At 72.8% G+C, this 57,671-nt stretch carries 39 protein-coding genes (1 of these 39 running past the window's edge); 27 read left to right on the forward strand and 12 right to left on the reverse strand.

Annotated elements, in window-relative coordinates:
* Positions 1–32: 32 nt before the first annotated feature.
* Positions 33–2,126 carry a prolyl oligopeptidase family serine peptidase gene (locus tag ABZY57_RS10460; protein ID WP_356510224.1) on the reverse strand — a complete coding sequence of 698 codons (2,094 nt, stop codon included), beginning with the start codon at positions 2,124–2,126 and terminating at the stop codon, positions 33–35.
* An 83-nt stretch (positions 2,127–2,209) separates the two neighbouring features.
* On the opposite strand from ABZY57_RS10460, the gene ABZY57_RS10465 reads away from it, so the two are divergent.
* Entirely contained in the window at positions 2,210–3,784 is a 1,575-nt protein-coding gene (locus tag ABZY57_RS10465; protein WP_356510226.1) for an MFS transporter, read from the forward strand.
* 66 nt (positions 3,785–3,850) lie between these two features.
* Here the strand turns inward: ABZY57_RS10465 and ABZY57_RS10470 are convergent, their stop codons facing one another.
* Together ABZY57_RS10470 and ABZY57_RS10475 are read right to left on the reverse strand one after the other, a co-directional pair.
* Positions 3,851–5,251, reverse strand: coding sequence for a cytochrome P450 (locus ABZY57_RS10470; RefSeq protein WP_356510228.1), 1,401 nt, complete (start codon positions 5,249–5,251; stop codon positions 3,851–3,853).
* Between the two features lie 129 nt (positions 5,252–5,380).
* The gene (locus tag ABZY57_RS10475; protein ID WP_356510230.1) at positions 5,381–5,959 is read right to left on the reverse strand and encodes an excalibur calcium-binding domain-containing protein; all 579 of its coding nucleotides are present in this window, start codon (positions 5,957–5,959) and stop codon (positions 5,381–5,383) included.
* 321 nt (positions 5,960–6,280) lie between these two features.
* Between ABZY57_RS10475 and ABZY57_RS10480 the strand changes: the two genes are divergently transcribed.
* Together ABZY57_RS10480 and ABZY57_RS10485 are read left to right on the forward strand one after the other, a co-directional pair.
* A complete protein-coding gene (locus ABZY57_RS10480) occupies positions 6,281–6,931 on the forward strand; it encodes an ADP-ribosyltransferase (protein WP_356510232.1) in 651 nt (216 codons plus the stop codon).
* A gap of 62 nt (positions 6,932–6,993) precedes the next feature.
* Positions 6,994–7,242: a hypothetical protein gene (locus ABZY57_RS10485; RefSeq protein WP_356510234.1), complete on the forward strand. Its 249-nt coding sequence runs from the start codon at positions 6,994–6,996 to the stop codon at positions 7,240–7,242.
* Positions 7,243–7,355: 113 nt separating this feature from the next.
* Here the strand turns inward: ABZY57_RS10485 and ABZY57_RS10490 are convergent, their stop codons facing one another.
* Complete coding sequence (locus tag ABZY57_RS10490; protein WP_356510236.1) at positions 7,356–8,885, reverse strand: UDP-N-acetylglucosamine 1-carboxyvinyltransferase; 1,530 nt, start codon at positions 8,883–8,885, stop codon at positions 7,356–7,358.
* A 57-nt stretch (positions 8,886–8,942) separates the two neighbouring features.
* Positions 8,943–9,434, reverse strand: coding sequence for a MarR family transcriptional regulator (locus ABZY57_RS10495; RefSeq protein ID WP_356510238.1), 492 nt, complete (start codon positions 9,432–9,434; stop codon positions 8,943–8,945).
* Positions 9,435–9,523: 89 nt separating this feature from the next.
* Here ABZY57_RS10495 and ABZY57_RS10500 point away from each other — a divergent pair, with 89 nt between their 5' ends.
* Both ABZY57_RS10500 and acnA read left to right on the forward strand, forming a co-directional pair.
* The gene (locus ABZY57_RS10500; protein ID WP_356510240.1) at positions 9,524–10,402 is read left to right on the forward strand and encodes a haloalkane dehalogenase; all 879 of its coding nucleotides are present in this window, start codon (positions 9,524–9,526) and stop codon (positions 10,400–10,402) included.
* A gap of 526 nt (positions 10,403–10,928) precedes the next feature.
* Complete coding sequence (acnA, locus tag ABZY57_RS10505; protein ID WP_356510242.1) at positions 10,929–13,646, forward strand: aconitate hydratase AcnA; 2,718 nt, start codon at positions 10,929–10,931, stop codon at positions 13,644–13,646.
* A 286-nt stretch (positions 13,647–13,932) separates the two neighbouring features.
* Here acnA and ABZY57_RS10510 read toward each other — a convergent pair whose 3' ends face one another.
* The 4 genes from ABZY57_RS10510 to ABZY57_RS10525 are packed head-to-tail and all read right to left on the reverse strand — an operon-like array spanning position 13,933 to position 20,943.
* Positions 13,933–14,721 (reverse strand): alpha/beta fold hydrolase, encoded by a 789-nt coding sequence (locus ABZY57_RS10510; protein WP_356510244.1) that lies wholly within the window; start codon positions 14,719–14,721, stop codon positions 13,933–13,935.
* A gap of 2 nt (positions 14,722–14,723) precedes the next feature.
* Positions 14,724–15,623 (reverse strand): acyl-CoA dehydrogenase family protein, encoded by a 900-nt coding sequence (locus tag ABZY57_RS10515; protein WP_356510246.1) that lies wholly within the window; start codon positions 15,621–15,623, stop codon positions 14,724–14,726.
* Positions 15,620–16,816 carry an acyl-CoA dehydrogenase family protein gene (locus tag ABZY57_RS10520; RefSeq protein ID WP_356510248.1) on the reverse strand — a complete coding sequence of 399 codons (1,197 nt, stop codon included), beginning with the start codon at positions 16,814–16,816 and terminating at the stop codon, positions 15,620–15,622. The genes ABZY57_RS10515 and ABZY57_RS10520 overlap by 4 nt, the downstream gene beginning before the upstream one ends.
* A complete protein-coding gene (locus tag ABZY57_RS10525) occupies positions 16,813–20,943 on the reverse strand; it encodes an amino acid adenylation domain-containing protein (protein WP_356510250.1) in 4,131 nt (1,376 codons plus the stop codon). The genes ABZY57_RS10520 and ABZY57_RS10525 overlap by 4 nt, the downstream gene beginning before the upstream one ends.
* Positions 20,944–21,175: 232 nt before the next feature.
* Here ABZY57_RS10525 and ABZY57_RS10530 point away from each other — a divergent pair, with 232 nt between their 5' ends.
* Positions 21,176–22,483, forward strand: a complete 1,308-nt coding sequence (locus ABZY57_RS10530) for an MFS transporter (protein WP_356510252.1) — start codon at positions 21,176–21,178, stop codon at positions 22,481–22,483.
* A 46-nt stretch (positions 22,484–22,529) separates the two neighbouring features.
* On the opposite strand, the gene ABZY57_RS10535 is transcribed toward ABZY57_RS10530, so the two are convergent.
* Positions 22,530–23,276 carry a sulfotransferase family protein gene (locus tag ABZY57_RS10535; protein ID WP_356510254.1) on the reverse strand — a complete coding sequence of 249 codons (747 nt, stop codon included), beginning with the start codon at positions 23,274–23,276 and terminating at the stop codon, positions 22,530–22,532.
* A 239-nt stretch (positions 23,277–23,515) separates the two neighbouring features.
* Here ABZY57_RS10535 and ABZY57_RS10540 point away from each other — a divergent pair, with 239 nt between their 5' ends.
* The 11 genes from ABZY57_RS10540 (at position 23,516) to ABZY57_RS10590 (ending at position 41,815) form a co-directional block, all read left to right on the forward strand.
* The gene (locus tag ABZY57_RS10540) at positions 23,516–24,292 is read left to right on the forward strand and encodes an alpha/beta fold hydrolase (RefSeq protein ID WP_356510256.1); all 777 of its coding nucleotides are present in this window, start codon (positions 23,516–23,518) and stop codon (positions 24,290–24,292) included.
* Between the two features lie 104 nt (positions 24,293–24,396).
* A complete protein-coding gene (locus tag ABZY57_RS10545; RefSeq protein ID WP_356510258.1) occupies positions 24,397–27,837 on the forward strand; it encodes an amino acid adenylation domain-containing protein in 3,441 nt (1,146 codons plus the stop codon).
* Positions 27,834–32,381: an amino acid adenylation domain-containing protein gene (locus ABZY57_RS10550; RefSeq protein WP_356510260.1), complete on the forward strand. Its 4,548-nt coding sequence runs from the start codon at positions 27,834–27,836 to the stop codon at positions 32,379–32,381. The genes ABZY57_RS10545 and ABZY57_RS10550 overlap by 4 nt, the downstream gene beginning before the upstream one ends.
* Entirely contained in the window at positions 32,378–35,623 is a 3,246-nt protein-coding gene (locus ABZY57_RS10555) for an amino acid adenylation domain-containing protein (protein WP_356510262.1), read from the forward strand. The genes ABZY57_RS10550 and ABZY57_RS10555 overlap by 4 nt, the downstream gene beginning before the upstream one ends.
* 62 nt (positions 35,624–35,685) lie before the next feature.
* Complete coding sequence (locus tag ABZY57_RS10560; protein WP_356510264.1) at positions 35,686–36,423, forward strand: 2OG-Fe dioxygenase family protein; 738 nt, start codon at positions 35,686–35,688, stop codon at positions 36,421–36,423.
* Positions 36,413–37,531, forward strand: coding sequence for a M20/M25/M40 family metallo-hydrolase (locus tag ABZY57_RS10565; RefSeq protein ID WP_356510266.1), 1,119 nt, complete (start codon positions 36,413–36,415; stop codon positions 37,529–37,531). The genes ABZY57_RS10560 and ABZY57_RS10565 overlap by 11 nt, the downstream gene beginning before the upstream one ends.
* Positions 37,528–38,391 (forward strand): RimK family alpha-L-glutamate ligase, encoded by an 864-nt coding sequence (locus tag ABZY57_RS10570; RefSeq protein WP_356510268.1) that lies wholly within the window; start codon positions 37,528–37,530, stop codon positions 38,389–38,391. The genes ABZY57_RS10565 and ABZY57_RS10570 overlap by 4 nt, the downstream gene beginning before the upstream one ends.
* On the forward strand, positions 38,384–38,665 hold the full coding sequence (locus tag ABZY57_RS10575; RefSeq protein WP_356510271.1) for a hypothetical protein: 282 nt from the start codon (positions 38,384–38,386) through the stop codon (positions 38,663–38,665). Before ABZY57_RS10570 ends, ABZY57_RS10575 begins: the two co-directional genes overlap by 8 nt.
* Complete coding sequence (locus ABZY57_RS10580; RefSeq protein WP_356510273.1) at positions 38,662–39,990, forward strand: DegT/DnrJ/EryC1/StrS family aminotransferase; 1,329 nt, start codon at positions 38,662–38,664, stop codon at positions 39,988–39,990. Before ABZY57_RS10575 ends, ABZY57_RS10580 begins: the two co-directional genes overlap by 4 nt.
* Positions 39,987–40,823: a transketolase gene (locus tag ABZY57_RS10585; RefSeq protein ID WP_356510275.1), complete on the forward strand. Its 837-nt coding sequence runs from the start codon at positions 39,987–39,989 to the stop codon at positions 40,821–40,823. The genes ABZY57_RS10580 and ABZY57_RS10585 overlap by 4 nt, the downstream gene beginning before the upstream one ends.
* Positions 40,820–41,815 (forward strand): transketolase C-terminal domain-containing protein, encoded by a 996-nt coding sequence (locus ABZY57_RS10590; RefSeq protein ID WP_356510277.1) that lies wholly within the window; start codon positions 40,820–40,822, stop codon positions 41,813–41,815. Before ABZY57_RS10585 ends, ABZY57_RS10590 begins: the two co-directional genes overlap by 4 nt.
* Before the next feature lie 5 nt (positions 41,816–41,820).
* Here ABZY57_RS10590 and ABZY57_RS10595 read toward each other — a convergent pair whose 3' ends face one another.
* Positions 41,821–42,657 (reverse strand): GNAT family N-acetyltransferase, encoded by an 837-nt coding sequence (locus tag ABZY57_RS10595; protein WP_356510279.1) that lies wholly within the window; start codon positions 42,655–42,657, stop codon positions 41,821–41,823.
* Positions 42,658–42,705: 48 nt separating this feature from the next.
* On the opposite strand from ABZY57_RS10595, the gene ABZY57_RS10600 reads away from it, so the two are divergent.
* A complete protein-coding gene (locus ABZY57_RS10600; RefSeq protein WP_356510281.1) occupies positions 42,706–43,305 on the forward strand; it encodes a hypothetical protein in 600 nt (199 codons plus the stop codon).
* A complete protein-coding gene (locus ABZY57_RS10605) occupies positions 43,302–44,345 on the forward strand; it encodes a BtrH N-terminal domain-containing protein (protein WP_356510283.1) in 1,044 nt (347 codons plus the stop codon). Before ABZY57_RS10600 ends, ABZY57_RS10605 begins: the two co-directional genes overlap by 4 nt.
* Positions 44,346–44,418: 73 nt before the next feature.
* Here ABZY57_RS10605 and ABZY57_RS10610 read toward each other — a convergent pair whose 3' ends face one another.
* The gene (locus ABZY57_RS10610) at positions 44,419–44,823 is read right to left on the reverse strand and encodes a VOC family protein (RefSeq protein ID WP_356510285.1); all 405 of its coding nucleotides are present in this window, start codon (positions 44,821–44,823) and stop codon (positions 44,419–44,421) included.
* A gap of 157 nt (positions 44,824–44,980) precedes the next feature.
* Between ABZY57_RS10610 and ABZY57_RS10615 the strand changes: the two genes are divergently transcribed.
* The 8 genes from ABZY57_RS10615 to ABZY57_RS10650 all read left to right on the forward strand — a co-directional run.
* Positions 44,981–45,166: a lysine biosynthesis protein LysW gene (locus ABZY57_RS10615; RefSeq protein ID WP_356510287.1), complete on the forward strand. Its 186-nt coding sequence runs from the start codon at positions 44,981–44,983 to the stop codon at positions 45,164–45,166.
* A 2-nt stretch (positions 45,167–45,168) separates the two neighbouring features.
* Entirely contained in the window at positions 45,169–46,194 is a 1,026-nt protein-coding gene (gene argC / locus ABZY57_RS10620; RefSeq protein ID WP_356510289.1) for an N-acetyl-gamma-glutamyl-phosphate reductase, read from the forward strand.
* Positions 46,195–46,237: 43 nt separating this feature from the next.
* A complete protein-coding gene (argB, locus tag ABZY57_RS10625; RefSeq protein ID WP_356510291.1) occupies positions 46,238–47,080 on the forward strand; it encodes an acetylglutamate kinase in 843 nt (280 codons plus the stop codon).
* A gap of 43 nt (positions 47,081–47,123) precedes the next feature.
* Positions 47,124–48,446, forward strand: a complete 1,323-nt coding sequence (locus tag ABZY57_RS10630; RefSeq protein WP_356510293.1) for a M20/M25/M40 family metallo-hydrolase — start codon at positions 47,124–47,126, stop codon at positions 48,444–48,446.
* Positions 48,447–48,494: 48 nt separating this feature from the next.
* Complete coding sequence (locus ABZY57_RS10635) at positions 48,495–53,741, forward strand: amino acid adenylation domain-containing protein (protein ID WP_356510295.1); 5,247 nt, start codon at positions 48,495–48,497, stop codon at positions 53,739–53,741.
* 97 nt (positions 53,742–53,838) lie between these two features.
* On the forward strand, positions 53,839–56,382 hold the full coding sequence (locus tag ABZY57_RS10640) for a penicillin acylase family protein (RefSeq protein ID WP_356510297.1): 2,544 nt from the start codon (positions 53,839–53,841) through the stop codon (positions 56,380–56,382).
* 1 nt (position 56,383) lies between these two features.
* Positions 56,384–56,830, forward strand: coding sequence for a hypothetical protein (locus tag ABZY57_RS10645; protein ID WP_356510299.1), 447 nt, complete (start codon positions 56,384–56,386; stop codon positions 56,828–56,830).
* A gap of 24 nt (positions 56,831–56,854) precedes the next feature.
* Positions 56,855–57,671 carry the 5' portion of a cation:proton antiporter gene (locus ABZY57_RS10650; RefSeq protein WP_356510301.1) on the forward strand. It continues 461 nt past the right edge of the window, so only the first 817 of its 1,278 coding nucleotides appear in the window; it begins with the start codon at positions 56,855–56,857; its stop codon lies off the right edge, out of view.

A 57,671-nucleotide genomic window follows, 5' to 3' on the forward strand; every position in this document is an offset into this window, starting at 1 on the left:
GGCCCGGCTCGGGAGCCGGGCCGGCGCCCTCCTCAGGCCAGGCCCAGCTCCTTGCGGAAGAACTCCAGCTCCAGCGCCATGACCTTCTCCCGGACCCCGCCCGGGGTCATGTGCGTGACGCCCGGCAGCGCGAGCAACTGGTGCGGACGGCCCGCCTCGGTGAGGGCCTGCGAGAGCCGCAGGGTGTGCGAGGGGTGGACGTTGTCGTCGGCCAGCCCCGTGACCAGCAGCAGCGGCCGGCGCAGCCCCGCCGCGTCGGAGAGCAGGCTGTCCCGCTCGTACACCTCCGGGTGCTCCTGGGGCAGACCCAGGTACCGCTCGGTGTACGCCGTGTCGTACTGCCGGAAGTCGGTCGGCGCTGCCCCGGCCGCCGCCGCGTGGAAGACGTCCGGACGGCGCAGCACCGCGAGCGCGGAGAGGTACCCGCCGTACGACCAGCCGCGGATGCCGACCCGCGTCAGGTCGAGGTCCCCGTGGCGCGCCCCGAGCGCCTGCAGGGCGGCGACCTGGTCCTCCAGGGTGACATCGGAGAAGCCCCGGTACATGGCGTGGGTGAACCGCGGCGAGACGTGCGCGGTGCCGCGGTTGTCGACGGTGACCACGGCGAAGCCCTGGTCGGCCCACCACTGCCGGTGCTGCCAGCGGCGCGGCTCGGCGCTGACGTCCTGCATGCCGGGGCCGCCGTAGCTGTCCATCAGGACGGGCAGCCGCGTGCCGGGGACGTGCCCGCGCGGCAGCACCAGGGCGGTGGGCACCCCGTGCTCGGTGACCCGCTCCAGCACCGGGACCACCCGGTACGGCAGCGGCTGCGACAGGTCGCGGGGGGCGCTGGACTCCCGCGTGGCGGCCCGCCCGTCGGCGGTCCGCAGGACGCGCCGGATCCCGTCGGCGTCGGCGGAGGTCAGCAGCAGCGCCCCTGCGGAGGCCAGGACGGAGTGCACGCCCGGCCCGTCCGCGAGCGGGGTCAGCTCGCCCGTGTCCGGATCCAGCAGGAGTACTTGCTGCTCGGAGGGGTCGCGCTGCCCGGCCTCGATCAGCAGCCGTCCCTCGTGGGTCCCGGCCACGCGGCGGACCTGGAGCCCGTCCCCGGTGAGCAGGACGCCGTCCAGCGCGAGCGCGCGGGCCGCCCCGCCGGGGGTGTCCGCCGAGGTGAGCATCCGGCCGTCGGCCAGGCGTGCCGGGGTGCCGGGCAGCATGGGGTCCACCCACTGGGGGTGCGTGGTGCGCGACAGTTCCCGGGTGCGCCCGGTGTCGGGGTCGGCGCAGAGCAGCAGAACGTGTTGCTGGAGCCGGTCCTGCACGGTGAGCAGGATCTCGGTGGGAGAGTCCCACTCCGCGTCGGAGACGTACGGGTAGGTCTCGGCGTCCCAGTCGAGCCGCACGGCGGCGTCCGGGCCCGGTCCGAGCACCCAGAACCGCACGTCGGCGTTGGGGCCGCCCGCCTCGGGGTACGCGAAGTCCTCGGCCGGCAGCTCCGGGTGCGCCGGGTCGGCGAACCAGCGCCGCTGGAGGGCGGACTCGTCGACGCGGGCGGCCAGCAGGCGCTCCCCGTCGGGGGACCACCAGTGCCCCCGGTGCCGGTCGAGTTCCTCGGCGGCGGCGAACTCCGGTACGCCCCAGCGGGCTCCGTCGTCGGGGCTGACCCGGCCGCCGGGCACGGTGTGGAGGGCGTCGCCGCTGACGTAGGCGATGCGCGAGGCGTCGGGGCTCGGACGCGGGTCGAAGACGGGCCCGGCGGTGGGGAGTTCCTTGGGCTGCGCGGGTGCTCCGGCGTCCGCCGCGCGGGTGACCTGGTACAGGCGGCCGTAGAGCGCGAAGACCGCGGTGAGCCCGTCGGCGGAGAGGGCGTACGAGCCGATCCCTGCGGCGACGAGCCGCGAGCGCTCGCGCAGCCGGCGTTCGACGACGGGGAGGTCTCCGGGCTCGGGGCACAGCTCGCGCGGGTCGGCAAGCCGGGTCTCGTCGCCGGTGGTGGTGTCGAGGGCCCAGAGGCTGTCGAAGGGGTCGGTGGGACCGGTGGAGCGGAGGAACCAGAGCAGCCGGCCATCGGCCCCGAAGGCGAAGGCGCGCGGGGCGCCGTAGGTGAATCGGGCCGTGCTCGCGGAGAGCCTGAGGAAGTCGTCCATGAGCGTAGTTTGACATGTAAAATGTCACATGGCCTAGCCCGTTCGAGTGGTGACCCCGGGGGCGCGGGCTTAGCGTCGTGAGGGTGGACGGGAACGCATCGCCGACCAGAAACGGGACCGACGGCAAGGTCCGAGGAAGCGGGAACGGGCTCGCCCTGTTCGTCATCGCCTCTTGCCAGCTCATGGTCGTTCTCGACATCACCATCGTGAACATCGCGCTGCCGCACATCCAGACCGCCCTCGGCTTCTCCACCGAAAGCCTCTCCTGGGTCGTCAACGCCTACACCCTCGCCTTCGGCGGCCTGCTGCTCCTCGGCGGCCGCGCCGGCGACATCCTCGGCCGCAAACGCGTCTTCATCTCCGGTGTGCTGCTCTTCGGGCTGGCTTCCCTCCTGGGCGGAGTCGCGCAGAACTCCGGGCAGTTGATGGCGGCCCGCGCCCTCCAGGGCGTCGGCGGAGCGATCGCCTCCCCGACCTCCCTGGCCCTGATCACCACCACGTTCCGCGAAGGCCCCGCCCGCAACCGCGCCTTCGGCGTGTTCGCCGGAGTCTCGGCCGGCGGCGGCGCGATCGGCCTGCTCGCGGGCGGCATGCTCGTCGAATGGCTCAACTGGCGCTGGGTGCTCTTCGTCAACGTCCCGATCGCGGTGGTCATCGCCGTGCTCGCCCGGAAGGTGATCCGCGAGTCCGAACGCCACCCCGGACACTTCGACCTCGCCGGCGCACTGCTGTGCACCACCGGCATGGTCGCGCTCGTCTACGGCTTCATCCGCGCCTCGCAGGACGGCTGGCGCGACAGCTGGACGCTCGTTTCCTTCGGCGCCGCCCTGGTCCTGCTGACCCTGTTCATCCTCAACGAGAGGCGCTCGCCGCAGCCGATCACCCCGCTGCACATGTTCGCCGACCGCAACCGGGCCGGGACCTACGCCATCATGCTCATGCTGGCCTGCGCGATCTTCGGCATGTTCTTCTTCCTCACCCTCTTCGTGCAGATCGTGCTGGGCTTCAGCCCGTTGCACGCCGGCCTCGCCTTCCTCCCGGTGAGTGTGGTGGTCGCGGTGGGCGCCGGCATCACCTCCCAACTCCTGCCGAAGTTCGGGCCCAAACCCTTCATGGTCGCCGGAGCGCTCTCCTCGGCGGCGGGCCTCGCCTGGCTGACGCAGACCGACGTCCACTCGACGTACCTGGGCAGCATCCTCGGCCCGCTCCTGCTCTTCGGCCTCGGCATGGGCCTGCAGTTCGTCTCGCTCACACTGATGGCTCTGTCCAACGTCCCGGACCGGGAGTCGGGCGCCGCCTCCGGTCTGCTCAACTCCATGCAGCAGATAGGCGGTTCGCTCGGCCTCTCCATCCTGGTGACCGTCTTCGGCACGGCCAGCCGCAACGAGGCCAAGGATCAGGTGGCCGGCTTCATGCGTACGGCCACCCCCGAACAGAAGGCGTTCTTCGCGCGCACCCGGCAGTTCCCCAAGCCGTGGAGCGACCAGGTGCTCACCTCGGGCATCAGCGCGGCTTTCGTGGTGGCGGCCGCGTTCACCCTGGTCGGGGCGTTGATCGCGCTGGTCGTCATCCAGGTGCGGCCCTCGGACATCGCCCGGCTCCAGGGCAACCACAAACCGACGGAGGCCGCAGGGGCGGCGGGGGCGAAGGAGGCGTGAGGCTCCTTCGCGTCCGCCGGTGAGGCCCCGGGCCCCGCCCCCGCACCCGCCCCGCGGGCAGCGGCCCTACGCCCCCAGGCGACGGATCCGGCAGCGCACCGGGCTGGTGGTGCGCAGGGTGATCCCGGCGACCACGGAGATCTCGGTGTCCACCGCCTCGAACTCGTAGGCCCGCAGCAGCATCGCCAGCGCGATCACCGATTCCAGCATGGAGAAGTGCTGTCCGATACAGGCGCGCGGACCGCCGCCGAAGGGCAGCCACGCGTAACGCGGCCGGCCCGCCTCGGCCTCCGGGGTGAACCGGTCGGGGTCGAAGCGCTCCGGGTCCGGCCAGTAGGCGGGGTGGCGGTGCGTCACCCAGGGCGCCACGATCACATCGGCGCCCGCCGGGATGGTGTGCCCGTCGACCTCGGCCGCGGCGACCGAGCGGCGGCCGAGGACGGGGGCGGCCGGGTAGAGGCGCATCGCCTCCTTGAGCACCTGGGTGAGGTACGGGAGCCGGTCGAGGTCGGCGGCCCCGGGCGTACGGTCGCCCAGGACCGCGGTGATCTCGGCGCGGGCCCGGCTCTGGAACTCGGGATGGCGGGCCAGCAGGTGGAGGGAGAAGGCGAGCGAGGTGGCGGTCGTCTCGTGCCCGGCGAGCAGGAAGATCAGGACCTGTTCGCGCAGCTCGGTGGCGTCGAACTCCCCGTCGTCCGTACTGGTCGCGGCGGCGAGCAGCGACAGCAGGTCCTCGCCCACCCCCTCGCCCGCACCCGCGCCCCGGCGGCGCTCGGCGATGATCCCGTCGCACACCGCGTACAGCTCGTCCATCGCGGCGGCCGCCCGCCTGTTCCCCGGAGTGGGCCAGTCGCGGGGGACGTTGACGGGGGAGTAGCCGCGGCGCATCACGTAGGCAGTGATGACCGGAAAGCACCGGTCCACGACATCGGCGGTGGCGTCCACGTCGGTGCCGAAGAGGATCCGGGCGACGGCGCGCAGCGCCAGGGTCATCATCTCGTCCGAGACGTCGACGACCCCGTCCGGGGCCGCCTCCCAGCCGGCGAGGGTGGAGGCGGTCTCGGTCGCCACCGCGTCCGCGTACCCGTCCACCCGCCGCTTGGTGAACAGCGGCTGGACCAGCCGCCGCTGGCGCAGGTAGTCCTCGTCCTGACTGGTGAGCAGACCGTTGCCGAGCGCTTCGCGAACCTCCTGGTAGAGGGCGTTGTCCTTGCGGAAGTTGGCCGCCTGCGAGGCCAGGACCTGCTGCGCCCCCTCGGCCGAGAACACGCAGTGCAGCTCGGTGCGCAGCCCCGGCGGCCCGGCCGCGATCCGCACGACGTCGCCGTGCCGGTGCCGCGCCCGCTCGTACGTACCGAGGGCGTCCGATTTCAAGTCGGCGAGCGACCCGAGCAGCGGGGCGCCCTCCAGCCGGGGGATCCCCGTACCGTCGCTGGTGCCTGTCCTTGATGCTTGCGCTGCTGCCATGGCTCCGCCCTCAGAACTGTACCGACAGGGCGATTCTGAGGGCGGGCGCCCACAAGAGGCGAGGGCTGCCGGGGCATCAGGCCGAATATCGCCGCAGCGCACAAGCCCTCCTCCCGCGGCCCACCCCTCCTACTTGTCGCAGGCGATGCCGTCGTCGTCCCGGTCGAGGTGCTTGCCGTAGCCGGGCTGGCCGCGCCGGATCGGGGCGGCGCCGGCGGCCTTGGCCTCGGTGCAGTTCTTGTAGGAGACGTCGTCGGGCGCGGGGGCCGGGGTCGGCGAGGACGCCGGCGGCTTCGGCTTGCCGGTGGCGCCGGCGACCGGAGTCCGGGTGGGAGTCGGGGTGCCGACGGGCCGCAGGGCGGCTCCGGCCTGCGCCGGGCACGGGGTGCCCGGGCCGGTGAGGGAGATCTCGGCGGCGCTGCCGGGCGGCAGCGGGGCCCCGGCCGCCGGGGTCTGGAAGCAGACCAGCCACATCGTGTGGACGCGGGACAGCTCGACGTCGGAGTAGGCGCCGCGGACCTCGACCGGCGTGTCGGACAGCTTCTTGACGAGGCTCTCGGCCTCGGAGGCCGTCTTGCCGACGAGCGCGGGCATCACGGGGCCCGGTGACGTCGGGCTCGGCGCGGGTCCGGGCTTGTCGGAACTCTTCGCGGCCGTGTCCCCGCAGCCGGCGAGGGACAGGGCGACCGCCGCCGCCATGGCCGTCATGGCGACCCTTCTGCGTCTCCGGTACGTGTCTCGCTGGAACATATGACCCCCCACGGTCGTTGTCGCGCCGAATCGGCACAGAGTACGTTGATCGTCACGGCGTGTACGCCGAACGGGGAATCAGGGCCCGGGAGTCCGCTCCCGGGGTCTCCCCGGCGGCCGTCACGGAGCGGATCGCGGGTGGGTGTGGGACCGGTGTCCGGCGAAGGATCGTTACTCCATCAACTCGCCGCGACGGCAAGGCAGTCGGCCATGCGGCGACACGCTCACCATCGAGTGAGGATGCCCGCGCGGGCACGGCGCGGGCGCAAGGGTGGGCACATGATCATCTCCGCCCTGCGCCGCCGGGCCGCCGTGCTCGCGACCGCCCTCGCCGCCGCCCTGCTGCCCCCGGCCTCAGCGTCCGCGTCCGCACCCGCCTCCCCGCATGCGCTCGCCTCCGCGCCCGGATCGCTCCACGTGGCCGCTCCCGCGAACTCCTGTCCACGGGTCGCGGACCACCTCTTCGCCGCCGCCGACGAACGCGTGCAGGTGGAGCGCATCACCCCCTCCCCGTCCTGGCGGATCAACTGCAAGCAGCTCTACCGCTCGGACGGCCGCCCCCCGTCGGTGGTCTTCGAGGAGGGCTTCCTGCCCAGGGACACCCTCGACGGCCAGTACGACATCGAGAGCTACGTCCTGGTCAACCAGCCCTCCCCGTACGTCTCGACGACGTACAACCACGACCTGTACAAGTCCTGGAAGAGCGGCTGGAACTACTACATCGACGCCCCGGGCGGCGTGGACGTCAACCAGACCATCGGCGACACCCACAAGTACGCCTCCCAGGTGGAGGTGGCCTTCCCGGGCGGCATCGCGCGCTCCTTCATCGTGGCCGTCTGCCCGGTGGACACGGTGAAGAAGGTGGAGATCATGGACCGCTGCGAGGACAACCCGCACTACGAGCCCTGGCGCACCAACTACCCGGGCTGAACCCACGGCGGCGCGGTCGGAACCCTGTCCTCCGGCCCGCCGCTCCTGGAAGCATCCCGTGCATGAAGATCCTCACGCGCGCCGCCGCCACCGCCTCGCTCCTGTTCGTCACCGCCCTGGGCCTCTCGCTGCCCACGGCCGGCGCCGCCGTCGCGGGCAACTGCGCCGGTTGCATCGACGACGTCTCCGTCACCGCCGAACTGGGCCCGGCCTGGAGCGGCCGGAGCGCACAGGCGGGCGGCTGCGGCAACTGCTGGTCGTACGCAGTCGCCGCCCCGGCCGGCTGGAACGGCAGCCACGGCGACGCGTAGCCCGTAGCCCCGGAACGCGGAAGGCCGCCTCCGGCGCTCCCCGCGGGGAAACACCGGCGACGGCCGACGGCCGGCAGGGAGGGGAGGGACGGCTCCGTCCCCGAACCCGCAGGCTAGATGTCGCGGAAGATCTCGATCTGCGCGCCCACCGAGTTGAGGCGCTCCGCCAGTTCCTCGTAGCCGCGGTTGATCACGTAGACGTTGCGCAGGACCGAGGTGCCCTCGGCGGCCATCATCGCCAGGAGGACGACCACGGCCGGGCGCAGGGCCGGCGGGCACATCATCTCCGCCGCGCGCCAGCGGGTGGGGCCCTCGACCAGGACGCGGTGGGGGTCCAGGAGTTGGAGGCGGCCGCCGAGGCGGTTGAGGTCCGTGAGGTAGATGGCGCGGTTGTCGTACACCCAGTCGTGGATCAGGGTCTGGCCCTGGGCCACGGCCGCGATGGCGGCGAAGAAGGGGACGTTGTCGATGTTCAGCCCGGGGAAGGGCATCGGGTGGATCTTGTCGATCGGCGCTTCGAGCTTCGACGGGCGGACGGTGAGGTCCACCAGACGGGTGCGGCCGTTGTCGGCCGTGTACTCGGGGGAGCGGTCGTGGTCGAGGCCCATCTCCTCCAGGACCGCGAGCTCGATCTCCATGAACTCGATCGGGACCCGGCGGATCGTCAGCTCGGATTCCGTGACCACGGCCGCGGCCAGCAGGCTCATCGCCTCGACCGGGTCCTCCGAGGGGGAGTAGTCCACGTCCACGTCGATGTTCGGGACTCCGTGGACCGTCAGGGTCGTGGTGCCGACGCCGTCGACCCGGACGCCGAGGGCCTCCAGGAAGAAGCACAGGTCCTGGACCATGTAGTTGGAGGAGGCGTTGCGGATGACGGTCGTTCCGTCGTGCCGGGCGGCGGCCAGCAGCGCGTTCTCGGTGACGGTGTCCCCGCGCTCGGTCAGCACGATCGGGCGGTCCGGGGAGACCCCGGACTCGACCTGGGCGTGGTAGATGCCCTCGGTCGCGGTGATGTCCAGGCCGAAGCGGCGCAGGGCGATCATGTGCGGCTCGATGGTGCGGGTGCCGAGGTCGCAGCCGCCCGCGTAGGGCAGCTTGAAGTGGTCCATCCGGTGGAGGAGGGGACCGAGGAACATGATGATGCTGCGGGTGCGGCGGGCCGCGTCCGCGTCCATGGCGTCCATGTCGAGGCGGGCCGGCGGTACGAGTTCCAGGTCGACGCCGTCGTTGATCCAGCGGGTGCGGACGCCGATGGAGTTCAGGACCTCCAGGAGGCGGTAGACCTCCTCGATGCGGGCGACCCGGCGAAGGACCGTACGGCCCTTGTTGAGCAGGGAGGCGCACAGCAGGGCCACGCACGCGTTCTTGCTCGTCTTGACGTCGATCGCGCCGGACAGACGGCGGCCGCCGACCACGCGCAGGTGCATCGGACCGGCGTAGCCCAGGGAGACGATTTCGCTGTCGAGGGCTTCCCCGATGCGGGCGATCATCTCAAGGCTGATGTTCTGGTTGCCGCGCTCGATCCGGTTCACGGCGCTCTGGCTCGTGCCCAGGGCGTCCGCGAGCTGACTCTGCGTCCAGCCCCGGTGCTGCCGGGCGTCACGGATGAGCTTGCCGATGCGTACGAGGTAGTCGTCTGCCATGGATGCACCGTATCTCAGATATGAGATGCCGCTCGCGCTGGGTGTGGCAGACGGGTCTTACCGGTCGTCAGCTCCCATGGTGGGGCCGCCGCGTGCGTGGTGCGCGACGAGACGGCCGAGCAGTCCGACGAGCTGCTCGCGCTCGGGTGCGGACAAAGGGGACAGAAGCTCCTCCTGGGCCGCGGCGAGCAGTTGGTCGAGCTTGCGGAGCCGGCGCCGCCCGGCGGCCGTGAGGGTGATGACGTTGCGCCGCCGGTCGGCGGGATCGGGGGTCCGTTCGACCAGCTCGCGTTCGGCGAGCTCGTTGATGACGGCGACCAGGTCGCTGCGGTGGATGTCGGTGCGGCCGCTCAGGGCCGCCTGGCTCGCGGGCCCGAACTCCTCCAGGGCGACCAGGGCCGCGTAGTGCCATTTGCGTGCGTCTGCCCCGCTCAGTCCCTCGGTGACGAGCCGTGTGGCGTGCGCCGAAGCCTGCGAGAGCAGTCGGCTGGGCAGTTCGCGCAGTCGCGCCGGGAGGGCGGAAGTGCCCTGCTCCTCTTCCGTGGTCATGCCGGGATCGTACCCCTTGCGTTCGGAGCACTAACGATTTAGGTTCGTTGGTGTCACGAACGTTCGTGGTCCAAACGAAAGTGAAACGGATGGTTCCCATGCCCGTCGTCGGCGTACTCGATTCGACCGTGTACTACGAGGAGGCCGGCGTCCCCGACGGCGTCCCCTTCGTCTTCCTGCACGGCAACCCGACCTCCTCCCACCTGTGGCGCGGCGTCCTGCCCCGGATCGGGGGCCGGGTCCGCATCCTCGCCCCCGACCTCATCGGGATGGGCCGCTCGGGGAAGCCGGGCGGCGAGTACCGCTTCGCCGACCACGCCCGCTACCTCGACGCCTGGTTCGAGGCCCTCGGCCTCGACGCGTGCGTCCTGGTCGGACAGGACTGGGGCGGGGCGCTCGCCTTCGACCACGCCACCCGGCACCCGGGGCGGGTCCGGGGCCTCGCCTTCATGGAGACGATCCTGCGGCCGATGAGCTGGGAGGAGTACCCGCCCGCCGCCCGCGCCCGGTTCCAGGCGATCCGCACCCCGGGGACGGGGGAGGAGATGATCCTGGAGCAGAACCTCTTCATCGAGGACAGCATCGGCAAGACGGTGCTGAACACGCTGAGCGAGGCCGACCACGCCGTCTACGCCGCCCCGTACCCGACCCCCGAGAGCCGGCTCCCGCTGCTCCGGTGGGCCCGCTCCCTGCCGATCGGCGGCGAACCCGCGGACGTGGTCGCCCGGGTCGAGGCGTACGACGCCTGGCTGGCCGCCAGCCCGGGGGTGCCCAAGCTCCTGCTCCACTTCGACGGCTCGCCCGCCCTGATGGTCGGCCCCGAGCTGGTCGCGTGGAGCGAGGAGAACATCTCCGCGCTGGAGAGCGAGTACTGCGGCGCCGCCGCCCACCTCTGCCCGGAGGACCGGCCCGAGGAGATCGCGGCCGCCGTCACGGCCTGGGCCGCGCGCCACGGTCTTGCGGGCTGAGCCGCCGGGGCGGAGCCCCGGGAACCCCGGGGGAGCCTGCTGCCGGTCCGCACCGGCCGGGACCCGGCGCAGGCCGGCCAGGACCCGGCGTGCACCGGCCGGGGTCTGGCGCAGGCCGGTCAGGACCCGGCGTGCACCGGCCGGGGTCTGGCGCAGGCCGGTCAGGACCGGCGTACGCCACCCGGACCGGCCTACGCCGACAACGAACCCGTCGTGACCACCGTCACCTTCGGTCCGGGGCGGATGGCCGAATCGACGGATTCGTCCCCGGCCAAGCTCGCCGAATCCGGACATGCCCGATCCGCTGCGCGGCTGACCCGACCGGCGGGGCCGGGGGTGCGTGCCTCGTCCCGGCGCCCCGGCATGTACTAGAGTTATCTCGACATCGAGATATCTGCCCCGGACGTGCCGCAGCCGCCCCGCTGGTAAGGGTTACCTAACTTAGCCTCACCTTAGCGGAAAGGCCAGAGTGCCTCGCGGCAGGATTGCGGCAATACGCGCGAATTCATGCATGAAGGAGACTGTCGTGTCGGCGAACAGCTTCGACGCCCGCAGCACGCTGCAGGTGGGCGACGAGTCGTACGAGATCTTCAAGCTGGACAAGGTCGAGGGCTCCGCCCGCCTTCCCTACAGCCTGAAGGTCCTGCTGGAGAACCTGCTCCGTACCGAGGACGGCGCGAACATCACCGCCGACCACATCCGGTCGCTCGGAAACTGGGACTCGCAGGCCCAGCCCAGCGAGGAGATCCAGTTCACGCCGGCCCGCGTGATCATGCAGGACTTCACCGGCGTCCCCTGCGTCGTGGACCTCGCCACCATGCGCGAGGCCGTGAAGGCCCTCGGCGGCGACCCGGCGAAGATCAACCCGCTCTCGCCCGCCGAGATGGTCATCGACCACTCGGTCATCGCGGACAAGTTCGGCACGAAGGACGCCTTCGCGCAGAACGTCGAGCTGGAGTACGGCCGCAACAAGGAGCGCTACCAGTTCCTGCGCTGGGGCCAGACCGCCTTCGACGACTTCAAGGTCGTCCCCCCGGGCACCGGCATCGTCCACCAGGTCAACATCGAGCACCTGGCCCGCACGGTCATGGTTCGGGGTGGCCAGGCCTACCCCGACACCCTCGTCGGCACCGACTCGCACACCACGATGGTCAACGGCCTGGGCGTACTGGGCTGGGGCGTCGGCGGCATCGAGGCCGAGGCCGCGATGCTCGGCCAGCCGGTCTCCATGCTGATCCCGCGCGTCGTGGGCTTCAAGCTGACCGGCGAGCTGCCGACCGGCACCACCGCCACCGACCTCGTGCTGACCATCACCGAGATGCTCCGCAAGCACGGCGTCGTCGGCAAGTTCGTAGAGTTCTACGGTGAGGGCGTCGCCGCCACCTCGCTCGCGAACCGCGCCACCATCGGCAACATGTCGCCGGAGTTCGGTTCCACCGCCGCGATCTTCCCGATCGACGACGAGACGCTGAAGTACCTGCGCCTGACGGGCCGCGACGCCCAGCAGGTCGCCCTGGTCGAGGCGTACGCGAAGGCCCAGGGCCTGTGGCTGGACCCGGCCGCCGAGCCGGACTTCTCCGAGAAGCTGGAGCTCGACCTCTCCACGGTCGTCCCCTCCATCGCCGGCCCGAAGCGCCCGCAGGACCGCATCGTCCTCGCCAACGCCTCGCAGCAGTTCGCCCAGGACGTGCGCAACTACGTCGAGGATGACGACGAGGCGGGCAAGGAGTCCTTCCCGGCCTCCGACGCCCCGGCGAACCACCCGAACGGCGGCCCGTCGAAGCCCACCCCGGTCACCCTGGCCGACGGCACCACCTTCGAGATCGACCACGGCGCCGTCACCGTCGCCGCGATCACCTCGTGCACCAACACCTCGAACCCCTACGTCATGGTCGCCGCGGCGCTCGTGGCCAAGAAGGCGGTCGAGAAGGGCCTGGGCCGCAAGCCCTGGGTCAAGACCACCCTGGCCCCCGGTTCGAAGGTCGTCACCGACTACTTCGACAAGGCCGGCCTGACCCCGTACCTCGACAAGATGGGCTTCAACCTCGTCGGGTACGGCTGCACCACCTGCATCGGCAACTCCGGTCCGCTGGACGAGGAGATCTCGAAGGCGATCAACGAGCACGACCTCGCGGTCACCTCGGTGCTCTCCGGCAACCGCAACTTCGAGGGCCGCATCAACCCCGACGTGAAGATGAACTACCTGGCCTCCCCGCCGCTGGTCGTCGCGTACGCCATCGCGGGCTCCATGAAGGTGGACATCACCCAGGACGCCATCGGCACCGACACCGAGGGCAACCCGGTCTTCCTGAAGGACATCTGGCCCTCCGAGGCCGAGGTCAACGACGTCGTCGCGAACGCGATCGGCGAAGACATGTTCAGCAAGTCCTACCAGGACGTCTTCGCGGGTGACGCCCAGTGGCAGGCGCTGTCGATCCCGACCGGCAACACCTTCGAGTGGGACCCGCAGTCCACCTACGTGCGCAAGCCCCCTTACTTCGAGGGCATGACGATGGAGACCACCCCGGTCTCCGACATCACCGGCGCCCGTGTGCTGGCGAAGCTGGGCGACTCGGTCACCACCGACCACATCTCCCCGGCCGGCGCCATCAAGGCCGACACCCCGGCCGGCAAGTACCTGACGGAGCACGGCGTCGAGCGCCGCGACTTCAACTCGTACGGTTCCCGCCGCGGCAACCACGAGGTCATGATCCGCGGTACGTTCGCCAACATTCGCCTCCGCAACCAGATCGCGGCGGGCACCGAGGGCGGCTTCACCCGCGACTTCACCGTCGAGGGTGCCCCGGTCTCCTTCATCTACGACGCCTCGCAGAACTACCAGGCCGCCGGCATCCCGCTGGTCATCCTGGCGGGCAAGGAGTACGGCTCGGGCTCCTCCCGCGACTGGGCCGCCAAGGGCACCGCCCTGCTCGGCGTCAAGGCCGTCGTCGCGGAGTCCTACGAGCGCATCCACCGCTCCAACCTGATCGGCATGGGCGTCCTGCCCCTGCAGTTCCCCGAGGGCGCCACGGCGGCCTCCCTGGGCCTCACCGGCGAGGAGACCTTCTCCTTCACCGGAGTGGAGGAGCTGAACAACGGCACCACCCCGCGCACGGTCAAGGTCAGCACCGACACGGGCGTGGAGTTCGACGCGATCGTCCGCATCGACACCCCGGGTGAGGCCGACTACTACCGCAACGGCGGCATCATGCAGTACGTGCTGCGCCAGCTTGTCGGTTCTTGACCTGATGTGAACGAGCGCCCTGCCCCCGCGTCTCGCGCGCGGGGGGCGGGGCACTCGCGCTCGGCGGTGCGCAAGACGCGCCTGTGACCGTGATCGCAGACGATCCGTTCCCGGAGCGGAGCCGCGCATCCTGCGACGACGAAGAACCCCGCACCTGGTACCAGGTGCGGGGTTCTTCTGTGAGGTGTTCACGAGCGGGGCATCGACCCCGGATTTCGAACGGATGCTCGGGCGTGCCGAGGGAACCGGAGCGGCACCTGACCCGGGACCGGGTGCCGCTCGTGGCTCAGGCGGGGTGTGGGGTGGGTTCCGGGCCCGTCCGGGTCAGGAGGGATCTCAGTTCGGTGGTGACCTCGGAGTGGCGGGGGACCAGGTAGAAGTGGCCGCCGGGGTGGAGGGAGAGGGTGAAGGGGCCCCTTGTCGTGGTGGACCACGTCCTGGCGTCTCGTAGGGGGACCCGGGGGTCCGTAGTGCCTGTCATGGCGGTGACCGGGCAGGTGAGCGGGGGGCCGGGGGTGTGGACGTGGGATTCCACCGCCCGGAAGTCGGCGCGCAGGGCGGGGAGTGCCATGCGGAGGATGTCTTCGTCTTCCAGGGGCGGGACGTCGGTGCCGTTGAGGCGGGAGACCTCGGCCAGGAGCGCGGCGTCGCCCAGGTGGTGGAAGGACGGTCCCGGGGGGAGGTGGGGGCCGCGGCGGGCGGAGGCGACGAGGTGGGCCGGGGGGCGGCCCGCGGCTTCCAGGAGGCGGGCCAGCTCGAAGGAGACGACGGCGCCCATGCTGTGGCCGAAGAGGGTCAGCGGTGTCTGGTCCTCCGGGTCGAGCAGGCGGAAGAGGGCTTCGGCCAGTTCCGTGAGCGACAGCGACGCGGGTTCCGCGCGCCGGTCCTGGCGGCCCGGGTACTGCACCGCCAGGACGTTCACCTCCGGCGCCAGTTCCTGGGCGAACGGCAGGTAGAAGCCGGCCGAGCCGCCCGCGTGCGGCAGGCAGAGCAGGCGGGGTGCGCCCGGGCGTGCCGGGCGGAACCGGCGGATCCAGAGGTCGCGTTCGGCGGTGATGGCGGTGGTGGTTGTCATCGTCAGAGTACGGATTCCGTGAGGGCTCGGCGGTAGAAGAGCTGCGCGTCGTCCTCGTCGAGGAGGCCGGACGCGCCGTGCAACTGGAGGACCTCCGTCGTGGTGTCCACGGCCAGTTCCTTGGCCAGACCGAGGGCCTGGTTCGGGCGGTCCCCCCGGTAGAGCAGGCTCCGGACCGCTTCCAGCCTCGCCGACAGGGCCGCCAGGCGGAACGCGGGGTGCTGGTGGGAGCCGAGCGGAGCCCCGAAGAGGATCCTCCGGCGGGCGTGCGTCACCCCCAGGTCCAGGGCTCCTCGGCACAGGCCCGTCAGGTACGCGGCCTGTCGTGAGTGGGATCGGGAGAAGACTGTCGTCGGGTCGGCCAGTCGTCCCGTCGCCACCAGGGGGGTGTCGGGGGGTGCCGTCACCGTGAAGAGGCCGCCTCTGCCCAGGTCCTCGTGTTCCCTCAGGCGTATGTTCGGGTCGTCCAGTTCCATGAGGGAGAAGCGTTCCTCGTCGACCGTCAGCAGCAGGTCCGCCTGGTCCGCGCAGCGGACGAAGCGGCGGTCCGGGCCCGCGAGCGCGACCGCCAGGTCGCCGTGCCGCAGCGCGTCGACGAGGTCCTCCGTCTCCGGTGTCGCGGGCAGTGCCGCGAACGCGTCGAGCGCCGTCACCGTGTCGAGGTAGGGGCCGCGGTAGAGGGTCTCGCCCAGCAGTTCGCAGACCGGCAGGACGTCGTGCGTCTCGCTGATCGCGCCGGACTCGGCCAGCGTGGCCCACACCGCGGCCTGCGTACCCGCAGCCTCCTCCGAAAACGGCCGTTGGCCGAGCCGGCGGAGTGCCGGGCGTAGTTCGGGGGACGAGAAGAGGTCCGTGAGGGGGGAGGAGGGCGCTTCGGCGCCGCTCTCGTCGGTCAGGGTCACAGCAGCTCCAGGTGTGAGGTCGCGATGGCGCGCAGCATCACCTCGGACGTTCCCGAGGCGAGCGTCAGCGTCGGCGCGTAGCGCAGGGCCCGCTCGATCCTCCCGAGGTCCGGCGCGTCCGGGTCCTGGTTGGTGAGCAGACCGTCCCGGCCCCGCAACTCCAGGCAGAACCTGGCCACTTCCCGGGCCTGCTCGGTCACGTACCACTTCGCCATGGCGGCGAGTACGGAGTCGGTCCTGCCGGCGTCCAGTTCGGTGACCATCCGCCAGGCGAGGGCGTGCCCCGCCGCGAGGCGCGCGTCGAGGGCGGCGTACCGCTCCCGCATCCTCTCGGGCACCGCGTCGGCCACCGAGTCGAGCCAGTGGCGGATCTTCGCGTGGAAGTCGATGCCCGTCCGTTCGAGGAGCAGCAGCTCGTTCATGAGCCGCCAGCCGTCGTCCACCTCACCGACGACGTCCTCGCGCGTCAGCCGCACCCCGTCGATGGAGATCTCGCAGAACGCGTCGTCGGTGAGGTTCGGCAGCGTCCTGATCGTCACCCCCGGGGAGCGCAGGGGGAGGAGGAAGAGTCCGATGCCGGGCATGGTCCCCGGCACCGTGATCGCCGCGCACAGGGCGGTGTCCGCGAAGCCGGACTTCTGGTTGAACACCTTGGTGCCGTACAGGCGCCAGGCGCCCTCACCGTCGGGCTCGGCCCTCGTCGTCATCCGCCCGAGGTCCGAACCGGCCTGCGGTTCGGTGAAGAGGACCGTCGCGATCTGCTCGCCCCTGGCCAGCGGCGGCAGCAGTCGCTCGCGCTGCGCGTCGGTGCCGCTGTCGAGGACGAAGCGCCCCACGATGTCCACGCTCAGCACGTGCGCGTCGTCCGGTACCCCGGCGAGGATCATCTCCTCGGTGACCACCGCGGCTTCGTAGTGGCCGAGGCCGGCGCCTGCGTACCGCTTCGGCCAGCTCGGCGCGAGCCAGCCGCGCTCGCCGAGCAGGCGGTACGTGGTCAGGAGGCCCGGTTCCCTGCCGGGCGGGAACCGCCGGATGCCGTCCACCTCCTCCTGGACCGCCGGCGAGCGCAGCAGCGCCCGTACCTCCTCGCGGAACGCGATGCGAGCCGGGGTCGGTCGCGTGTCCGGGATGTCCGTCTCCGGAAGGAGGTGCGTGGTGGGCGTGGGCGTGGGCGGTGGGGTCGTGGTGGTCACGGCTGGGTCCCTTCGAGGAGCGCTCCGAGTGTCCGGGCCAGTTCCGTGACGTGCGGAGCCCGCATCATTCCGTAGTGGTCGCCCGGTGCCCGGTGCCCGATCACCGGGCCGCTCGTCCAGGGCTCCCAGGCCTCGGCCGTCGCCTCCGGGGAGTCCTCGGCCAGCAGCAGGTCGATGCGGCCGTCGTACCGCTCCGGTCGCCAGACCGCTCCCGTCGACAGGATCGCGAGGAATACGTCCATGCGCCGCCGCAGCAGCTCGGCGGAGCCGGACGGGGCGAGCCCCGCGTCCACGAGCGCGCCGACGACCCGGTCGGACTGCGCCGTCTCGTCGAGGCCGGCCAGTTCGTCGGCCGACGGTCCCACGGCCTCGTGCCCGGCCGTGAGCGCGAGATTCTCGGCGAACAGGGCGCGCAGCAGCGACGCGGCCGGCGCCTCCTCCAGTACGGGCGGCTCCTGCGTGTCGAGCAGCGCCAGCAGCTCGACGCGCGCGCCCCGCTCGCGCAGCTTCACCGCCGTCGCGTGGGCGAGGCCGCCGCCCACCGACCAGCCGACGAGGCGGTAGGGGCCTTCCGGCGCGGTCGCTCGTACGGCGTCGGCGTAGGCCTCCGCCATCTCGGCGACGGACCGGGGGAGCGGGCCGGCTTCGAGGCCCAGTGCCTCGATGCCGTAACACGGCACACCCGGCGGCAGGTCGCGGCAGAGCGCCGCGTACGACATCGACGAACCGCCACTGGCGTGGAGGAAGAAGACCGGTGCGTGGCCGGGGGTTCCCGGGCGCAAGGGGACGACGAGGCCGCTCGGGGTGAAGTCGGTGCTCGGGGTGGGTGCGGTGGGTGCGGTGGTCGTGGCGCTCGCGGTCGTCGGGGTCAGGGTCTGCGGCACCTCGCTCTCGATGAGCTCCGACAGCGCGGCGACCGTCGGCGCGCGGAAGAAGGCGCGCAGTTCCAGACTCACCCCGAAGGCCTCGCGGATCCGGGACGTGATCTGAGTGATCCGCAGCGAGTTCCCGCCCAGGGTGAAGAAGTCGTCCGTGACCCCGATGTCCGTCGTGCCGAGCACCCCGGCCCAGATCTCCGCGACACGCACCTCGGTCGGGGTGCGCGGCTCGACCCGCTCGGGGGCCGCGGGACGGCCCGGGGCGGGGAGCTTCGGGTGGTCGATCTTGCCGTTGGCGTTCAGCGGGAAGGCGTCGAGCGCGATGAACGCGGTCGGGATCATGCCGACCGGGAGCAGGGCGGTCAGCGCGTCGCGCAGCGCCGTCGCGTCCGGCTCGGTCCCGCCGTCGGTCACGAGGTACGCGACGAGGGCGCCGTCCCGTACGGTCACAAGAGCCTGCCGGATGCCGGGCCTGCCGGTGAGCGCCACCTCGATCTCGCCGGGCTCGATCCGAAGGCCGTTCAGCTTGATCTGACGGTCCGCCCGGCCGAGGAACGTGAGCACGCCGTCCTGGCGTCGGACCGCGAGGTCGCCCGTGCGGTAGACCCGGCTGCCGGGCGGGCCGTAGGGGTCGGGCAGGAACTTCTCCGCGGTCAGCCCGGGGCGGCCGAGGTAGCCCCGGGCCACGCCGGTGCCGCCCACGTAGAGCTCGCCGGGTACGTGGACGGGGGCGAGGTCGCCGCGGTCGTCCAGGATGTACGCCCGGTAGCCGGGGAGCGGCAGACCGATCGGCGGGGGGCCGTCGAGCACGTCGGGGACGAGGTGGTCGATGCAGGCCACGGTCGCCTCGGTGGGGCCGTAGGCGTTGTGGAAGGTCCGGCCGGGGATGTTCCAGCGGTTTACCAGGTCCCCGGGGTAGGGCTCAAGGCCCACGAAGAGGGCGCGCAGGTCGGGGAAGGCGTTCGCGTCGAGCTCGGCGAGGATCGACGGGGGCAGGTCGGTCACGGTGACCGCCTCGGTCTGCATCAGCTTCGTGAGCGTGCCGAAGTCGTGCAGCACCGTGACCGGTGCCTGGACGAGCGCCGCGCCGCTGGTGAGCGCCGAGAAGAAGTCGAAGACGCTGACGTCGAAGGCCGGGTTGGCGAACTGGAGGACCCGGTCGCCCTTGCCGAGACCGAAGACGCCGACGATGCCGATGATGAAGTCGACCGCCTGGCGGTGTTCCACCACCACGCCCTTGGGGCGGCCCGTCGAGCCCGAGGTGTAGATGACGTAGGCCGCGGAGGCCGGGTCGATGGGGTGGATGGGGCTGGTGGGGTCGGGGGAATCAGCGGTACCGGGATCTGCGTCCTGCGCGTCGAGGAGCACCGGGGTCACCTGCGGGGGCAGCAGCTCCGCCACGCTCCGTACCGTCAGCACCGTGCGACAGCCGGAGTCCTCCAGCATCCAGGCGATCCGGTCCCTGGGGTAGCCGGGGTCGATCGGCAGGTAGGCCGCGCCCGACTTGAGCACCCCGAGGAGCGCCGCCGGGAGCTCCGGGCCCCTCGGCAGCAGGACGGCGACGATGTCGCCGCGGGCGTCGAGCCGGGCGTCGAGGCGCCGGGCGATCCGGTCGGCGCGTGCGTTCAGTTCGCCGTACGAGACGGTGTCGCCCTCGAAGAGGGTCGCGGGCGCCCCGGGGTCGGCGGCGGCGCGCTCCTCGAACAGCTCGTGGAGCAGCCGGCCGTGCGCGTCCGGTGCGGCGGGGCCGACGGCGTGGTCGAGGGCGAGGGCGCGCTCCCCGGAGCCGAGCAGGTCGATCCGGCTCAGCGGGATCGCGGGGTCCGCGCAGACCTGTTCGAGGATGGTGGCGTACTGGGCGAGCAGCCGCTCGATCCGGTCGGCGTCGAACAGGTCGGTGGCGTACTCGGCCCACAGGTCGAGGCCTTCCCCCGGGACCTCGGTCGCCTGGACGGCGAGGTCGAACCGGGAGGTGCCCTGCTCGGTCGGCTCGTGGATCACCTGGAGCCCACCCGCCTCGCCCCGGTCGGGCGTCGCGTTCTGGAGGGTGAAGCAGACCTGGAAGAGTGGGTTGCGGCTGGCGTCCCGCTCGGGGCGGAGCTCCCTGACGAGCCGGTCGAAGCCCAGCTCCTGGTGGAGATGGGCACCGAGAACGGTGTCCCGGGTCCGGGTGATCAGCTCACGGAACGCCGGGTCGCCCGCCGTGCTCGTCCGCAGCACCAGCGTGTTGGCGAAGAAGCCGATGAGCCGCTCGATGTCGGGGTGGGTCCGGCCGGAGAACACCGAGCCGACGACCACGTCCTTGGCGCCCGTGTAGCAGGTGAGCAGCGCGTTGAAGCCGGCCAGCAGAACGCTGAGCAGCGTCGCCTGCTCGGCGCGCGCCAGCTCCGAGAGCCGCGCGCGCAGCTCCTCGGGCAGCCGGAGCGTGGTGGTGGCGCCGCGGAAGCTCTGCTCGGCGGGGCGCGGCCGGTCGGTCGGGATGTCCAGGGCCGGCAGGTCGGCCAGCCGCTCGCGCCAGTACGCGAGCAGGCGCTCGGTCGCCTCGGCCGAGGCCCGGCCCCGCTCCCAGCTCGCGAAGTCGGCGTACTGCACAGGCAGTTCGGGAAGCTCTGGGGTCGTCCCCGTCACGGCCGCGGCGTAACAGGCCGTCAGCTCCGCGACGAGGATCCCGGTCGACCAGCCGTCGGTCGCGATGTGGTGGATGCACAGGACCAGCAGGTGGTCATCGGCGGCGAGCCGGATGATCCGGGCGCGCAGCACCGGTCCCACGGCCAGGTCGAAAGTGCCGGTGGACACCTCCTCCGCCAGGGCGTGGGCGGCCTCCTCGGCGTCCGGCCGCCCCGTCAGGTCGGTGACGGGCAGCTCGACCCGGTCCGGGGCCGGGTCGACGACCTGGTGGGGTACGCCGTGCTCTTCGAGATAGCGGGTGCGCAGGATCTCGTGCCGGCCGACGACGCGGGTGAGCGCCGTGACCAGGTGCCCGTGGTCGAGCGGCCCGCGCAGGCGCAGCGCCAGCGGCGAGTTGTAGACGGGCAGGTCCGGCATCCACTTGTCGAGGAACCAGAGCCGCTGTCCGGCGAAGGACAGGGGCAGCGCCCGGTCGCGCGGCACGGTCGGCACGCGCGTCACGGCGCCCCGGCGAGCGCCCAGCTCCTGGAGCAGACGCTTGGCCTCGGTGGCCCCGCCGCCGGCCGCCCGGCCCTTGCGCGCGCGAGCCGGAATCGGCCCGCCGGCCTCGAACCTCGGCATGCGTCATCTCCTCCTGGCTGACTTCTGGCTTATGACTTCTGGCGTCCGACGTCTGACGTCCGACTGACTTCTGGTCCATCGCACTGTGGTGCACCCGCTGGGGGACGGCTATCGGGACTTCTCCCGACTGTCTCGGCCCGACGCGCACGACCTAGCGTGCGCGGCAGTTTCCCGAAGTGCGCGCGGGCGTGGAGGAGGTGGTCCACCGGTGTCAACCGGACGACCGAGGTGGATGGGCGCGCGACCGGCGCGCGAGGGCAGCGATTTCAACCGTCTCTGGGCGGGTGACGCGGTGTCGCAGATCGGACAGCAGGTCACGCTCTTCGCCCTGCCCTACGCGGCGTTGACGGTACTGCACGCCTCCGGCGGCCAAGTCGGGCTGCTCCAGGCTCTGTACACGCTGCCGTTCCTTCTCATCCCGCTGCCCGCGGGCGTATGGCTGGAGAACCGCAGCAAACGGCCGGTGCTCATCTGGGCGAGTCTGCTCAGCGCCGTCCTCGTCCTCTCGGTCCCGGTCGCGAACGCGTTCGGTGCTCTGGGCCTCGCGCACCTCTATGTGATCGCCTTGCTCGGCGGTGTCCTGACCGTCGTCTCCGACATCGCGAAGACGTCCCTGGTGCCGCGGCTCGTCGACGCCGGCGAACTGGCCTCGGCCAACAGCAAGCTGAACGCGGGGCTCGCCGTCGGCGGCACCGCCGGGCCCGGGATCGCGGGCTGGCTGACCGGGCTCGTCGGAGCCCCGTACGCCCTCGTCATGGACGGACTCGCCTATCTTTGGGCCGCGTTGATGACGGGCCGGGTGCGACACCGCGAACCGTCCCCCGAACCCGGGCGCCCCGCCCGCGACCTGCGCAAGGAGACGAAGGACGGACTACGGACCGTCTTCGGTACGCCCCCGGTGCGCAACATCGCCCTGCACGCGGCCCTCAACAACGGCGGCGCCCAGCTGCTCAACGTCGCCCTCATCGTCTACCTCGTCCAGGACCAGGGGTACGGGAGCGGCGCCTACGGGCTCGTGCTCGTGTGCGGCGGAGTCGGCGCCGTTCTCGGCATCCTGGCCGCGCCCGCGCTCATCCGCGTCTTCGGTTACGGGCCCGCCATGCTCGTGGCCCTCGCCGTGACGGTGAACGCGTACTGGATCGTTCCGGCGGTCGAAGGTTCGCGCACCCTCGTCGTCGCGTCCTGCGCGCTCGCCGTCGCCGTCGCCTCGGCGGGTACGGGCATCGGCGGCGTGGTCGCCGTGACGGTACGTCAACTGCTCACCCCGGCAGAGCTGCACGCGCGGATGAACGCCAGCTACCGGATGGTCACCTTCGGGACCATTCCGCTGGGCGCTCTGCTCGGCGGCCTGCTGGTCGAGCGGATCGGTGCCCAGGAGACCCTCTGGGTCGTGCCGTTCGTCCTCACCGCGGCCGTACTGCCCCTCGTGCCCTCGCCCGTACGCACGCTCGGCAAGGAGATCGTGCAGTCGGGGGAGTCGGGGGCGCCTGAGGGGCCTGGGGGTCCCGGGGCGGTTTCCGAGGAGGAGAAGGTTCTCTAGCGGGAGAAGTGACCCCGGGGTGCGCCCCGGGGTCCCCCTCGTCGGTTCACGCCGGCGACACGCGGGCCTCGCGCAGGGTCTCGTAGAACGGCAGGTGGTGGCGGAGGTAGCCCGACAGGACCGGGTCGGTCCCCGGGTCCACGGCGTGGGCGCGCCGCTCCGCGTGGAAGCCCGCGGAGTTGCTGGCCTCCACATGCCAGCGCGAGGTGCGCTGCCACTCGCCGCGCTCGCCGGGCTTCCAGCTCAGCGCCTCGGGGAGGAACGGGATCCCGACGGCGGCGCAGTAGGCGGCGATCAGGCCGGGGGAGTCCTGCATGAGGTCGGCCGAGTCGATGACGACCGGCGTCCGCGCGGACGTCTCGGCGACCGCCCGGTAGAGCTCGTGCTGCGTCTCGCCGCCGATCTGGTGGAGCCGTACCTCGGGGTTGAGGGCGTGGTACGAGGCGATGGTCTCCTCGGGGTGGCGGATCATGAACGTGTGCGTGGCGTCCCGCCCGAGGAACTCCTCGTCTGCGAGGACGGCCGGGTAGCGCTCGTCGGTCGTGTCCTTGAAGAAGATCGGCTTGGACTGCGCCAACGTCCTTATGGCCGCGATCAGTTCCTCCTCCGACCCGATCTTCGTGCCCTCGATCTCGACACTGCCGAACTCGGCCAGGTTGGAGAAGGGTTCGTGCAGGACGTGGAAGTCGCCGCGCTCGGACATCATCCGGAAGAACGCCGTGGAGCGACTGCGCGGCATGGCCCACAGCGCGATGATCCGGGGCTGGTCTTCCGCATCGTTCCTCGTGGTCACAGTGGCTTACATCCCATCGTGGTCGCCGTCAGAGGGCCCGCAGTCTGGCACGGAACGGAGCCCTTCCCAAGCAATCCCGGACCTCCGCCGGGTAGGGGAACTCCCCGACTGTTCGCCGCCCGTGAGGGGTGCGAGCCTCGAACCAACTTCGCGGTGCCCGGGTCGGTGGAGGCCCTGGGCCGGCGGGCCCGGCTCATGCGGAGCCCGGTTCAACTCGACGGGAAATGTGTGATGTTGCCATGAAGGCGCTACGGGTGTGGTCGAAGCCGGACGAGGTCCGGATGTGGCTGCTCTGCCTGCCGCCCGGCGGCGGTGGCGCGCGCCTGTTCAAGGACTGGGCCGACCTGCTGCCTGCGGGCCTCGGCGTCGCCGCGCTCGAACTGCCTGGTCGCGGAGGCCGACTTGGGGAGCCGCAGGCCACGAGCATGACCGAGGTCGTCGCGGAGTTCGCCGACGCCGTGGAGCCGCTCCTCGAACGCCCGGTGATGCTCTTCGGGCACAGCATGGGCGCCGTCCTGTCACTCGCCCTGGCCCGCGAACTGCGTGCCCGGCGAGGCTGGCGCCCACTGGCCCTGGTCGCCGCCGCGAGCGAACCGCCCGAGCGGCGGAACGTCCCGGTGTCCCTGGCCGACGCCTCGTCCGACGCCTCGGACGAGGAGCTGGTCACCTGGCTCCGCGGTCTCGGCGGCACCTCCGACGAACTGCTCGCCAGCCGGGAGTTCCTCGCCGAGATGCTGCCGGCCCTGCGCGCCGACCTCGCGCTCGTCGAGGGCGCCGAGTGGCCCGAACTGTCGCCGCTCGACTGCCCGTTGCATGTCTACGTCGGCGAGCGGGACGCGGCTGTCGACGGGCCGGGCGCGGCACGCGGCTGGGCCGCGCACACCACGCGTGAACAGCCGCTCCGCAGCTTCCCGGGCGGTCACTTCTTCGTACAGGAATCCGCCGATCTCGTCCTGGCCGCTCTGGCCGAAGACGCGAACACCGCGGTCGGGGGCCGGCTTCTGCGATCCCGGTGAGCGGTCCGGTCGCATGGGGGCGAGGTCGAAAGGGAGGAACAGGCATGGTCATGGCGGACACGTCCGAAGGGCGTGAAGAAGTGCGTGAAGAAGTGCGTGAAGAAGTGCGTGCAGGCGATGTGAACGGCGGCGCGGCACGGGAGACCGACGCACGGGGCGACAGCTCCCCGCTCGCCGGGCTCTCGGAGGAGCGCAAGGCGCTGCTCGCCCTGGAACTCGCCCGGAGGAAGGCCCGGGAGCACCGGCCGCGGCCGTTGCCGCGCGAGGGCGCCGAACCGCGTTTCCCGCTCTCGTACGCTCAGGAGCGGCTCTGGTTCCTGGAGCAGGCCGACCCGGGTTCGACCGCCTACGTGATGCCGGGCGCGCTGCGCCTGCGCGGCGCGCTGGACCTGACCGCGCTCGGCGCCGCCCTGAACGAGATCGTGCGCCGGCACGAGGTGCTCCGCACGACCTTCCCCGACGACGGCGGCCGCCCCGAGCAGCGCATCGGGCAGCCCCGGCCGGTGCCGCTGCCCGTCCTCGACGTGTCCGGTGAGGACGACGCCGACGCCGAGGCCGAGGTCGAGGCCGTGTTCCGGGCCGAGACCACCACGCCCTTCGACATCGCGTCCGACCTCATGGTCCGCGCGCGGCTGCTGAGGCTCGCCGAAGACCGCCACGTCCTGGTGCTCGGGCTCCACCACATCGCCGCCGACGGCTGGTCCCTCGGCGTCCTCCTCGGTGAACTCGGCGCGCTCTACGACGCCTTCCGGCGTGGTATGCCCTCGCCGCTGCCCGAGCTGGGCACGCAGTACGCGGACTACGCGGTCTGGCAGCGGGAGTGGCTCGACGCCGGCCCGATGGACGCCCAGATCGCCTACTGGCGCGACCGCCTCGACGGTGCCCCCGTCCTCGAACTGCCCGCGGACCTCGCGCCCGCGGCGGCGCGCGGCTGGCACGGCGCTTCGCGGTCCTTCGACTTCCCCGCGGACCTGTGGCGGCGGGTGACCGCCTTCGCCGAGGAACGCAGGACCACCCCGTACATGGTCCTGGTGTCGGCGTTCGCCGTCGTCCTCTCCCGGTGGAGCGGTCAGCGGGACGTCGTGATCGGCTCGCCGCTGGCCGGCCGGGCCCACCCCGAACTGGAGCCACTGGCGGGATTCTTCGTCAACACGCTGCCGCTGCGCGTGGACGTACCGGAGACGGCGTCGTTCGCGGAGCTGCTCGCGGAGGTCAAGGAGACCTGCACCGAGGCCTACGCCCACCAGGACGTCCCCTTCGGCAAGCTCGTCCAGGCCCTGCGGCCGGACCGCTCGCTCGGCCCCGTGCCGCTGGTGCAGGTCATGCTCGCCCTGCGTGATGTGCCGGGCGGGGCGCCCTCCCTGCCCGGACTCGACGTGGAGTCCGTCGACCTGGCGACCAACCAGGACGCGAGCAAGTTCGACCTCGTCTTCGACCTGGTCCCGCAGCCGGACGGACGGCTGGACGCCAGGGTCGAGTTCAGCACCGACCTCTTCGAGGCCTCCACGGCGGGCCGGATCGCCGACGCGTTCGTCCGGGTGGTCGAGGCCGCGACGACGGGCCCCGACCAGCAGGTCGACCAGCTGCCGCTGCTGTCGGCGAAGGAGCGGGACCACCTGGTCGGCGAGCTGTCCGGGGACGGCGCCGCGAGCGCTGCCGACAGGGTCGGCCTCCTGCACACCCTGATCGAGGAGCAGGCGCGGCTCCGGCCGGACGCCCCGGCGGTCGAGTGCGCCGGTACGGTCCTCAGCTACCGCGAGCTGAACGAGCGCGCCGACCGGCTCGCCCACCGGCTGCGCGCCCATGGCGCGGGGCCGGAGCAGCTCGTCGGCGTCAGCCTTCCCCGATCGGCCGACATGGTCGTCGCGTTGCTCGGCATCTTCAAGGCGGGCGGCGGCTACATGCCCCTCGACCCCCACTACCCGCAGAGCCGCGTCGAGTTGATGCTCCGCGATTCGGGCGTCTCGCTCGTCGTCACCGACCGGACGGTGGCCGCCACCGGCCGCCTGGACGGCTCCGCCGGTGCGGGCTCCGCGCCCGTCCTCGTCCTCGTGGACGACATCGGCGACGAGCCGGTCGAACCCCTCGCCGTCCCCGTGCACGCCCGCTCCCTCGCGTACGTCATCTACACCTCGGGCTCCACCGGCCTGCCCAAGGGCTCGGCCAACGAGCACGGCGGCGTGGTGAACACCCTCGCCGGACTGAACCGCACCCTCGGTCTCGGCCCGGACGACCGCATGCTGGCGATCTCCAGCCTCAACTACGACATGTCGGTGTACGAGATCCTCGGCAGCCTTCTCACGGGCGCCTGCGTCGTCGTCCCGCCGGACGACCTGGAGGTCACCGACCCCGTCCAGCTGCGCCGACTGCTCATCGACGCCCGGGTCACCGCCTGGAGCTCGGCCCCGGCCCTGCTCGAAATGCTCGTCAACCACGTCCACGACGGGCCCGGTCTCGACGGAGCCGTGCTGCGCCTCGCCGTCCTCGGCGGCGACCGGCTGCCTCCGGCCCTCGCAGAGCGGCTCGGCGCCCTGCTGCCGGAGCTGCGGCTCTACAACCTCGCCGGCATGACCGAGGTGTCCTTCTGCTCGACGTACCACCTCGTACGCCGGCCCGAGCCCGTCCCGGGCACCATTCCGTGGGGCCGCCCGCTGCCGAACCAGCGCGCGTACGTCCTCGACGCGCACGGCGAACCCGTCCCGGTCGGCGTGCGCGGGGAGCTCTTCCTCGGCGGCGCGGGCGTACGGCGCGGATACTGGCGGCGCCCCGGCCTGTCGGCGCAGCGCTTCACCCCCGACCCGTTCGGCGCCGACCCCTCGGGGCGGCTCTACCGGACCGGTGACGCCGCACGCTGGCGCGCCTCGGGCGACCTGGAGTTCCTGGGCCGGCTCGACCACCAGGTGAAGCTGCGCGGCCTGCGCATCGAACCCGGTGAGATCGAGGCCGCGCTCACCTCCCACCCGGACGTCGAGCGCAGCGCCGTACTCCTGCGCGGCGAGGCCGCCGACCAGCGGCTCGTCGCCTACCTCACCACCAGTGGTCCGCTGCCGCCGAGCATCGGCGAGCTGCGCCGTTACCTGCTCGACCGGCTTCCCGGGCACATGGTTCCCGCGGCGTTCGTCCTCATGGAGAAGTTCCCGCTCCAGCCGAGCGGCAAGCTCGACCGGACGGCCCTGCCCGACCCGGCCGTGAACAGGGCCGAGCTGTCCGCCGACTACGTCGAGCCCGCCGAGCCCCTGGAACAGGTGCTCGCCGCGATCTGGGCCGAGGTCCTCGAACTCGACCGGGTGGGCGCGACCGACGACTTCTTCGACCTCGGCGGGCACTCGCTGCTCGTCACGCAGGTCGTGTCCCGCATCCGCGACCTCTTCCGGGTCGACTTCCCGATCCGGAGCTTCCTCGTCGCAGGGACGGTGAGCGCGCTGGCGGGACAGCTCCGCTCGGCCGCGGCCGAGGCGGGAACGGACGCGGACCGCACGGCGGACCTCGTCCTCCAAGTGAGCCGCATGGACGCGGACCAGGTGACCAGGAGGCTTGGCGAATGAGCCCGTCCGACGCTGCCGGGATCCGCCTCGGAGCCATGACCCCCGACCAGAGCAGGCTGCTGGAACGCCTGCTCGCCGAGCAGGCCGCGGCCGCCGCGCCGCGCCCGGAGATCCTGCCGCGCGCGGCGGACCGCGCGCACGCCGAACCGTCCTCCGCTCAGCGCCGCATCTGGTTCTTCGACCGGCTCCAGCCCGGCTCGGCGCTCTACACCATCACCGGCGTCGCCGAACTGCGCGGCACCCTCGACCACGCGGTGCTGTCCCGCTGCCTGGACGAGGTCGTACGGCGGCACGAGACGCTCCGCACCACGTTCCACGACGAGGGCAACGAGCCCTTCACACGGGTGGAGGCCCCGGCCCACGTCCCGCTGGAGCTCGTCGACCTCTCCGGTCTGCCGGAAGCCGACCGGGACCGCGCGGTCGAGGAGCGGCGCGACGCCGAGTCGCAGCGCCCCTTCGACCTGTCCCGCGACCTCATGCTCCGGGCCGAACTGCTGCGCGTCGCGCCGGACAGGCACCTGCTCCAGCTGTCGATGCACCACATCGCCGCCGACGGCTGGTCGCTCGGTGTCCTCCTCCGCGAACTGGGCACGCTGTACCCGGCGTTCCTGCGGGGAGAACCCTCGCCGCTCGCCGACCCCGCCGTGCAGTACTCCGACTACGCGCTCTGGCTCGCGGAGCGCATGCGGGAGCCCGGTCACGAGAAGGCGCTGACCGAGTGGACCGAGCGGCTCCGCGGCTCCTCCGCGCTCGACCTGCCGACGGACCGGCCGCGCAGGGACTCGGGGACCTTCGTGGGCGGTACGGTGCCGCTCACGCTGTCCGGCGAGCTGATGACCCGGGTCAAGCGGCTGGCCGACCAGGAACGCGCGACGCCGTACATGGTGCTCGTCGCGGGCCTCACCGCCCTGCTCGGCCGGTGGAGCGGCGGCCGCGAGGACGTCGTCCTCGGCTGCGCGGTCGCCGGCCGCAACCGCAGCGAGATCGAGCCGCTCATCGGGTTCTTCGTGAACACCCTCCCGCTCAGGCTCGACCTCTCGGGACGCCCGTCGTTGCGCACCCTCGTCGGCCGCGCGCGGACCGTGTGCCTGGACGGGTACGCCGGCCAGGACGTTCCCTTCGAGCAGATCGTCGAGCGGCTCCAGCCGGACCGCGAACCGGGCGCGCGGGTGCCGCTCGTACGGCACATGCTCGTCCTCCACAACAGCCCGCGCCCCAAGCTGAAGCTGCCCGATCTGGAGATCGAGGTGCTGCCGCTGGAGACCGGCACCGCCAAGTTCGAGATCCAGCTCGAACTGACCCCCACCGAGGACGGCGGTCTCGGCGGCTGGCTGGAGTACTCCCAGGACCTGTTCGACAGGGCCACGGCGACCCGGCTCGCCGAGGGCCTGATCGCGCTGCTCTCCGACGGCGTCGAGCGGCCCGACACCGCCGCGGGCGACCTGCGGATCCTCTCCGGGGCCGACCGGCGGACCGTCGTCGAGGAGTGGAGCGGGGCCGGGACGGCTCCGGCCGGAACCGGTCTCCTGCACGAGCTCTTCGAGCGGTCGGCGGACCGTACGCCGGGGGCCGTCGCCCTCGTCGACGGCGCGCGGACCCTCACGTACGGCGAGCTGGACGAGCGGGCGAACGAGCTGGCGCACGACCTGATCGCCCGGGGCGTGCGCGCCGAGGACGTCGTCGGCGTGCGGCTCGCGCGCTCGGCCGGCGCCGTGGTCGCGATGCTCGCGGTGCTCAAGGCGGGCGCGGCCTATCTGCCGCTCGACCCGGCGCACCCGGCGCAGCGGCTGGCGGAGCTGGCCGAGGACGCGGGCGCCCGGCTCGTCCTCACCGATGCCGACGTCCCTGTGGAGGCCGATGCCGACGGGCCTGGCGCCCGTACCCGTACCCGGCCCTCCGTGGCCGTCTCGCCGGGCACGAGCGCGTACGTCCTCTTCACCTCCGGCTCCACGGGCCGGCCGAAGGGCGTCGTCAACGAGCACGCGGCGGTCGTCAACCGGATCCTGTGGATGCAGGAGGAGTACGGCCTGGAGCCGGAAGAGGCGGTCCTGCACAAGACCCCGCTCGGCTTCGACGTCTCCGGCTGGGAGTGGCTCTGGCCGCTGGCCGTCGGCGCGCGGATCGTGGTCGCGGGCGACGAAGGCCGCCGCGACCCCGTCGTCCTCGGCCGGCTGATCCGCGAACACTCCGTGACGACCTGCCACTTCGTGCCCTCGATGCTGCGCGCCTTCCTCGACGGCCCCGCCGCCGAGTGCGCCGGCGTCCTGCGACGGGTCGTCTGCAGCGGCGAGGAGCTGCCGCCCGCGCTCGCCCGCCGGTTCACGAAGGTGCTGCCCGACACCGGGCTCCACAACCTGTACGGGCCGACCGAGGCCGCCATCGACGTGACCTCCTGGCCGGTCCCGGCGGACCTGGAGCCGGAGCACGAGGCACGGCTGCCCATCGGCCGGCCGATCTCCGGCGCCCGCCTCTACGTCCTCGACGAGCGCGGCGAGCCCGTGCCGCCGGGCGCGTCGGGCGAGCTGTTCATCGGCGGCCTCCCGGTCGCCCGCGGCTACCGCGGCCGGCCCGGGCTGACCGCCGAGCGGTTCGTTCCCGACCCGTTCACCCCGGGCGGGCGGCTGTACCGGACCGGCGACCGCGCTCGCTGGGGCTCCGACGGCGCGCTCGACTACCTCGGGCGCATCGACCACCAGCTCAAGATCCGCGGCCAGCGGATCGAGCCCGGCGAGATCGAGGCGGTGCTCGGCGCGCACCCGGCCGTCGAGCGGGCCGTGGTCCTGCCGTTCCGCGACGCGGAGGGCGACCTCCAGCTCGCGGCCTACGCCGGGCTCAGGCCCGATGGCGAGGTCGCGGCGCCGGAGGAGACCGGCGACCACGTGGACCGCTGGCGCGCGGTCTTCGACGACACCTACCAGGGCTCCACGCCCTCGGCGGACGAGATCGACCTCGCGGGCTGGAACGACTCCGCCACGGGGGAGTCCATCCCGGCGGACGAGATGCGGGCCTGGGTCGAGGAGACGGTGGAGCGCATCACCGCCCTGAAGCCCTCCCGGGTCCTCGAAATCGGCTGTGGCACCGGGCAGTTCCTGCTCAGGATCGCTCCGCACTGCGCGCGGTACGTCGGTACGGACATCTCGCCCGAGGCCCTCACCCGGCTCGCCGCGCTCGTGGAAGCCGACCCGAACGTGGAGCTGTCGCGGCGGGACGCCGACGACTTCACCGGTTTCACCGAGGGGGAGTTCGACACGATCGTCCTCAACTCGGTCGTCCAGTACTTCCCGGACGTCGACTACCTGCTGCGCGTCCTGCGCGGCGCGCTCGCCCTCCTCGCGCCCGGCGGCCACCTCTTCGTGGGCGACGTCCGCGACATCCGCCTCCTGGAGGCGTTCCACGTCTCCGTCCAGGCGCGCCGGCTGCCCGACCACACCCCGGTCGCCGTGCTGCGCGGGCTCGTCGACCAGCGGACCTCCGGCGAGGAGGAACTGCTCGTCCACCCGGCCCTGTTCGAGGAACTGGCCCCGTCCGAGCGGGTCTGCCTCCTCGCGAAGTCCTCCCCGCACCGCAACGAGCTCACCCGCTTCCGTTACGACGTGGTCATCGCGGCGCCCGGCTGCGAGCCCGTCGCTGACGTGCCGGACGCCTGGCACCCGTGGCGGCACGATCCGGCCGCGAACGCCGCGAACGCCGGGCACGAGGGCCACGAGAGGCAGGCCGGGCACGAGGGGTCGTACGGTCTCCTCGGCCTGCCCGACGCCCGGCTGAGCGAGGACCTGGCCATGGCGCGGCTGGTCCGCGAGGGCGCCACCGGCACCGTCGGTGAACTGCGCGCGGCCGTCGCCGGGGCGGACCCGGGACCGACGGGCGAACCCGCCCGCCTTCCCGTCCCCGGCGGACACGTCCTGCTGCCCCGGTTGGGAGCCGAACCCGGCGTGCTCGACGTCGAGTTCCGCGCGGACGGCCGCCCGGCGGGCGGTCACCCCGCCCAGCTCCCGCCCGCCGACGGCGTCCTCGCCGGTGATCCGCGGCGCGCGACCCGGGAGCGTCTGGCGGCCGCCGGGCTGCGCGAGCACCTGCGTCAGGCGCTGCCCGACTACATGGTCCCGGCCTCGCTCATGATGGTGGACCGGTGGCCGATCGGGCCCAACGGCAAGCTCGACCGGGCGGCGCTGCCGCTGCCGTACGCGCTCCGGCCGGCCCTCACGACCGGTTACGTGGCTCCGCGCGACGAGACCGAGCGGATCGTCGCCCGGATGTGGCACGCGGTGCTCGGCCTCGACCGGATCGGCGTCCACGACGACTTCTTCTCCCTGGGCGGGCACTCCCTCCTCGCGGTCCAGCTCGTCGGCCGCATCCAGGAGAAGTTCGGGTGCGAACTGCCGCTCGGCGTGCTGATGCGCGGCCCGACGATCGCCGCCGTCGCCGAGTGGGTCATGAAGGCTCCCACCCGGGAGACCCCGCGCCTCGCCCCCATCGCCCGTACCGCGCGCAGGCGCCGCGAGAACGGCCCCGCGTCCCCGACCGAGAAGGGAGCTCGCTCATGAGTGAACAGACCTTGTACGAAGAGGATTTGTCCGACGACGAGACGTTCGAGCTGCCCACCTCCTTCGGTCAGGACCGGCTCTGGCTGCTCGACCGGCTCGGCGCCGGGAGCGCGTACCACGTCGGCGGCGCCATCAGGCTCGACGGCCCGCTCGACGCCGACGCCCTGGAGCGCGCCGTCGCGTGCCTGGTCGAACGGCACGAAATCCTGCGTACGACCTTCGAGTTCGGGCTCGACGGGCAGCTGGTTCAGCTCGTCCACCCGCACGCGGAGGTCCCGACCCCCCGGCTCGACCCGCCGGAGCCGACGCAGGCCGCCGCCCGCCGGACCCTGGAGTCGTACCTCGACACGCCCTTCGACCTCGCGACCGGGCCGCTGCTGCGCACCGCGCTGGTCCGGTTCGACGAGGAGGCCTGGCTGTTCGGCGTCGCGATGCACCACATCGTGTCCGACGGCTGGTCGATCGGCCTGTTCCACGCGGAACTGGCCGCCTTCTACCGCGCCGAGACCGGCGGGCCCGCGGCCGACCTGCCCGAACTTGCCATCCAGTACGGAGACTTCGCCGCCTGGCAGCGCGAGGCCGTCGAGACCGCCGGGCCGGAGTTCACCACGTACTGGCGTGAGCACATGGAAGGAGCCGTGGCGCTCGAACCCCCGGTCCCCGCGACCGGAGCGGCGGGCGCCCCGGCCGACGCGCGCCTGACGGTGCCCGCCGCGGTCGTGGAGGCGGTCGGCAAGCTGGCGCGGCAGCAGTCCGCGACCCCGTTCATGGTTCTGCTCGCCGCCTACAAGGCCGTCCTCGCGCGGTGGACCGAGCGGGACGACATCGTCGTCGGCACGCCGGTGGCCGGCCGGGGGCGGCCCGAGCTGGAGAACCTCATGGGGTTCTTCGTCAACACCCTGCCCCTGCGCACGTCCGTGGATCCCGCGGCCTCCTTCCGGTCGCTGCTCGGCGCGGTCCGCGAAACCTGCCTGGGCGCCTTCGAGCACCAGGACCTGCCCTTCGAGCGGATCGTGGAGCTCTCGGGTGCCGACCGGGTCTCGGGGCGCACCCCGCTCGTGGCGGCGGCCATCGCGCTCCAGAACACGCCGTCCCCGCGGTGGGACGTGCCGGGCCTCACTGCCCAGGCGATCGAACACGAGGACCTCCAGACACAGTTCAGCCTGAGCCTCAACCTGGCCGAGGCCGCGGACGGCGGACTGACCGGCAGGCTCGCGCACGACGCGCAGTGGGACGCCGAGGACGTGCGGCTGCTCGCCGACGCGTGGCTCGCGCTCCTCACCGACGCGCTCGCCGACCCGATGAAGCCGGTGGGACGTCTGGCCCTCGGCGCACGGACCGACACGGCCGAGGAGGCCACGCCGCCCGCCGGCGAGGGCCTGGTGCACCAGTGGATCGCCGACGTGGCCCGGGAGTACGGCGACCGGGTCGCGATCAGCGAGGCCGGGAACGAGCTCACCTACCGCGAGCTGGACGAGCGGTCGGACCGCTGGGCCCGGCTGCTGCGCGCGCACGGGGTGGGGCCGGACCGGATCGTGGCCCTCTGCATGCGCCGCTCGACCGCCCAGCTCGTCGCGGCCCTCGGCGTCCTCAAGGCGGGCGCGGCGTATCTGCCGCTCGACCCCGCCCACCCGCGGGCGAGGCTCGCCGCGCTCGTCGCGGACGCCGCGCCGCCCGTCGTCCTGACCGACGAGAGCACCTTCGCGCTTTTCGAGGGCGAGACCACCGCCGGGACCGAGGTCCTGCGCGCCGACACGGCGCCGGACGCCGGGCTCGGCACGGCGCCGGACGCTCGGTCCGGCACGGCGCCGGAGTCCGCGCCGGAGCTCGTGCCGGGTTCCGTACGGGAGGGTCCCCCGTACGCCTGGGAGGACCAGCACCCGGACTCCCTCGCGTACGTGATGTACACCTCCGGCTCCACGGGTACGCCGAAGGGCGCCATGAACACCCACCGGGGCCTGGCGAACGAGCTGCGCTGGGCGCGGGAGCGCTTCGGCCACGCGCAGTACGAAACCGTCCTGCACAAGGCCCCCTGGACCTTCGACGTCGCCGTCTGGGAGTGGCTGGGCGCGCTGAGCGCCGGGGCCAGGGTCGTCCTCGCGAAGCCCGACGGCCACCACGACCCCCGCTACCTCGCCGAGCTCGTCGTCGAGGAGTCGGTGACGGCCTGCGACTTCGTGCCGTCGATGCTCCAGGCGTTCCTCGCCGAGCCCGCGGCCGCCCGGTGCGCCGGGGTGCTGCGGCTCGTGCAGTGCGGCGGCGAGGCGCTGACTGCCGCGACCGTCCGGCGCTTCCGCGAGGTCCTGCCGGGCACCGCGCTCGTCAACCTCTACGGGCCGGCCGAGGCCGCCGTCGAGGTCAGCCACCACGAGGTGGAGGAGCGGGACGCCGACCGGAGCCGGGTGCCCATCGGCCGCCAGCTCCCCGGTGTACGGCTGCACGTCCTCGACCGCCGCGGCGAGCCGGTGCTGCCGGGCGCCCCCGGCGAGCTGTACATCGGCGGGGTCGCGGTGGGCCGCGGCTACCTCGGGGCGCCCGCGCTCACCGCCGACCGGTTCGTGCCCGACCCCTTCGCCGCCGACGGCTCCCGTCTCTACCGCACCGGCGACCGGGTACGCCGCCGGCCCGACGGCGCCCTCGAGTTCCTCGGCCGCTACGACCACCAGGTCAAACTTCGAGGCCAGCGCGTGGAGTTGGGCGAGATCGAGGCGGTCATCGGACGGCACCCCGACGTCGGCCAGGCCACGGTCCTCGTCCAGGGCGCCGGCGCCGACAGCCACGCCGTCGCCTACCTCGGCTGCCCCGAACGCCTACCGGCCTCCGACGAGTTGCGCGGCTTCCTCCTCGGGGTCCTCCCCGCGGCCTGGGTGCCGAGCGCGTTCGTGGTCCTTCCGGCGCTGCCGGTGACCCGCAACGGCAAACTCGACCGCGCGGCGCTCCTCACCCTCGGGCCCGGCACGGAGGGGCGGGCTGCCTCCGTCCCGCCCCGTACCCCCGCCGAGCGGCTGCTCGCCGGGATCTGGGCCGAGGTGCTCCAGCGCACCGACGTCGGCGTCAGGGACAACTTCTACGAGGTCGGCGGCAACTCCCTGCGCGCGGTACGGGTCTTCCAGCGCGCCCAGGAGGAGGGACTTCTCGTGTCGCTCAACTCCATGCTCGGCGATCACACCGTCGAGGAGCTCGCGGCCGGACTCGGCGACCGCTCCGGCGAAGCGCTGCACGACATGGGCCGACTGCTGTGAGGCCCGCACCGAGACTCTCGGACCCCCACCACCGGACACAGGAAACAGAGGAAGTGGCAAGGATGTCGGTTGCACCACTGGCCCCGACCCGTCAGGCGGAGACCATCCGAACGTGGGGAGACGCCCTGGCGGCCGACGACTTCGTCGCCCTGCCGGCCGGCGAGCTGGCCGGCTGGTTCCCGCCGGCGGACCTCGAGGCGTTCGCCGCGTCCTGGGCCGACCTGCCGCGCGACGAGATGGTCACCGACGGCGTGCACCGCGAGCGGCGGTACGGGCGCCTGATGGCCACGTGCGGCCCTGCGGGGGAGTGGACCTTCGAGCCGCTGCCCCACCTGGCCTTCCAGCAGACCGCCGAGCACATCCCGCTCTACGAGGGGAAGGCGCGGCTGTTCAGCCCGATCAAGCCCGAGGTGCTGACCGGCCCGGTCCTCACCGCGCTGATCACCGTCGATCTCGCCGTCGTCGCCGCCGTCGCCCCCGAGGTGACCCGCTTCGAGGTGGGCCTGCACCAGATGCGGGTGATCGCCACACCCGACGAGCCGGGCAACCCGACGCCCGAGGGCAGGCACCGCGACGGCCACGACTTCATCGGCATGCACCTGATGGGCCGGGTGAACTGCGCCGGCGGCGAGTCCGTCGTCTACCGCGACGGCGAGCCCCAGGCCCGGATGACGCTCACCGACCGGCTGGACTCACTGGTCGTCTCCGACGCGCGGATCACCCACGAGGTGACGCCGACGATAGCCGACGGCGGCACGGGCGTACGGGACATGCTCCTTGTCGACATCAATGCGCGCTGACCTCGACCGCGTCGAGGCGACGCGGACCCTGCGCGGGCTCGTGGAGATCCCCTCCCTGTCGGGAGAGGAGGCCGAGGCCGGAGCCTTCCTCGCCGAGCGGATGAAGGGGCTCGGCTATGACGTCCGCACCGACGCCGTCGGCAACGTGATCGGCGAGATCGGCGACCCGACGGGGCCCGTGATCATGATGGTCGGTCACCTGGACACCGTGCCGGGGATCCTCCCCGTCCGGGAGTCGGACGGCCTGCTGTTCGGCCGGGGCACCGTCGACGCCAAGGGCCCGCTCGCGGCCATGGCGCACGCCGGGGCCCGGGCCGCCGCGTCCGGAGCCGGGCGGTTCGTCGTCGTCGGCGCCGTGGAGGAGGAGGCCACCTCGCGCGGCGCCCACCACCTCGCCGCCACCCTCGACGCCCCGGACGCGCTGCTGATCGGCGAGCCCAGCGGAGCCGGCGCCGTCGTGGTCGGCTACCGGGGCGTGCTCCGGTTCCGCTACGACGTGAGCTGCCCGCCCGCGCACACCAGCAGCCCCGGCCCCCGGGCGGCCGAACTCGCCTCCGACCTGTGGCAGGCCGTCCGCGGACTGCTGCCCGCCGACGCGGCGGACGGCCCGCTGTTCGACCGCGCCTCCCCGGCCCTGGTCGCCCTGGAGGGCGGCCTGACCCGGGCCCACGCCGACATCTCCTGCCGCATCCCCCGCGGCTTCGACGCCGACCGGTTCCTCGACGCGGTGCGCGAGCGCGCGGCGGGCGAGCACGCGGTGGTCGGCGAGATCACCCTGATCGAGCACGTGCCGGCCGTCAGGACCGGGCGCGGCGGACCCCTGGTGCGGACCTTCGCCGACGCCGTCCGCCGCCGCACCGGTGACGTGTCGATCAAGGTGAAGCTCGGCACCTCCGACATGAACATCCTCGCGCCCCACTGGGGAGTGCCCGCGCTCGCCTACGGCCCCGGGGACTCCAAGCTCGACCACACCGACGAGGAGCACATCTCCCTGGAGGAGTACCTGCTCGGCGTCGACGTGCTGGCCGAGGCCCTCCCCGCCCTCGCGCAGACCCTGACCCGCCCGGCCGACGTGCCCGGGTCCCACCCCGAAGAGAGGCGACTGTGAGCGTCCCCGACCTCCCCCTGGCCGTGCTGGCCTCGCGGATCCGACTGGAAGAGAAGCTGATCCTCGCCGAGCTCGAACGGCGCCGCGTGCCGTACGAGATCCTCGACACCCGGACGACCGTCTTCGGGACCGGCCACGACTTCCGCTTCCGCGGAGCGCTCACCCGCGAGATCGGGCACACGCGCAACGTCTACGCCACCCGGCTCCTGGAGCACGCGGGCCTGCGGGTGGTGAACTCCTCCGCGATCCTGTCGGTCTGCGGCGACAAGCTGCTCACCACGCTCGCACTGGAGGAGGCCGGGCTGCCCGTACCCCGCTGGATGACCACCGTCACGCCCCAGGGGGCGCTGCCCGTCATGGCGGACTTCGGCTACCCCGCCGTGATCAAGCCCGTCATCGGCTCCTGGGGACGCCTCATGGCCCGGGTCGACGGCCACGACGCCGCCGAGGCCGTCCTCGAACACCGCGAGGCGCTGCCGGGACCGGGCAGCCAGATCACCTACGTCCAGGAATACATCGACAAACCCGGCCGCGAGATTAAGGCCTACGTGATGGGTGGCGAGATCGTCGGGGCGATCTACAAGAGCTCCGACGAGTGGCGCACCAACACCAAGCGCGGCGGCGTCCCCTCGGTGTGCACGCCCGACGACGAGCTGCGCAAGCTGCTCGAGGCCACCGCCGAGGCGATCGGCGACGGCGTCCTCGGCATCGACGTCCTGGAGGACCGCGCGGGGGCGTACTACGTCAACGAGGTCAACCACACGCCCGAGTTCCACGGCGCCGTCGAGGTGCTCGGCACGGACCTCGTCGGCCGCTACGTCGACCACGTCCTGAGCCGGGTCGGGGGCTCCGATGCGTGAGGGAGCCGTCGAGTGCAGGGGCACTCTCGTACCCCTGCCGCCAGGCCACCGGAACTGGCTGCGACTGGAGTTCGGCGACCCCGACCAGGCCGCAGCCGTCGAGGGCGCCGAGGTCCTGGTGCACTACCGCGATGCGGTGGACCCCGAGCGGATCCACCGTACGCCGGGCACGAGCACGGCCCGTGTGCCGCTCACCCGCCCCGAGGAACCGACCGCGATCCGCCTGCCCGAACACCCTGGCGTGTGGGCACATTTCGAGGAGACTGCCGCATGACCGGGGAAAAGCTGGCGATGTTCGGCGGGTCCCGAGCCGTTCCGCCGGAGCGGGCCTCCAAGGAGCTCGTGGGCTGGCCGGTGATCACCGACGCCGAACGCGAGGCCGTCGTCGGGGTCCTGGACAGCGGGCAGTTCACCTCCAACAACCCGGGCGCCGGGCAGGTGCAGCTGCTCGAACGCGAATGGGCCGCACTGGTGGGCACCACCCACTGCGCGGCGGTGTCCAACGGCACCACCGCCCTCGAACTGGCCCTCACCGCGGCCGGCATCGAGCCGGGCGCGGAGATCCTGGTCCCGGCCTTCTCGTTCATCGCGAGCGCCGTGGCCCCGGTGAACCGGCTCGTCGTCCCGGTCTTCGTGGACATCGACCCGGTGACCTTCACCATGGACCCGCGCGCCGCCGCCGCGGCCATCACCCCCCGTACGGCCGCGATCCTCGCCGTCCACCTGCACGGCCTGCCCTGCGACATGGCGGAGCTCCGCGAACTCGCCGACCGCCACGGTCTGCTGCTCGTCGAGGACGCCGCCCAGTCGCACGCCGCCCGCTACCGGGGAGTGCGCACCGGCGCGCTCGGCGACATCGCCGCCTTCAGCCTCAACGTGGTCAAGAACCTGCCGACCTGCGGGGAGGGCGGTCTGATCACGACGAACAACGACGCCCTGCACTCCCGGCTGCTGCGCCTGCGCCAGTTCGGCGAGGTGCTCGAAGGCCGGGTCAAGCGCGACTACGTCTCCCACGAGCTGGCGGGCAACGCCAAACTCAGCGCGGTCCAGGCCGCTTTCGCCCGCTGCCAGCTCGACCGCCTGGAGGACTATCACGAGGCGCGCGACCGCAACGTCCGCGCGATGCTCGACCGGCTCGCCGCGCTGCCCGGCCTGCGGGTCCCGCACTGTCCCGAGGACCGCACGCACGCCTGGCACATCCTCCGCTTCCGCTTCGACGCCGAGGCGATGGGCATCGAGGGCGTCACGCCGGGCGGTCTCCGCGCCGCGATCGAGCGGGTCATGCGGGCCGAGGGCGTACCCCTCCAGCAGTACCAGCGGGTCCCGCTGCCTCGGCAGAAGGCGCTGCTGACCCGTGAGGGCTTCGGCGGCTACCCGTGGAAGCTGCACCCCGGCGCGTACGACAAGGAGGGGGAGTTCCCGAACACCCTCGCGGTCATCGAGGACTCCCTCACCCTCCAGCGCTGGCACCTCAACCCCGCCTCGGGACCGGTCCTCCAGGACTGCGCGGCGGCCTTCGAGAAGGTCTGGGGCAACCTCGACCGGGTGGCGACGCTCGCCCGCGCGATGAGCCCGGCCACCGCGGAGGCCGCGCGATGAGCGACGTGGACCTCAAGGAGCTCGAAGACCGGGCGCACCGGGTGCGCGAACGCATCCTGGAGATGGGCGCCAGCGCCGTCGGCACGCACCTCGGCGGCAGCCTCTCCGCGACCGACGTGCTGACCGTGCTCTACGGCGCGGTGCTGCGGGTACGGCCGGACGAGCCCGACTGGACGGACCGCGACCGGTTCGTCCTCAGCAAGGGGCACGCGAGCTCCGCCCTGTACGCGGTCCTCGCGGAGTCCGGGTTCATCGCGCCCGAGGAGACCGCCGAGTACGGCAGGACGGGCAGCCGCCTCGCCGGGCACCCGCTGCGCCGCCTGGAAGGGGTGGAGTTCCCCACCGGCTCGCTCGGCCACGGCCTCTCGCTGGCCGCGGGCGCCGCTCTCGCCGGCCGCAGACTCGGCCGGCCTTCCCGGGCGTTCGCGCTGATCGGCGACGGCGAGCTCCAGGAGGGCTCGGTCTGGGAGGCGGTGATGGCCGCGGCCCACCACCGGCTCGACAACCTCGTCGCGATCGTGGACCGCAACGGCTGGCAGATCAGCGGCACCACCGAGGAGTGCCTGTCGCTGGAACCGCTCGCCGACCGCTGGCGCGCCTTCGGCTGGGCCGTGCACGAGGTGGACGGACACGACATGTCCGCCCTGCTCAAGGTCTTCGAGTCGCTGCCGGACACGGACGGGCGGCCGACGGTGGTGCTCGCCCGCACGGTGAAGGGCCGGGGCGTGCCGATGCTGGAGGACCGCAAGAAGAGCCACTACGTCCAGCTGACGCCGAAACTCCACGCGCGCGCGTTGGCAGGACTCCGTAACCGCAGGGAGCGACAGCTGTGACCGAGACCGTGACCGCGCCGCAGGAGACCCCGGCGAACGAGCCCTCGTGGGAGGAACGGTACGACGGGCCGACCCGGGACATCTGCCGTCGCACGCTCGTCGAACTCGCCCGCAGGGACCCGCGGATCATGTGCGTGGACTCCGACGTCGGCGGCCTGGAGACCCTCTTCGCCGACCTGCCCGAGCAGTACGTCAACGTGGGCATCGCCGAGGCCAACCTGATCGGCATGGCCGCCGGCATGGCCGCGTCGGGCCTCATGCCGTTCGCGCACACCCTGAGCGGCTTCGCCGCGGCCCGCGCCTGCGAGCAGGTCAAGGTGGACGTGGCGGGCAACAACCTGCCGGTCCGCATCGTCGCCACGCACGGCGGCCTGTCCGCCGGGCACTACGGACCCACCCATCACGCGGCCGACGACCTCGGGATCCTGCGGCTGATGCCGAACCTGACGGTGCTCGTGCCCGCCGACACGGTGGAGGCCGAGCAGGCGCTGCTCGCCTCCGTCGACCACCCGGGCCCGGTCTTCATCCGGCTCGGCCGCAGCGCCACACCGCTGGTCTACCGGGAGCCGTACGAGTACCGGATCGGCCGGGCAGTGACCCTCGCGGACGGCGACGACGTGACGCTGATCGCGACCGGCCCGCACCCGGTGGGGATGGCGCTGCGCGCCGCCGAGGCGCTGGCCGCCGAGGGCATCCGCGCCCGCGTGCTCAACATGCACACGATCAAGCCGCTGGACGAGGAGGCGGTCCTGCGCGCGGCGGCGGAGACCGGGGGCATCGTCACGGTCGAGGACCACCTGGTCGTCGGCGGCCTCGGCAGCGCGGTCTGTGAGGTCGTCGCGGCCCGGGGAGGTGTCCCGGTGCGCCGGATCGGCGTGCCGGACCGTTTCACCGACCGGGTCGGCGGCGAGCTCGACCTGCTGGAACACGCGGGCGTCACCCCGGAGAACATAGCGGCCGAGGCACGGTCGCTGGCCGGGGTGACGGTCTGATGGACTCAGCCGCGCGTCCGCCACAAGGCGAGCGCGTCGGGGTCCACCGCACGGGGCAGGAGGAAGGCCGGCACCTGCTCGGCGGGCCTGGCGTCCACCAGGACACCGTGAGGCCGGCGGGCGAACCCGTCGGCCCCGCGGAACCGCGCGGGGCCGCCCACGAGCCGGGCCGCCCGCCCGGCCAGTACCACCAGTTCCGCCGCCGGGTCGGAGCCGAGCGCGGCGGGCAGCGCGGCGGTTCCTTCGGGACCGGAGAACCAGGCCCGGACGGCGCCCTCCCACAGCGGGACGGGCTCGCCGCCCCACGGATGAGGCAGGTCCTCGTCCGGGGCGGCGAGATCCCTGGCCATGTGGACCTCGGACAGCGGCTTGTCCGGAGCGGGGAAGTGGGCCGTCGTCCGGTAGCCGAGCCGCGCGTAGAAGGCCGGATTGCCCCGCTCGACCACCGCGTCGAGCACCACCCGGCCCAGGCCCTCGGCACGGGCGTCCGCTTCGAGGGCCCGAATCAGCAGCCGGCCGACGGACCGGCCCCGGCCCCGGGGCGCGACCGCGAGGCGGCGTACCGCCCACGCCCCGTCCCCGGCGGGCAGCGCGCGTACGCAGCCCAGCGGCTCGCCGTCCGCGTCGAAGGCCGTCCACAGGCGTGCGCCCCGCGCCAGGTCCGCCCGTACGTCGCCCGCCGTCTCGGTGACGCCGTCGGCGACGGGCAGGCCGGGGTACGGATCGCCCGCGGCGAACGCCGCCCGCGCCACCGCGGCGGTCCGCCGCGCGACGGTCTGCTGCCCGTCGTACGCGTCGCACCCTCCCCGCCGGTGTGCCTCCACGGTCACCGGCACCGTCACCGCTTCTCCCACTTTCCCTGTCACGTCTCCGGAGCCGAGGAGTTCCGTATGATCCATCACGTCAGTACCGCTCTCCACTGGTCGGGGGTGGCGGCGGCGCACACGATCCCGCTCGACGGTCTCGCCGACAGCGTCGGCGCGGAACCGAGCGGGCGATCGGGCGCCGGCGCGTTCAACATCTGGGGCAATGCGTTTCCCGCCGACGAACTGCCCTGCGGCGAACGCGTCGAGGTCGACGGGGTGCCGTTCCGGTTTCCCGAGGCCGACGGCGTACGACCGGACCACCTGCGGTGCCGGGGCCAGCGGATACCGCTGACCGGCCTGCGCGCCGACTGGATCCACGTGCTGGGGGCCGCCGAGCGGCGCACCGAGGACGAAGTGCTCCTGGAGTACGCCGACGGCACCGTCCGCAGGCAGTGGCTGCGGATCTCGGACTTCTGGCCGCAGACGCCGGCGCGGTTCGGCGAGAGCCTCGCCTTCCGCACGGCCAAGCTGCTCTACCCGAGGCACGAGCAGCACACGATGAGCCCGTCGATCTGGCACCAGCGCGTGCCGGTGGCGGTTCCCGAGGGACTGAGCGCGCTCGTCCTGCCCGACAACCCGGCGATGCACCTCTTCGCCCTGACCCTGGTGGAAGAGGCGGCATGAGAGTCGAACTTGAGGGAGTACGGCCGTGGCGGCACGACCTCGGACACTGCCTGCACGCGACGATGGGCGTCCTGCTCGGCGCGCACGGCGTGGATCCGCTCCACGTCCTCGGCGCGGCCTGGGGGTTCGGCTACCGGTCAGGTGACCTGCGGCGCGAGGAGTACTACGTCCCCTTCGGCGCGGAATCGCTACTCGGGGCCATGGCCCCGCACCACCCGGTGAGTTCACGCTGGCACCGCCCGGCGGACGCCGAGTCGGCCTGGACGGAGGTCCGCGAGGTGGTCGCGGACGGGCGCGCGGTTGCCGCGGCCGTCGACAACTTCCATCTGCCGTTCCGCCCGGCCTACCGGGACGTGCACACCAACCACCTGCTGACCGTCTACGGGTTCGACGACGAGCGGGACGAGGTCCTGCTCGCCGATCCGGTGCCGCCGCGCTTCCAAGGAGCCATCACGCTGGCCGAGTTCGCCGCCGCGCGCAGCTCCGCCAATCCGGAGGACCACGACCGCGACCTGTTCTTCACCCGTAACCCGATCGGCGAGCGCTGGCTGGAGATCACGGTGGGCGAAGAGCTCCCGGCCTGGGACCCGGACCACGTGCGCTCCGTGATCGCCGCGAACGTCTCCGCCCTGGAGAACGACCGTGCCCTCGCGGCCGGCGGCCTCACGGACGACGGCGCGGACCTGTTCGGGGGACGGAAGGGCATGGCCCGGTTCCTGGACGTCGCGGCGGCGCGGATGCGCGCGGGCGACGACCCCGAGGTGGTCGACGAGACCTTCGTCGTGGCCGGCACGGTCCTCGCGGAGACCGGAGTGCACGCGGACTGGCTCGCTGCGGCCGGCCAGGCCTTCGGCCGGCCGGAACTGCGGGAAGCGGCCCGGCGGGTGGAGCGCGTCGCCCACCACTGGAGCGCGGTGCGCATCATCGTCGCCAACGCCCGCGAGGACACCGCGGCCGCCACGGAGGCGCTGGAGAAGAGGGCCACCGCGCTCATGGCGGACCAGGACCGGGCCCTCGATCTCCTCACGGACTGCGTCTGAGCCGACGGCGCCCGGGCAAGGGCCCGGTGCGGGGGTCTCAGCCCTCAACCGGGAAGGGCCCGGTGCGGGGGTCTCAGCCCTCGAACTCGCCGGGGGCGAGCGAGCGCAGGACGCAGAACTCGTTGCCCTCGGGGTCGGCCAGGACCTCCCAGCCGCGGTCCGGGCCCTGGCCCACGTCGACCCTGCCGGCGCCCAGGGCGATCAGCCGCTCCACCTCGTCCTTGGTGCTCGTGTCGATCGGGCTGACGTCGAGGTGGAGACGGTTCTTCACGGTCTTGCCCTCGGGCACCCGGACGAAGACCAGGGTGACCGGCATCTGACGGGCCCGCAGGTCCTCGACGTTCGGCTCCCAGGAGCCGATCTCGATGCTGTCCTCGCCGCGGTCGAGAACCGTGAAACCGAAGACCTCGCACCAGAAGGCGGCGAGCCGTTCCGGGTCGTGGCAGTCGATGCTCAGTTCGGTGAACCTGCTTGTCATGTTGCTCCTAGGGAGTGCGGACGGAGTCCCAGAGTATTGGCTCGTGCCGACGGACTGACTAGTCCGGGAACCTCCTGACTACGTACGCGGGTGCCGCAACACGCATGCTGCGATGCGTAGATGACCAAGTGACCGACGCGTCAGCGGAGGAGATTCCATGTCCCAAGTAGGGGCGATCGTAGAGCCCTGTCCGGAGTGTGAGGGCGGGGTGCAGGTGTCCGCCGAGGTCCGCTCCGGCGAGATCGTCGAGTGCCCGGACTGCGCCGCCGAGCTCGAGGTCGTCGGCGTTGCGCCGGTGCTCCTCGCGCTGGCGCCCGAGGCCGAAGAGGACTGGGGGGAGTAGGCATGATCGACGTCGCGGTGGTCGGGGCCTCGGGCTACATCGGGGGTGAACTGCTGAGGCTGCTGCTCGACCACCGCGAGGTGCGGGTGGCCGCCGCGGTGTCCACCCGCCTCGCCGGCAGTCGGGTGGACCGTGTCCACCCGAACCTCCGGGGCCGTACCGACCTCACCTTCATCGCCCCCGAATCACTCGGGGAGTACGACGTGATGTTCGTCGCCGTCGGGCAGACCGTCGGCCTGGAACTCATCCCCGAACTGCGGAGCAAGGCCAAGGTCCTGATCGACCTCGGAGCCGACTTCCGCCTGCGGGACGCGGAGCTCTACGCCCGCCACTACGGGACGCCGCACACGGCGACCGACCTGCTCGCCTCCTTCGTCACGGGCCTGCCCGAGACGCACCGGGCCGAGCTCGCCACGGCGGATGCCATCAGCATGCCGGGCTGCATGGCCACCGCCTCGATCCTGGCCCTGCTCCCGCTCGCCCGGGCAGGGGTTGTCGCCGGCCCCGTCACGGTGGACGGACGCATCGGCTCCAGCGGATCGGGCGTGCGCGCCGAGCAGATGAACCTGCACGCCGAACGGAGCGGGGCCATGCGGCTCTTCGCGCCGACCGGCCACCGGCACGAGGCCGAGATCACGCAGGCGACCGGCGTCGACGCACGCATGGGCGCGACCGGCGTGGAAGCGGTCCGCGGTGCCCAGGTGGTCTGCCGGGTACCGGTACGGGAGCCCTTGGGCGACAAGGACGTACGCAAGCTGTACCGCCTCCAGTACCAGGACGAGCCCTTCGTCCGGGTCATCGCCCAGCGCCGGGGCCTCTACCGGCTCCCGGAGCCGAAGATCCTCTCCGGCACCAACTACTGCGACGTCGGGTTCGCCACCGACCCCGACAGGTCGACGGTGGTGGCGGTGGGAGCCCTCGACAACCTCGTCAAGGGCGGCGCGGGCAACGCCGTCCAGTGCATGAACATCCGCATGGGATGGCCGGAGCGGCTTGGGCTCGAATTCCCGGGCCTGCACCCCGTCTGATCCGTCCCGACAACACGACGAAACCGAGAGAAGGAGGCCGGCCGTGGGCACAGGGCTGACCGTGGTCAAGTGCGGCGGGAACGCCGAGGTCCAGCCTGCCGCGGTGTGCGCCGGAATCGCCGGGATGGTACGTGCCGGAGGCTCCGTCCTCCTGGTGCACGGCGGTTCCGCGATGGTCACCGAGCTGGCCGGCCGACTCGGCGTCCCGCTCGGCGAGCTGGTGGCACCGGACGGCACCGTCAGCCGACGGACCGACCGGGCCACCCTCGAAGTGGTCACCTTGGCCCTCGCGGGGCAGGCCAAGCCGGCGCTGCTGCTCGAACTGGCCCGGCTCGACGTGCCCGCGGTCGGGCTGACCGGCCTGGACGCGGGCCTCCTGCGGGCCCGCCGCAAGGCCGCGCTCCGCACGGTGGTCGACGGCAGGACCGTCGTCGTACGCGACGACCGCAGCGGCCGCCTCACCTCGGTGGAGACACCGCTTCTGAAGACGCTGCTGGCCGAGGGGATCGTGCCGGTGCTGTCCCCGCCCGCCCTCGCCGAGGACGGCGAACCCGTCAACGTCAACGCCGACCGGGTCGCGGCCGCCGTCGCCGGCGCCCTGGGCGCCACCCGTCTCGTCCTGCTCACCGGCGCGCCGGGCGTGCTCGCCGACGGCACCGACCCCAATTCCGTGCAGGCCGAGTACCGCGTCCGCGAGGGCCGCGACCCGGCCGTCGGCGGCGGCATGACCGTCAAGCTCGTCGCCGCCCGCGAGGCGGTGGAAGCCGGTGTCGCCGACGTCCGCATCGCCGACGGGCGGTACGCCGGGACCGTGTCCGCCGCCCTGGCCGGGCGTGGCGGCACCCGGATCCTCGGCCCCGAGCCGACCGCGGACCCTCGCGCATGACCCGCCGCGGCGGCCCCTCGCGCATGACAAGGAGAGAAACCCCGTGACCGACACGACCGATCCGATCCCGCTGCTCCAGCAGATGATCAGATTCCGCGGCGTCAATCCCCCCGGGAACGAGGGCCCGTGCGTCCGGTACGTCGCGGACATCATGCGGGCCGCCGGCGCAGACGTACAGCTGCTCGGCTCCGACCCCGAACGCCCCAACCTTGTCGCCCGTATACCCGGCGCGGGCCTCGCGCCGCCCCTGCTGCTGCACGCACACGCCGACGTCGTGCCCACCGACGGCCAGCAGTGGACGCACCCCCCTTTCGAGGGGAACATCATCGACGGCCACGTCTGGGGCCGGGGCGCCATCGACATGCTGGGCAGCCTCGCGATGATGATCTCCTCCCTGGAACGGCTGCGCGCCGAGGGCGCCGCCCCGGCAGGTGACGTCGTCCTCGCGGTCTCACCCGACGAGGAAGCGGGCAGCAGGGTGGGGGCCGGCTACCTGACCCGCGAGCACCGCGAACTGTTCGACGGCGTCGCCTACGGCATCGGGGAGGACGGCGGAGCCGTCCTGAGCTGCCTGTCCCGGCGGGTGCACCCGATCGTCGTGGCCGAGAAGCGCGCCTGCTGGATGCGCCTCACCGTGCGCGGACGCGGCGGCCACGCCTCCCGGCAGGGCTGGTCGGGCACCTCGATGAGCAAGCTCGCCGCGCTGCTGCGCCGCCTGGAGGAGGGCCGGCTGCCCACGCACGTGACGCCCGCCCTCGACCGGATGCTCGCCGAGCTCGCCTCGGCCGCCGAGGAACCGCTCGCCGGCCGGCTGCGCGAGCTGCGCGACCCGGAGGGCAAGGCGACGATCCCGTACGACCTGCTGCCCGAGGCCGACGCCGTCTACCTGGACTCCGTCCTGCGCAACACGGTCAACGCGACCATCGTCCGCACGCCGGAGAAGATCAACATGCTGCCGAGCGAGTTCTCGGTGGACTTCGACGGCCGCATCCTGCCCGGCGGCTGGACCGTCGAGGACTTCCGCACCGAGCTGCGCGAGCTGATCGGCCCCGACGGCGACCTCGAACTGCTCCTGGAGGGCGACCCGATGCCGCCCCCGGTCTTCGGCGGCTTCTTCGAGGAGATCGCCGCCGTCATGCGGGACGCCGACCCCGAGGGCCTGCCGCTCCCCATGATCACCCCGGCCTCCACCGACGCCCGGCTCTTCGCGGGCCTCGGCATCGCCTGTTACGGCTGGGTGCCGATGCTGCTCCCGGCGGGCAGCCGCTACCAGGACGCGATGCACGCCGCCGACGAACGGGTGCCCGTCGACGCCGTGCGCTTCGGCGCCGACCGCTTCCACGACCTCCTGCTCCGCTACCGCTGACCGACCCTCGTCCGAAACCGCAGACTGCCCCTCGTCCGAGGAGTTTCCATGGGCCCCACCTTCATCGAGACGCTCCGTCGGCGCGCGGAGAGCACCCCCGACCGCCTGGCGCTCGAGTTCGAGATCTCGGAGACCGAGATCCGCGCACTGAGCTACGCCGAACTCGACCGGGGTGCCAGGGCGATCGCCGCGCTGATCCAGGCGCGTACCGACCGGGGCGACCGGGTCCTGCTCCTCCACCAGCCCGGCCCCGACTACGTGACGGCGTTCTTCGGCTGTCTGTACGCGGGGGCGGTCGCCGTCCCGGTCTACCCGCCGCTCGGCGCGCACGGCATCGAGCGGGTGGGAGCCATCGTCGCCGACTCGGGCGCCGCGCTCGCCCTCATCGACACCGTCACGCTCGCCATGATCGACGAGCGGGGCGACCGGCTCGGACTGCGCTCCTCCCTCGCGTGGGCGACGACCGACGACGCGACCGAGGACCCGGCGGACTGGCGGGATCCCGAAGTGTCCCCGGACGACCTGGCGTTCCTCCAGTACACCTCCGGCTCCACCGGGACGCCGAAGGGCGTCATGCTCAGCCACGTCAACCTCGTGCACAACTCGGCCACCATCGGTCGCTCGCTCGGCCTGGACGAGAACAGCCGCGGCGTGAGCTGGCTGCCGCCGTACCACGACATGGGCCTGATCGGAGGCATCCTCCAGCCCGTGCACACCGGCTTCCCCTGCACGCTGCTCTCGCCGATGACCTTCCTCCACCAGCCCATGCGCTGGCTGCGGGCGGTCAGCCGCACCCGGGCGACCATCACCGCCGCCCCCGACTTCGCCTACGCCGAGGTCCTGCGCCGCACCAAGCCCGCGGACCGCGAAGGGCTCGACCTGTCGGCGCTGAGGCACGCGCTCACCGGCGCCGAACCCGTGCGCGGCACCACCATGGACGCGTTCGCTGAGGCGTTCGAGGCCGCCGGCTTCCGCCGCTCGGCGTTCTACCCCTGCTACGGCCTGGCCGAGGCCACCCTGTTCGTCACCGGACGGGCCGATCCGGCGGCCGACCCCGGCGCCCTGCGCGTGCGCCGCCCGGACCTGGAGGAGGGCCGGGCCGTCGAGGCCGCGCCCGACGAGCCGGCCGCCGAGCTGTCCGGCTGCGGCTGGGCCCACCACGAGGACCTGGCGCTCATCGTCGACCCCGGCACGGGCGAGCCGCTGCCGGAGGGCGCCGTCGGCGAGGTCTGGGTCAGCGGCCCGACCGTCGCCCACGGCTACTGGAACCTGCCGGATCTGACGGCCACCACCTTCGGTGCCGTCGCTCAGGGCCACCCCGGACGGACCTTCCTGCGCACCGGCGACCTGGCCTTCCGGCACGGTGACGAGCTGTACGTGACCGGACGCATCAAGGACCTGATCATCGTCAGGGGCCGCAACCTCTTCCCGCCGGACCTGGAGCTGACGGCCGAGCGGTCCCACCCGCTCCTGAACCCGGGCCGCGGCGCGGCGATCGCCGTCGACGACGGGGCCACGGAGGAGGTCGTCCTCGTGCACGAGGTGGTGCGAGGCTTCCGCGCGGAGGACGGACCGGCCGTGGTGCGGGCCGTCCGCGAGGCCGTGGCCGCCGAGCACGGGCTCGCCGTCGCGCACGTCGTGCTCGTCCGGGTCGGCAAGATCCCGCGCACCAGCAGCGGCAAGGTCCGCCGGGCCGATTGCCGGGCCCGCTGGCTCGCGGGCGCGTTCGAACCACTGACGGCGACCGGCCGGACGGGCCGGTCGGACATGACCGGCCAGACCGGTCAGACGGACCAGCCCGGTGCTCAGGCGGCGCGCGCCGCGAGCCCGTCGCTCCCCGACGGCCTGGCCGAGCTCGTCGCGGCCGCCCTGGACACCACCCCCGAGGCGCTCGTCGCGGACGCGCCCCTGGTCGGCCAGGGTCTCGACTCGCTGCGGGCCGTACGGCTCAAGGCGGCCCTCGCCGACGCACGCGACGTGGACGTGCCGCTCGCCCGCTTCCTGGACGGCCTCACCCCGCTCGACCTCGCCGCGTACGCCTCCAGCGAGACCGCGCGGCCGACGGAGGCCGCCCTCGCGGGGCCCGCCTCCGTCAGCCCCGAGCAGGAACGGATGTGGCTGCTCGACCAGATGGGCGCGGGCGACGCGTACCACATCGCCGGCGGCCTCCGGCTGAACGGCCCGCTCGACCGCGCCCTCCTGGAACGCTGCCTCGTCGCGCTCTTCGACGAGATCCCGCTCCTGCGCTCGGTCTTCACGCAGGAGCCGGGCGGCGGCCTGAGCCTGTCCGAGCGGCCCACCGCCGACATGTTCGCGCTGCCCTTCCACGACCTGTGGGGCCTCGGGGAGGGCCGTGTGGAAGAGGAGCTGCGGGCCCTGGCCGCCACGCCGTTCGACCTCGCCTCCGGGCCGCTCGTCCGCACCGTCCTGCTGCGGCCGGGCCAGCGCAGCTGGGTCCTCGGCCTCTGCGCGCACCACGCCGTCCTCGACGGCTGGTCCATGGCCCTGCTCCTCGGGCGGCTCGGCGACGCCTATCGGCAGGGCGGCACCATCACGCCCGTACCGGCGGCCCCCGTTCCCCGCGCCGCGTGGACCGAGGAGTCCCTCGCCGCGTGGCGCGAGCGCCTCGACGGCGCGCAGGCCCTGGAGCTGCCCTCAGACCGGCCCGTTCCGGCCGCGCCGACATGGCGGGGCGCCTCGCTCCCCGTACGGATCCCCGCCGAACTGGCGGACAGGATGAGGACGTTCGGGGGAGAGCGGGGCGCCACGCCCTTCACGGTCCTGCTGTCGGCCTTCGGCGTCCTGCTCGGCCGCTGGAGCGGTCAGGACGACCTCGTGGTCGGCACCGTCGCGGCGGGCCGGGAGCACCCCGGTACCGACACCGCCCTCGGCATGTTCGCCGACACCCTGCCGCTGCGCGTGCGCACCCGTGCGGCCTGCTTCGCCGAGGTCGTGGACGACGTGCGGTCCCAGTGCCTCGCGGCCTTCGACCGGGCACGACCGCCGTTCGACGAGATCGTCCGCGCCGTGTCCGAGCGGACCGCCGACGGCCGGGTCCCCCTGGTTCGCGCGTTCCTCGCGCTCCAGAACCTGCCCATCGACCCCTGGGAAGCCGGGGGGCTGCGCGCCGTGCCCTTCGAACTCCCTTCGCCCGGCGCCAAGTTCGAGCTGTCCCTGCACCTCGGCCCCGACTCCGACGGCTCGCTGACCGGCCACGCCGTCTACGCGGCCGACCTGTTCGACGAGCAGACCGTCACCGCCCTTCTCGCCGGACTGCCCGCCCTGCTCGACGCGGCCCTCGCCGATCCGGCCGCCACCGTCGACGACCTGCCCGCGCTGGCCCCCGCCGAGGCGGAGCGGATCGCGGGGACCGTCGCGGACGGCGGCCCGGCGGCCATCGAGGGCGGACTGGTCCACCGGCTCGTCGAGGGCGTCGCGCGGACCAACCCCGAGGCGACGGCCGTCGCCTGGGACGGCGGTTCGCTCACGTACGGCGAACTCGACCGCAAGGCAAAGGGGTTGGCAGCCCGGCTGCGCGCCCTGGGTGTGACGCCCGACCTGCCCGTTGCCGTCTGCCTGCCGCGCTCGCCCGAGCTGATCATCGCCGTGTACGCCGTCCTCCTCGCCGGCGGCGCGTACATGCCCCTCGACACCGCGCATCCGGCGGCCCGCCTCGCGCGCCAGATCGACGTGGCGCGCGCCCGGATCCTCATCGGCTCCGCCCCGGGCTTCGAGCCACCGGAGGGCACGGTCCTGGTCGACCCCACGGGGGATGACGAGGCCGCCACCGGCGTCACCGGCGTCACCGGCGTCACCGGCGCCACCGGCGTCACCGGCGCAGCCGAAGCCGCCGAAGTCCTGCCGGGGCATCTCGCCAACATCCTGTTCACCTCCGGCTCGACGGGTGAACCCAAGGCCGTGATGACCTCCCACGCCGCCCTGGCGAACCAGCTCGTCTGGTTCCAGGAAGGCTACGGACTGAAGGCCGGGGAGGCGGTCCTGCTCAAGACCCCGGTCAGCTTCGACGTCGCCGGCCTGGAACTCCTCGGGCCGCTGGTCGCCGGAGCAACGGTGGTCCTGACCCGCCCGGACGGCCACCGCGACCCCCATTACCTCGCCCATCTGATCCCCCGGCACGCCGTCACCACCGTGCACTTCGTCCCGTCGATGCTCCAGACCTTCCTGGAGGAGCCCGACGCGGCGGCGGCCGGACGGACGCTGCGGCAGGTCGTCTGCATCGGCGAGGAGCTGGCACCGGCCCTGGCGGAACGCTTCTTCGAGGTGCTCCCCGGCGTCGAACTGCACAACCTGTACGGTCCGACGGAAGCGGCGATCGACGTCACGTTCCAGCGCGTCGGCCCCGAGGAGACCCGCCTGATGCGCGTGCCCATCGGCCGCGCGATGTCGGGCACCCGGCTCTACGTCCTGGACTCCTCGGGAGGCATCGCCCCGCCGATGGCACCGGGGGAGCTCCACATCGGCGGCATCGCCTCGGCGCGCGGCTACCTCCGCCGCCCCGGACTGACCGCCGAACGCTTCGTCCCCGACCCGTACCACCCGGGCGAACGCCTGTACCGGACCGGCGACCGCGCGCGGATGCGCCCCGACGGGACGTTCGAGTACCTCGGCCGGCTCGACCGCCAGCTCAAGATCCGCGGCCAGCGGGTGGAGCCCGGCGAGATCGAGGTGGCGCTCAACCGCCACCCGCTCGTCCGCGCCTCGGTCGTCGAGGCGCGGCCCGACGCCTCGGGCCGGCCCCGGCTGCTCGCCTGGGTCGTGCCCGCGGGCGCGGAGTCGCCGAGCTCCGGGGCCCTGCGCGGTCACCTCGAAGAGGCCCTGCCGTCCGGCCTGGTGCCGGACGTCGTGACCGTACTCCCGGAGTTCCCGGTGGGACCGCACGGCAAGCTCGACCGGGGGGCGTTGCCCGACCCGGTCCCGGAGGCGGCCACACCGCAGGAGGCGGTCGCTGCCCGCACCCCCGTGGAACGCGAACTGGCCCGGATCTGGGGCGATGTGCTCGGCATCCCGGCGCCGTCGGTCACCGCCGACTTCTTCCGGCTCGGCGGGCACTCGCTCATGGCCACCCGGGTCGCGATGCGCGTACGCGACGCGTTCGGCGTCACCCTGTCCGCCGGTGAGCTGCTCAGCGGCTCGCTGACCATCGAGCGGATGGCGGCACTCGTCCAGAGTCGGCAGCTCGCCGACGCGGGCGAGGGCGAGGTGGACGAGGTGCTCGGCTGGCTCTCCGGCCTCTCCGACGAGGAGGTCACCGCCCTCCTCCAGGACAGGACCTGACGGCGCGGGTTGTAGGGAACCTTCCTGACTTATGGGCGCGACCGGAGGCTGACAGGCTTCCCGACGGACCAGCCCCTCTCCGAAGACGAGGAACGTCATGGCAAGCAAAATCGGCCGCGCCGCGCACCTGCTCTGCGCGGCCGTGGTCGCCTGCGCGGTCCTCGCGCTGCTCGGGCTCGGATACGGTCCGCTGCCCGCGCTCGGGAAGGCCCTGGTCCCCGGCGGGGGAGTGTGGCAGTCGGCCTCCGCGAGCACCGCCGTCAGGAGCGAGACCCTGACGCTCCCCGCGCTGAAGGGCCCGGTCACGGTTTCCTTCACCGCCGAGGGATACGCCTCCGTCAAGGCCGGCAGCGACGAGGACCTCTTCGTCGCCCAGGGATACGTCACCGCCCGCATGCGCCTCACGCAGCTGGACCTCCAGCGCCGGATGGGCGCGGGCCGCCTCTCGGAGCTGGTCGGCGCGGTCGCCCTCGACAGCGACAAGTTCCAGCTGCGCCTGGGCCTGCTGCGTACCGCCGAGGCCCGCTGGGCGGCCACACCGCGCGACAGCGCGGCGGCACACGCCCTCACCGACTACGCCGAGGGCGTCAACTCCTGGATGCGGCACCTGGAGAAGACCGGCGAATGGCCCACGCTCTACGGCCTCACCGGGGTACGCCCCCGGCCGTGGACGCCCGTGGACAGCCTGGTCGTGCAGGGCGTGGTCACCCAGCAGATGAACTTCAACACCATCGCACTCGACTACACCCTGCTCAGGAAGTCCCTCGGCCCCGAGCTGACGTCGGCCTGGTTCCCGGAGTTCGCGCCGACCGAGCAGCGCCCGTACGACCCGGGACCGTACAAGAACCTTCCCCTCACCCCGCGGACCATCCGGAACGCCAACGCGGCCGACCCGGCGAAGGCCCCCAAGGCCGCACCGGCGACGTCCGGGGCCGCCCCGTCCACCCGTGCCCTCGCGGCGGCCGTCCCGCAGGACGACGTCCTGCCGGAGACCGTGCGCCAGCTCGACTTCAACAGCAACGCCTGGGTCGCGAACGGCCCCGAGGTGGCCGGCGGCGGCGCGATGCTCGCGGGCGACCCGCACCTCTCGACCACCCTGCCGTCCTACTGGTTCCAGATCTCGCTGACCTCGCCCGGCTACCAGACCTCCGGCGGCTCCCTGCCGGGTCTGCCCGGCGTGCTGGTCGGCAAGAACCCGAACATCTCCTGGTCCCTGACCAACGCGCAGACCGTGGGAACCCTCTTCTACGAGGAGGAGCTCTCGCCCGACCGCCCCGACTCCTACTACTGGAAGGGCGCCTGGCGCCCCATGGAGAAGATCCGGTACTCCATTGCGGTACGCGGCGGATCCGACGTCCCCCTCACCGTCGACCTCACCGTCCACGGACCGATGATGACCCTCCTCGGACAGCGCGTCGCGGTCGACTGGATGGGCAACTTCCCCCACAACGACCTCGAATCGCTCCTGGCAGCCAACCGGGCCACCGACTACACCTCCTTCCGGCAGGCCCTGCGCGGCTGGAAGGCCCCGGCACTGAACTTCGTGTACGCCGACGAGAAGGGCCACATCGGCACCTTCCTCGTCGGAGACGTCCCGCAGACGCCGAAGGGCTCCCAGCCCTGGTACCCCCTCTCCGGAACCGGTGACGAGGACGTGGTGGGCACCATCCCCTACGAGGCCCTCCCGCAGTCGTACGACCCACCCGGGCACCTGATCGCCTCGACCAACCAGCGCCCGGTGACCAAGGACTACCCGTACTACGTCGGCACCTCGGTGGACTTCGACCCCGGATACCGGCAGTCGGTGATCGAGCGCTTCCACTCCGAGCGGGGCGCCCTGACCCCCGAGGACTACGTCACGCTCCAGAACGACGTCACCGATGACCTGGCCGTCAAGCTGAAGCCGACGCTGCTCACCGCGCTCGACGGCATGGAACTGACCGGACGGGAACGCGAAGCCCGCGCCCTGCTGGCCTCGTGGAACCACTCGATGGACACCGACTCGCCCGCCGCCTCCGTGTGGTGGACCTTCCTCGACGCCTACCTCAGGGGCGTCTTCCAGCCGTACTGGGACGAGAAGAAGGTCCCGGCGAGCGAGGACCCCTGGATCCTCGACCTCAAGCGCTCCCCGATCCCGCTGCGCGAGATGCTCCAGTACTGGACCCTCGAAGACCCGGACAACCCGGCCTTCACCCCGCCCGGCGGCGCCCCCCGCACGGCCCCCGAGGTCATGCGCACCGCCTTCCGCGCGGCCGTGAAGCAGCTGAGTGGCGACCTGGGCGCCGATCCCGCCGCCTGGACGTGGGGCAAGCTGCACACCCGGGAGATCCCCTCGTTGACCGGCGCCCCGGGACTCCAGTACGGGCCGTACGGCGACGGCGGCAGCCCCTGGACCGTCAACGCGGCGGGCGGCGACCTGAGTTCGAGCTACGGCCCCAGCCTTCGCGTCATCGTCCGATGGCCGGGCGCCGGCGCCCCCGAAGCGCGGGTGATCTACCCCGGTGGCCAGAGCGAGACCCCGACCGCCGCCTGGTACGACAACCTCATCGACCTCTGGCGAGAGAAGAAGTACCTGCCGATGGGCCCGCCGCAGAGCGCGCGGGAGACCACGGCGACCTGGTCCCTTCGAGCGGGAGAGTGACATGACCACCGAGACCGTCGTGGAATCGGGCGACCGGGCCGCCGAAGAACCCGAGGGCGCAGCGCGCGCCGAGGGAGGAGGGCCCCGGCTCTTCGTGGCGGCCGGCGCGGGCATCGCCGCCGTCGTCGCCCTCGGGGCCTGGCTGGACCTCTGGTACCTGCCGTTCGCCGCGGGCATCGCCGCCGGGATCCTCGGCGCCCGGCACCGCTGGGGATTCCTCCGCGGCACCGCGCTGCTGCTCCTCGCCGGACCCGTGCCGTGGGCCGCGGTGCTCGCACTGCGGGCACTCGCGGGAGACGGGATCGCCGGGACCGCGCGCACGGCGGCAGCCCTCGCCGGGCTGCCCGCCATGGCCGCCGTGACGGTTCTGCTGTCCCTGCTCGTCGCGTTGACGGTCGCCGGCCTCGGTAGCTGGACCGGACGCGCTCTCCTGCGGACCCTCCGCTAGAGCCGGAGAACCTGAAAGATACTCATGACACTCATCCAACTGTTGTTCCTCGACATCGTGGTCATCCTGGCGGCCGCCCGGTTCCTCGGCGCGGCAGCCGTACGCCTCGGACAGCCCCGGGTGATCGGAGAGATCACGGCGGGACTCGTCCTGGGCCCGACGGTCCTCGGTCAGCTCGCCGGCGACGCCGTCTTCCCCGCCACGGCGATCCCCGGCCTCAAGAGCCTGGCCGCCGTCGGCCTGACGCTGTTCATGTGCGTGGTCGGCATGGAGATGGACCACCGGGTCCTGCGCGGCCGGACCCGCGTGGTCACCGGCCTCGCCGCGATCTCCACGCTGGTCCCGCTCGCCCTGGGCTGCGCCTTCGCGGTCTGGCTCGCCCCCGAGTACGCGGACGGCGACACCCTGCCGTTCGTGCTGTTCATGGGCGTGGCGGTATCCGCCACCGCCTTCCCCGTACTCGCCCGCATCCTCGCCGACCGCGGGATGCAGCAGACCCTCCTCGGCGGGATCGCCCTCTCCGCCGCAGCCCTCATCGACATCGTTGCCTACAGCCTCCTGAGCGTGGCCGTGGCCCTCGGCTCCGCCTCCGGCGCAGAGGCGTGGCGCCTGGTCCTCATCCCGGTGTACATCGCGGTGCTGGTCGCCGTGGTCCGGCCGCTGCTGCGCCGCCTGGCCGACACCTCCGAGCCGCTCCCGTACCTGCTGCTCGGACTGTTCGCCTCGTCCTTCGTCACCGAGTGGCTGGGGATCCACTACATCTTCGGGGCCTTCGCGTTCGGCGCCGTCATGCCGCGCGACGAGGCGTTCCTCCGCCGGATGCGGGAGCGTCTCGAGCCCG

Source organism: Streptomyces sp. NPDC006450 (assembly GCF_040612195.1).
Lineage (GTDB): Bacteria > Actinomycetota > Actinomycetes > Streptomycetales > Streptomycetaceae > Streptomyces.

Excerpts from the sequence above, each read along its gene's own strand:
- ABZY57_RS10460 (WP_356510224.1), bottom strand. The coding sequence starts at position 2,126 with ATGGACGACTTCCTCAGGCTCTCCGCGAGCACGGCCCGATTCACCTAC.
- ABZY57_RS10470 (WP_356510228.1), bottom strand. The coding sequence starts at position 5,251 with ATGGCAGCAGCGCAAGCATCAAGGACAGGCACCAGCGACGGTACGGGG.
- ABZY57_RS10475 (WP_356510230.1), bottom strand. The coding sequence starts at position 5,959 with ATGACGGCCATGGCGGCGGCGGTCGCCCTGTCCCTCGCCGGCTGCGGG.
- ABZY57_RS10480 (WP_356510232.1), top strand. The coding sequence starts at position 6,281 with ATGATCATCTCCGCCCTGCGCCGCCGGGCCGCCGTGCTCGCGACCGCC.
- ABZY57_RS10485 (WP_356510234.1), top strand. The coding sequence starts at position 6,994 with ATGAAGATCCTCACGCGCGCCGCCGCCACCGCCTCGCTCCTGTTCGTC.
- ABZY57_RS10490 (WP_356510236.1), bottom strand. The coding sequence starts at position 8,885 with ATGGCAGACGACTACCTCGTACGCATCGGCAAGCTCATCCGTGACGCC.
- ABZY57_RS10495 (WP_356510238.1), bottom strand. The coding sequence starts at position 9,434 with ATGACCACGGAAGAGGAGCAGGGCACTTCCGCCCTCCCGGCGCGACTG.
- ABZY57_RS10500 (WP_356510240.1), top strand. The coding sequence starts at position 9,524 with ATGGTTCCCATGCCCGTCGTCGGCGTACTCGATTCGACCGTGTACTAC.
- ABZY57_RS10510 (WP_356510244.1), bottom strand. The coding sequence starts at position 14,721 with ATGACAACCACCACCGCCATCACCGCCGAACGCGACCTCTGGATCCGC.
- ABZY57_RS10525 (WP_356510250.1), bottom strand. The coding sequence starts at position 20,943 with ATGCCGAGGTTCGAGGCCGGCGGGCCGATTCCGGCTCGCGCGCGCAAG.
- ABZY57_RS10530 (WP_356510252.1), top strand. The coding sequence starts at position 21,176 with ATGGGCGCGCGACCGGCGCGCGAGGGCAGCGATTTCAACCGTCTCTGG.
- ABZY57_RS10540 (WP_356510256.1), top strand. The coding sequence starts at position 23,516 with ATGAAGGCGCTACGGGTGTGGTCGAAGCCGGACGAGGTCCGGATGTGG.
- ABZY57_RS10550 (WP_356510260.1), top strand. The coding sequence starts at position 27,834 with ATGAGCCCGTCCGACGCTGCCGGGATCCGCCTCGGAGCCATGACCCCC.
- ABZY57_RS10555 (WP_356510262.1), top strand. The coding sequence starts at position 32,378 with ATGAGTGAACAGACCTTGTACGAAGAGGATTTGTCCGACGACGAGACG.
- ABZY57_RS10560 (WP_356510264.1), top strand. The coding sequence starts at position 35,686 with ATGTCGGTTGCACCACTGGCCCCGACCCGTCAGGCGGAGACCATCCGA.
- ABZY57_RS10565 (WP_356510266.1), top strand. The coding sequence starts at position 36,413 with ATGCGCGCTGACCTCGACCGCGTCGAGGCGACGCGGACCCTGCGCGGG.
- ABZY57_RS10575 (WP_356510271.1), top strand. The coding sequence starts at position 38,384 with ATGCGTGAGGGAGCCGTCGAGTGCAGGGGCACTCTCGTACCCCTGCCG.
- ABZY57_RS10580 (WP_356510273.1), top strand. The coding sequence starts at position 38,662 with ATGACCGGGGAAAAGCTGGCGATGTTCGGCGGGTCCCGAGCCGTTCCG.
- ABZY57_RS10585 (WP_356510275.1), top strand. The coding sequence starts at position 39,987 with ATGAGCGACGTGGACCTCAAGGAGCTCGAAGACCGGGCGCACCGGGTG.
- ABZY57_RS10600 (WP_356510281.1), top strand. The coding sequence starts at position 42,706 with ATGATCCATCACGTCAGTACCGCTCTCCACTGGTCGGGGGTGGCGGCG.
- ABZY57_RS10605 (WP_356510283.1), top strand. The coding sequence starts at position 43,302 with ATGAGAGTCGAACTTGAGGGAGTACGGCCGTGGCGGCACGACCTCGGA.
- ABZY57_RS10610 (WP_356510285.1), bottom strand. The coding sequence starts at position 44,823 with ATGACAAGCAGGTTCACCGAACTGAGCATCGACTGCCACGACCCGGAA.
- ABZY57_RS10615 (WP_356510287.1), top strand. The coding sequence starts at position 44,981 with ATGTCCCAAGTAGGGGCGATCGTAGAGCCCTGTCCGGAGTGTGAGGGC.
- argC (WP_356510289.1), top strand. The coding sequence starts at position 45,169 with ATGATCGACGTCGCGGTGGTCGGGGCCTCGGGCTACATCGGGGGTGAA.
- ABZY57_RS10635 (WP_356510295.1), top strand. The coding sequence starts at position 48,495 with ATGGGCCCCACCTTCATCGAGACGCTCCGTCGGCGCGCGGAGAGCACC.
- ABZY57_RS10640 (WP_356510297.1), top strand. The coding sequence starts at position 53,839 with ATGGCAAGCAAAATCGGCCGCGCCGCGCACCTGCTCTGCGCGGCCGTG.
- ABZY57_RS10645 (WP_356510299.1), top strand. The coding sequence starts at position 56,384 with ATGACCACCGAGACCGTCGTGGAATCGGGCGACCGGGCCGCCGAAGAA.